At 64.2% G+C, this 55,741-nt stretch carries 54 protein-coding genes (1 of these 54 cut by a window edge); 26 read left to right on the forward strand and 28 right to left on the reverse strand.

What is annotated here, in order from left to right:
• Positions 1-130 precede the first annotated feature (130 nt).
• Positions 131-1,165 carry an LD-carboxypeptidase gene (locus RT460_RS02315; RefSeq protein ID WP_313316916.1) on the forward strand — a complete coding sequence of 345 codons (1,035 nt, stop codon included), beginning with the start codon at positions 131-133 and terminating at the stop codon, positions 1,163-1,165.
• Between the two features lie 45 nt (positions 1,166-1,210).
• On the opposite strand, the gene RT460_RS02320 is transcribed toward RT460_RS02315, so the two are convergent.
• Entirely contained in the window at positions 1,211-2,170 is a 960-nt protein-coding gene (locus tag RT460_RS02320; RefSeq protein WP_313316917.1) for a hypothetical protein, read from the reverse strand.
• A gap of 403 nt (positions 2,171-2,573) precedes the next feature.
• On the opposite strand from RT460_RS02320, the gene RT460_RS02325 reads away from it, so the two are divergent.
• The 3 genes from RT460_RS02325 to RT460_RS02335 all read left to right on the forward strand — a co-directional run bounded on the left by RT460_RS02325 (position 2,574) and on the right by RT460_RS02335 (position 5,502).
• Complete coding sequence (locus RT460_RS02325; RefSeq protein WP_313316918.1) at positions 2,574-3,533, forward strand: MBL fold metallo-hydrolase; 960 nt, start codon at positions 2,574-2,576, stop codon at positions 3,531-3,533.
• Positions 3,534-3,643: 110 nt separating this feature from the next.
• Complete coding sequence (locus RT460_RS02330; RefSeq protein WP_313316919.1) at positions 3,644-4,366, forward strand: cyclic nucleotide-binding domain-containing protein; 723 nt, start codon at positions 3,644-3,646, stop codon at positions 4,364-4,366.
• A 251-nt stretch (positions 4,367-4,617) separates the two neighbouring features.
• Positions 4,618-5,502, forward strand: a complete 885-nt coding sequence (locus RT460_RS02335; RefSeq protein WP_313316920.1) for an acyltransferase — start codon at positions 4,618-4,620, stop codon at positions 5,500-5,502.
• Positions 5,503-5,568: 66 nt separating this feature from the next.
• On the opposite strand, the gene RT460_RS02340 is transcribed toward RT460_RS02335, so the two are convergent.
• On the reverse strand, positions 5,569-5,940 hold the full coding sequence (locus RT460_RS02340) for a glycine zipper 2TM domain-containing protein (RefSeq protein WP_313316921.1): 372 nt from the start codon (positions 5,938-5,940) through the stop codon (positions 5,569-5,571).
• Between the two features lie 188 nt (positions 5,941-6,128).
• Here RT460_RS02340 and RT460_RS02345 point away from each other — a divergent pair, with 188 nt between their 5' ends.
• Together RT460_RS02345 and RT460_RS02350 are read left to right on the forward strand one after the other, a co-directional pair.
• Positions 6,129-7,052, forward strand: coding sequence for a M14 family metallocarboxypeptidase (locus RT460_RS02345; protein WP_313316923.1), 924 nt, complete (start codon positions 6,129-6,131; stop codon positions 7,050-7,052).
• A gap of 106 nt (positions 7,053-7,158) precedes the next feature.
• Complete coding sequence (locus tag RT460_RS02350) at positions 7,159-7,905, forward strand: transporter (protein ID WP_313316924.1); 747 nt, start codon at positions 7,159-7,161, stop codon at positions 7,903-7,905.
• Positions 7,906-7,916: 11 nt separating this feature from the next.
• Here RT460_RS02350 and RT460_RS02355 read toward each other — a convergent pair whose 3' ends face one another.
• A complete protein-coding gene (locus RT460_RS02355; RefSeq protein WP_313316926.1) occupies positions 7,917-9,056 on the reverse strand; it encodes a hypothetical protein in 1,140 nt (379 codons plus the stop codon).
• 107 nt (positions 9,057-9,163) lie between these two features.
• Positions 9,164-10,069, reverse strand: coding sequence for a LysR family transcriptional regulator ArgP (locus tag RT460_RS02360; RefSeq protein ID WP_313316927.1), 906 nt, complete (start codon positions 10,067-10,069; stop codon positions 9,164-9,166).
• A gap of 134 nt (positions 10,070-10,203) precedes the next feature.
• On the opposite strand from RT460_RS02360, the gene RT460_RS02365 reads away from it, so the two are divergent.
• Positions 10,204-10,839 carry a LysE family transporter gene (locus RT460_RS02365; RefSeq protein ID WP_313316928.1) on the forward strand — a complete coding sequence of 212 codons (636 nt, stop codon included), beginning with the start codon at positions 10,204-10,206 and terminating at the stop codon, positions 10,837-10,839.
• Positions 10,840-10,902: 63 nt separating this feature from the next.
• Here RT460_RS02365 and RT460_RS02370 read toward each other — a convergent pair whose 3' ends face one another.
• Both RT460_RS02370 and RT460_RS02375 read right to left on the reverse strand, forming a co-directional pair.
• Positions 10,903-13,635, reverse strand: coding sequence for an EAL domain-containing protein (locus tag RT460_RS02370; RefSeq protein ID WP_313316929.1), 2,733 nt, complete (start codon positions 13,633-13,635; stop codon positions 10,903-10,905).
• 224 nt (positions 13,636-13,859) lie between these two features.
• A complete protein-coding gene (locus RT460_RS02375) occupies positions 13,860-14,639 on the reverse strand; it encodes a PHB depolymerase family esterase (RefSeq protein ID WP_313317074.1) in 780 nt (259 codons plus the stop codon).
• A gap of 127 nt (positions 14,640-14,766) precedes the next feature.
• Between RT460_RS02375 and RT460_RS02380 the strand changes: the two genes are divergently transcribed.
• Positions 14,767-15,057, forward strand: coding sequence for a DUF5640 domain-containing protein (locus RT460_RS02380; protein WP_313316930.1), 291 nt, complete (start codon positions 14,767-14,769; stop codon positions 15,055-15,057).
• A gap of 85 nt (positions 15,058-15,142) precedes the next feature.
• Positions 15,143-16,216 (forward strand): HDOD domain-containing protein, encoded by a 1,074-nt coding sequence (locus RT460_RS02385; protein ID WP_313316931.1) that lies wholly within the window; start codon positions 15,143-15,145, stop codon positions 16,214-16,216.
• Between the two features lie 11 nt (positions 16,217-16,227).
• On the opposite strand, the gene RT460_RS02390 is transcribed toward RT460_RS02385, so the two are convergent.
• A complete protein-coding gene (locus RT460_RS02390; RefSeq protein ID WP_313316932.1) occupies positions 16,228-17,799 on the reverse strand; it encodes a phospholipase D family protein in 1,572 nt (523 codons plus the stop codon).
• Between the two features lie 121 nt (positions 17,800-17,920).
• On the opposite strand from RT460_RS02390, the gene sstT reads away from it, so the two are divergent.
• The 3 genes from sstT to RT460_RS02405 are packed head-to-tail and all read left to right on the forward strand — an operon-like array spanning position 17,921 to position 20,162.
• Positions 17,921-19,126 (forward strand): serine/threonine transporter SstT, encoded by a 1,206-nt coding sequence (gene sstT, locus RT460_RS02395; RefSeq protein ID WP_313316933.1) that lies wholly within the window; start codon positions 17,921-17,923, stop codon positions 19,124-19,126.
• A complete protein-coding gene (locus tag RT460_RS02400) occupies positions 19,126-19,854 on the forward strand; it encodes an AzlC family ABC transporter permease (protein ID WP_313316934.1) in 729 nt (242 codons plus the stop codon). Before sstT ends, RT460_RS02400 begins: the two co-directional genes overlap by 1 nt.
• Positions 19,851-20,162 carry an AzlD domain-containing protein gene (locus RT460_RS02405; RefSeq protein WP_313316935.1) on the forward strand — a complete coding sequence of 104 codons (312 nt, stop codon included), beginning with the start codon at positions 19,851-19,853 and terminating at the stop codon, positions 20,160-20,162. The genes RT460_RS02400 and RT460_RS02405 overlap by 4 nt, the downstream gene beginning before the upstream one ends.
• 115 nt (positions 20,163-20,277) lie before the next feature.
• Here RT460_RS02405 and RT460_RS02410 read toward each other — a convergent pair whose 3' ends face one another.
• Both RT460_RS02410 and RT460_RS02415 read right to left on the reverse strand, forming a co-directional pair.
• Positions 20,278-20,988, reverse strand: coding sequence for an rRNA pseudouridine synthase (locus RT460_RS02410; protein WP_313316936.1), 711 nt, complete (start codon positions 20,986-20,988; stop codon positions 20,278-20,280).
• A 66-nt stretch (positions 20,989-21,054) separates the two neighbouring features.
• A complete protein-coding gene (locus tag RT460_RS02415; protein ID WP_313316937.1) occupies positions 21,055-21,552 on the reverse strand; it encodes a YgjP-like metallopeptidase domain-containing protein in 498 nt (165 codons plus the stop codon).
• Between the two features lie 69 nt (positions 21,553-21,621).
• Between RT460_RS02415 and RT460_RS02420 the strand changes: the two genes are divergently transcribed.
• The 4 genes from RT460_RS02420 (at position 21,622) to RT460_RS02435 (ending at position 24,829) form a co-directional block, all read left to right on the forward strand.
• The gene (locus RT460_RS02420) at positions 21,622-22,176 is read left to right on the forward strand and encodes a DUF2058 domain-containing protein (protein ID WP_313316938.1); all 555 of its coding nucleotides are present in this window, start codon (positions 21,622-21,624) and stop codon (positions 22,174-22,176) included.
• A gap of 151 nt (positions 22,177-22,327) precedes the next feature.
• Positions 22,328-23,854, forward strand: coding sequence for a catalase (locus RT460_RS02425; RefSeq protein WP_313316939.1), 1,527 nt, complete (start codon positions 22,328-22,330; stop codon positions 23,852-23,854).
• A gap of 59 nt (positions 23,855-23,913) precedes the next feature.
• Positions 23,914-24,462, forward strand: coding sequence for an ankyrin repeat domain-containing protein (locus RT460_RS02430; RefSeq protein WP_313316940.1), 549 nt, complete (start codon positions 23,914-23,916; stop codon positions 24,460-24,462).
• A 103-nt stretch (positions 24,463-24,565) separates the two neighbouring features.
• On the forward strand, positions 24,566-24,829 hold the full coding sequence (locus RT460_RS02435; RefSeq protein WP_313316941.1) for a DksA/TraR family C4-type zinc finger protein: 264 nt from the start codon (positions 24,566-24,568) through the stop codon (positions 24,827-24,829).
• Between the two features lie 385 nt (positions 24,830-25,214).
• Here RT460_RS02435 and RT460_RS02440 read toward each other — a convergent pair whose 3' ends face one another.
• The 4 genes from RT460_RS02440 to RT460_RS02455 form a co-directional block, all read right to left on the reverse strand.
• Complete coding sequence (locus tag RT460_RS02440; RefSeq protein WP_313316942.1) at positions 25,215-25,733, reverse strand: GNAT family N-acetyltransferase; 519 nt, start codon at positions 25,731-25,733, stop codon at positions 25,215-25,217.
• A gap of 91 nt (positions 25,734-25,824) precedes the next feature.
• Positions 25,825-27,084, reverse strand: a complete 1,260-nt coding sequence (locus RT460_RS02445; RefSeq protein WP_313316943.1) for a sugar transporter — start codon at positions 27,082-27,084, stop codon at positions 25,825-25,827.
• Between the two features lie 661 nt (positions 27,085-27,745).
• Positions 27,746-28,327, reverse strand: coding sequence for a mechanosensitive ion channel family protein (locus RT460_RS02450; protein ID WP_313316945.1), 582 nt, complete (start codon positions 28,325-28,327; stop codon positions 27,746-27,748).
• A 19-nt stretch (positions 28,328-28,346) separates the two neighbouring features.
• Positions 28,347-29,513, reverse strand: a complete 1,167-nt coding sequence (locus tag RT460_RS02455) for an ectonucleotide pyrophosphatase/phosphodiesterase (protein ID WP_313316947.1) — start codon at positions 29,511-29,513, stop codon at positions 28,347-28,349.
• A gap of 236 nt (positions 29,514-29,749) precedes the next feature.
• On the opposite strand from RT460_RS02455, the gene RT460_RS02460 reads away from it, so the two are divergent.
• From RT460_RS02460 to RT460_RS02470, 3 genes are read left to right on the forward strand one after another with little or no spacing between them, the layout of a single operon-like run.
• Positions 29,750-30,325 (forward strand): sigma-70 family RNA polymerase sigma factor, encoded by a 576-nt coding sequence (locus RT460_RS02460; RefSeq protein WP_313317075.1) that lies wholly within the window; start codon positions 29,750-29,752, stop codon positions 30,323-30,325.
• Positions 30,322-30,873: a hypothetical protein gene (locus tag RT460_RS02465; protein WP_313316948.1), complete on the forward strand. Its 552-nt coding sequence runs from the start codon at positions 30,322-30,324 to the stop codon at positions 30,871-30,873. Before RT460_RS02460 ends, RT460_RS02465 begins: the two co-directional genes overlap by 4 nt.
• A gap of 11 nt (positions 30,874-30,884) precedes the next feature.
• A complete protein-coding gene (locus tag RT460_RS02470) occupies positions 30,885-31,775 on the forward strand; it encodes a DUF4097 family beta strand repeat-containing protein (protein ID WP_313316949.1) in 891 nt (296 codons plus the stop codon).
• A gap of 134 nt (positions 31,776-31,909) precedes the next feature.
• On the opposite strand, the gene RT460_RS02475 is transcribed toward RT460_RS02470, so the two are convergent.
• Both RT460_RS02475 and RT460_RS02480 read right to left on the reverse strand, forming a co-directional pair.
• The gene (locus tag RT460_RS02475) at positions 31,910-33,289 is read right to left on the reverse strand and encodes an Hsp70 family protein (protein ID WP_313316950.1); all 1,380 of its coding nucleotides are present in this window, start codon (positions 33,287-33,289) and stop codon (positions 31,910-31,912) included.
• A gap of 63 nt (positions 33,290-33,352) precedes the next feature.
• On the reverse strand, positions 33,353-34,315 hold the full coding sequence (locus tag RT460_RS02480) for a cation diffusion facilitator family transporter (RefSeq protein ID WP_313316952.1): 963 nt from the start codon (positions 34,313-34,315) through the stop codon (positions 33,353-33,355).
• A gap of 128 nt (positions 34,316-34,443) precedes the next feature.
• On the opposite strand from RT460_RS02480, the gene RT460_RS02485 reads away from it, so the two are divergent.
• Positions 34,444-34,776, forward strand: a complete 333-nt coding sequence (locus tag RT460_RS02485) for a zinc ribbon domain-containing protein YjdM (protein ID WP_313316953.1) — start codon at positions 34,444-34,446, stop codon at positions 34,774-34,776.
• A gap of 7 nt (positions 34,777-34,783) precedes the next feature.
• Here RT460_RS02485 and RT460_RS02490 read toward each other — a convergent pair whose 3' ends face one another.
• A complete protein-coding gene (locus RT460_RS02490) occupies positions 34,784-35,890 on the reverse strand; it encodes a tetratricopeptide repeat protein (protein WP_313316954.1) in 1,107 nt (368 codons plus the stop codon).
• Positions 35,891-36,166: 276 nt separating this feature from the next.
• Between RT460_RS02490 and thpR the strand changes: the two genes are divergently transcribed.
• The 5 genes from thpR to RT460_RS02515 all read left to right on the forward strand — a co-directional run bounded on the left by thpR (position 36,167) and on the right by RT460_RS02515 (position 38,729).
• The gene (thpR, locus tag RT460_RS02495; RefSeq protein ID WP_313316955.1) at positions 36,167-36,754 is read left to right on the forward strand and encodes an RNA 2',3'-cyclic phosphodiesterase; all 588 of its coding nucleotides are present in this window, start codon (positions 36,167-36,169) and stop codon (positions 36,752-36,754) included.
• A gap of 86 nt (positions 36,755-36,840) precedes the next feature.
• A complete protein-coding gene (locus RT460_RS02500) occupies positions 36,841-37,440 on the forward strand; it encodes a hypothetical protein (protein WP_313316956.1) in 600 nt (199 codons plus the stop codon).
• A 57-nt stretch (positions 37,441-37,497) separates the two neighbouring features.
• Entirely contained in the window at positions 37,498-37,689 is a 192-nt protein-coding gene (locus RT460_RS02505; protein WP_313316957.1) for an oxidoreductase-like domain-containing protein, read from the forward strand.
• Positions 37,690-37,766: 77 nt separating this feature from the next.
• Positions 37,767-38,342, forward strand: coding sequence for a DUF998 domain-containing protein (locus RT460_RS02510; RefSeq protein ID WP_313317076.1), 576 nt, complete (start codon positions 37,767-37,769; stop codon positions 38,340-38,342).
• A 39-nt stretch (positions 38,343-38,381) separates the two neighbouring features.
• Complete coding sequence (locus RT460_RS02515; protein WP_313316958.1) at positions 38,382-38,729, forward strand: RidA family protein; 348 nt, start codon at positions 38,382-38,384, stop codon at positions 38,727-38,729.
• A gap of 87 nt (positions 38,730-38,816) precedes the next feature.
• Here RT460_RS02515 and rnfB read toward each other — a convergent pair whose 3' ends face one another.
• The 10 genes from rnfB to RT460_RS02565 all read right to left on the reverse strand — a co-directional run bounded on the left by rnfB (position 38,817) and on the right by RT460_RS02565 (position 52,341).
• Positions 38,817-39,278, reverse strand: coding sequence for an Rnf electron transport complex subunit RnfB (gene rnfB, locus RT460_RS02520; protein WP_313316959.1), 462 nt, complete (start codon positions 39,276-39,278; stop codon positions 38,817-38,819).
• A 55-nt stretch (positions 39,279-39,333) separates the two neighbouring features.
• Positions 39,334-39,924: an HAD family hydrolase gene (locus tag RT460_RS02525; protein WP_313316960.1), complete on the reverse strand. Its 591-nt coding sequence runs from the start codon at positions 39,922-39,924 to the stop codon at positions 39,334-39,336.
• A 48-nt stretch (positions 39,925-39,972) separates the two neighbouring features.
• Positions 39,973-42,051: a methionine--tRNA ligase gene (metG, locus tag RT460_RS02530; RefSeq protein ID WP_313316961.1), complete on the reverse strand. Its 2,079-nt coding sequence runs from the start codon at positions 42,049-42,051 to the stop codon at positions 39,973-39,975.
• Positions 42,052-42,284: 233 nt separating this feature from the next.
• The gene (locus RT460_RS02535; RefSeq protein ID WP_313316962.1) at positions 42,285-42,731 is read right to left on the reverse strand and encodes a DUF2147 domain-containing protein; all 447 of its coding nucleotides are present in this window, start codon (positions 42,729-42,731) and stop codon (positions 42,285-42,287) included.
• A 492-nt stretch (positions 42,732-43,223) separates the two neighbouring features.
• A complete protein-coding gene (locus RT460_RS02540; RefSeq protein ID WP_313316963.1) occupies positions 43,224-46,802 on the reverse strand; it encodes a M1 family aminopeptidase in 3,579 nt (1,192 codons plus the stop codon).
• 11 nt (positions 46,803-46,813) lie between these two features.
• A complete protein-coding gene (locus RT460_RS02545) occupies positions 46,814-47,707 on the reverse strand; it encodes an ABC transporter ATP-binding protein (RefSeq protein WP_313316965.1) in 894 nt (297 codons plus the stop codon).
• A gap of 321 nt (positions 47,708-48,028) precedes the next feature.
• Positions 48,029-48,427, reverse strand: coding sequence for a VOC family protein (locus RT460_RS02550; RefSeq protein ID WP_313316966.1), 399 nt, complete (start codon positions 48,425-48,427; stop codon positions 48,029-48,031).
• Positions 48,424-49,494: a serine hydrolase domain-containing protein gene (locus RT460_RS02555; protein WP_313316967.1), complete on the reverse strand. Its 1,071-nt coding sequence runs from the start codon at positions 49,492-49,494 to the stop codon at positions 48,424-48,426. The genes RT460_RS02550 and RT460_RS02555 overlap by 4 nt, the downstream gene beginning before the upstream one ends.
• Positions 49,495-49,514: 20 nt before the next feature.
• Complete coding sequence (locus RT460_RS02560) at positions 49,515-51,425, reverse strand: DUF885 family protein (protein ID WP_313316968.1); 1,911 nt, start codon at positions 51,423-51,425, stop codon at positions 49,515-49,517.
• Positions 51,426-51,663: 238 nt separating this feature from the next.
• Positions 51,664-52,341 carry a DUF502 domain-containing protein gene (locus RT460_RS02565; RefSeq protein WP_313316969.1) on the reverse strand — a complete coding sequence of 226 codons (678 nt, stop codon included), beginning with the start codon at positions 52,339-52,341 and terminating at the stop codon, positions 51,664-51,666.
• A gap of 78 nt (positions 52,342-52,419) precedes the next feature.
• Here RT460_RS02565 and RT460_RS02570 point away from each other — a divergent pair, with 78 nt between their 5' ends.
• Positions 52,420-53,733 carry a hypothetical protein gene (locus RT460_RS02570; RefSeq protein WP_313316971.1) on the forward strand — a complete coding sequence of 438 codons (1,314 nt, stop codon included), beginning with the start codon at positions 52,420-52,422 and terminating at the stop codon, positions 53,731-53,733.
• A 24-nt stretch (positions 53,734-53,757) separates the two neighbouring features.
• Here the strand turns inward: RT460_RS02570 and RT460_RS02575 are convergent, their stop codons facing one another.
• Together RT460_RS02575 and RT460_RS02580 are read right to left on the reverse strand one after the other, a co-directional pair.
• On the reverse strand, positions 53,758-54,219 hold the full coding sequence (locus RT460_RS02575; RefSeq protein ID WP_313316973.1) for a DUF4442 domain-containing protein: 462 nt from the start codon (positions 54,217-54,219) through the stop codon (positions 53,758-53,760).
• 60 nt (positions 54,220-54,279) lie between these two features.
• A protein-coding gene (locus tag RT460_RS02580; RefSeq protein WP_313316974.1) for a CHASE2 domain-containing protein crosses the window boundary here: on the reverse strand, positions 54,280-55,741 show its 3' portion. 182 nt of this gene lie beyond the right edge of the window; the window shows 1,462 of its 1,644 coding nt (coding positions 183-1,644); the start codon falls outside the window, past its right edge — the gene reads right to left on this strand; the stop codon is at positions 54,280-54,282.

Consider the following 55,741-nt stretch of genomic DNA (forward strand, 5'->3'; position numbering starts at 1 on the left):
CAGCGCTTCACCTGTAGTGCCGAGCCATGCTCGGCAGAGGCGTTCCCGGTAAAGCCCCAGCCGAGCACGGCTCGGCGCTACCGTCGGCCGCTGTTACTCTTGGGCCAACATCCCGGCAACAGGCAACAACATGGATAGACGGCGTTTCATCGGTGGGGCTGCAGTGGCGGCTGCATTGCCTCTGATCGGCGTGCAGGGCGCGATCGCTGCCACCCACAAGCAACTGCTTGCTGCAGGGCTCAGCAAGGGCGATACGGTGGGGCTGGTGAGCCCCTCCTCGGCCAGCAGCGAGCGGCTCAGTCTGCAACTGGCGCAGGAGGCCATGGAGGCGCTTGGCTTCGTGGTCAAAACCGGTGCGCATTACGCTGCGCGTTATGGCCACCTGGCCGGCACCGATGCCGAACGTGCCGGTGACTTGAACGCCATGTTCGGCGACAAGCAGGTCAAGGCCATCATCTGTGTACGGGGTGGTTCCGGTGCGGCGCGGTTGTTGCCACTGCTCGATTACGATCGTATCCGCGCCAATCCCAAGGTCCTGCTGGGCTACTCGGATATTACCGCCCTGCATTGCGCCATCCAGGCCAAGACCGGGCTGGTTACCTTCCACGGCCAGATTGGCGCAGGCAGCTGGAATCGCTTCAACGTCGATCAGTTTGATCGGCTGTTCTTCAAGCGCGAGCTGATGCAGTACCAGAATCGCAGTGATCCCGATGGCGAACTGGTACCGCGCGAGAATCGCACGCTGACCCTGCGCGGCGGCAAGGCGCAGGGCGAATTGATGGGCGGCAATCTGACCGTGCTCACGGCGTTGGCGGGTTCGCCTTACCTGCCGGATTTCACCGGCAAGATCCTGTTCCTGGAAGATGTATCCGAGGCGCCTTACCGCATCGATCGCATGTTCAGCACCTTGAAGCTGATGGGCGCGCTGGACAAGATCGCCGGTTTCATCTTCGGCGAGTGCAGTGATTGCTTGCCGGGTGATGGCTACGGTTCATTGACCCTGGACCAGATATTCGACGACTACATCCTGCCGCTGAAGATCCCCGCCTACCGCGGTGCGATGATCGGCCATATCAAGGAGCAGTTCATCGTTCCGGTTGGCGGCATGGCAGAGATGGATGCCGATGCCGGTACCTTCCGCTTGCTGCAGCCTGTTCTGGGCTGAGGGACAAGGGACGTGGCGGCACGCCGTCACGTCTCCGGGGCAGGGCTATTCTTCCTCGTCGCCCGCTTCATCATCATCTGCGTCCGGTGCAAGCCACCAGGCGTGTCCATCCTCGCGCGGGGGCAGCGGGTGCTCGCCGGTTTCGATGCCCTCGACACGGCGTCCAGGCTGGCCTTCGGCCCAGTCCTTGAGCAGTTTCTCGACGGATAGCCGGCTCTGTGCGGCGATACCAAGGTTGCGCTCGGGCTGCCACTGGGTGTCGTCGTTGTCGGCGTGGCTATGCGGCGCGTTGTAGCTGCAGCGCAGGCAATAGTGGCGAATGCTGTGTGTCCAGTCCTCGGCGTAACCCAGCCCTGGCGTATTGATGCCCAGCAGTGCCGTCATATCGTCCTTGCTCTGCGCGTGCACGAACACGATGAAGGTCTGGAATTCCGAAGGCGCCAGCCGTTCCAGCTCATTGAATACATGCACGTCGCGCTCGCCGTCGAAACGCGTGCCTGTGGCCGCCCCATCGTGCAGCACGATGTCACCGAAACGATGGCCGCTTTCGGGTAACGGAACATTGAGGATACGCGCGCGTACCGGGTCGACACGGCGCACGAATACGGTTTCACCATTGCCCCAGGGGTTCAGCCGCACTACGGCGATGCCGAAGTTTGCCTCGATGGCACCCTCGCCAGCCGGCACCGCGATATCGCAGGCAGCCCACAATTCACGCACGGTGGTCCATTGCCCCAAGCCGGTGGCGGCGATCGCCGCATTCCAATGCTGGGCCTGGCTGAATGCTTCGGACAGTTCGATGGCCTGCAGGTTGTACTGCAATGATCGCGTCCAATCCATCTGGTACTTGGCGACCAGGCCGCCCATGTAGTGGTAGAACGGATTTTCCGGGTGATGCTGCAGCAGCAACTCGAAATCTTCACCTGCCTGGTTGAGCTTGCCGTCGTCAACAGCGGCATAGGCGCGGTTGTGGATGTGTTCCAGATCGGATGGGTCCGAGGTCATCGCAGGCGGGTTTGGTTTGGAAAGAAGGGGCGCATGATGACATGCGGCACAGGCATCGGCAGGTGATATGAGTTGGCTGCGACCTTGCTGCAGTCCTGTGCCGCGAGGACAGGACTGGGCATTGGCCAGGCTGCTTGGGCAGGTCCGGATGGTGATCAGCGGGTTTCGGCAGATCGCCAATGTTGGGTACGGTGGCGTTGGCGAATCCGCAGCTGTTTCTTGAGGCCTGCCCGGATCAGATGGATGCTTGATGCTGACAAGGCCGTGGTCGACGGCTTTACACGCCACTAACAAGCGCATGGTCAGCATCTGCACCTTGCCGTGGTGATCGCGCCTTGGGCATGTGGCTGCGGTATCTGTTCGAAACGATGTGTGCCTGATGCGGGCTAAACGGAGAATGATGATGGCCGGGAAGAAATGGATGATTGCCACTGCGGTTGGCGCGGTGGCGGTGATGGGGCTCTTGTCTGCCTGCGGGAAGCAGGAGCAGGGCCAGTCCGGTACTGCCACGGGGCCAGCTGCCGCGGTGACGCCGACGGCACCTGAAAGTGTCCAGCAACCCCTGCAGGTTCAGGTGTTCAATCCGGGTGCAAACGGCATCTTCGCGGTGTCCTCCGAGTTGCTGACCGGTGCTACCGAGGCGGTGCTGGTGGATGCGCAGTTCTCCACGGCAGATGCTGCGAAACTGGTCGATATGATCAAGGCGTCCGGCAAGAAGCTGACCACGATCTACATCAGTCACGGCGATCCGGATTTCTACTTCGGGCTTGAGACGCTGCACGCCGCCTTTCCCGATGCGCGGATAGTGGCGACACCGCAGACCATCGCCCATATCCAGGCCAGCAAGGACGACAAGCTGAAGGTATGGGGGCCGCAGCTCGGTGCCAACGCGCCCAGGCAAATAGTGGTGCCGTCGCCGCTGCAGGGTGACACACTGCAGCTGGAAGGGCAGGATCTGAAGGTCATTGGCCTGGCCGGTGCCAGCCCGGAGCGTAGCGCGCTGTGGGTGCCGTCGATCAAGACCGTGATGGGTGGGGTGCTGGTGGACGCGGGCTCGCACGTATTCATGGCCGATACGCAGACGCCACAGTCACACCGGGATTGGTTGACGGCCTTGCAGGCGATCAAGGACCTGGCGCCGACACGTGTTATCCCGGGTCATTACGCGGAGGGCGCGCCGCAGGATCTTGCTGCGGTCGACTTCACTGCAGACTACATCCGCGCCTTCGATGAGGAAGCGGCGAAGGCCAAGGATTCGGCGGCGCTGATTGCCGCGATGAAGCAGCGCTATCCGACACTGGAGGGCGAGTCCTCGCTGGAACTCAGCGCCAAGGTCGCCAAGGGCGAGATGGCCTGGAAGTAAGCGTGCTGCCCAAGCGCTGACCGCCGGCTGTTCAACCACGGCAACGGCGGCCAAGCCCCGCCGCGCACAGGATGATTGCGGGCGGCGAGGGCTTGTTTCATGCTCCGTGCATGGACCTCACCACGTTCTCGCAGTCGGCCCTGTCCACCTATGCGATGGTGGGCCATGCCAGTTACCTGCTGCTGATCCTGTCGATGTTGATGACACGGATGATGTGGCTGCGTGCATTGGCCGTCGCATCGGGCCTGCTCAGCATCACCTACTCGGTGATGATTTCCGACTACGTCAGCGCCACGTGGGAGGTGCTGTTCGTAGCGGTCAATGTGGGGCAGTTGTCCTTGCAGGCCTATCGCAACCGTAATACCCATTTTTCACCGGAAGAGCGTCGGTTCCGTGAGGCGGTGCTACCACTGGTGGAGCCAGCGCAGGCGCGCCGGGTGCTGGCCATCGGCCGATGGTGCGAGGCGGTGGCGGACGAGGTGTTGATCCCGCAGGGTGAGCAGGCCAGCCATATGCTGTTTATCGCCAGCGGTGAGGTGGCCGTCAGCGTGAACGGAAATGTGGTTGGGTGGTGCGGGCCTGGTGCCCTGTCCGCGGAGTTGAGCGTGTTGACCGACATGCCGGCCACCGCCGCCATTACCGCGGTCCAGCCCACTCGATATCTGGCGCTGGAGCGGCATGCGTTGCGCCGTCTTATGGCACGCGAGCCGGATATCGAGCACGCCATTGATCAGTGCTTCCGCAATGACATGCGGCTGAAGCTGAGCGCCGCCAACGAGGCATTGGCCGGGGCCGGCGTTCGTGTGGAAGTGGTACAGACCAGCGTGCGCTGATCGGCAGCGGCTATCGGCCGAAGCCACGGGGCGTGATTGCCGGGGGCGGTATTCGGGCCGGTGGGGTCGGCGGCGCGGATCAGAACAGAGGCGCCGGTACGGGCGGCCGTTTGATCAGGTAGCCGGCAGTTGTGACGTTGATGGGCTTTTGCGCGACGTTGCCGGTCTTTGCACGGTCAAGAACAGGCTAGGGCGGGCCGGTTTTGTTACCCTGTGCTTCTTTGGGTCCACGGGTCGCCCCCGGTATCGCCATGGTTTGGTTGCGTGTTGCTCCGATTCTGCTGTTGATTGCCATCAACACGCTGGCACATTGTCTGCCGCTGTTCGCGGTTGCCTTGTTCAAGGCGATCCTGCCCTTTGCCGCGGTGCGCCGCGCCTGCAATCCCTTGTTGACGGGGCTGGCCGAAAGCTGGATCGGCGTCAACAGCGCGATGATCGGCATGTTTACCTCCACCCGCTTCGATGTGACCGGGGTGAGCGACCTGGAGCGGGACGGCCACTATCTGGTCCTGGCCAACCACCAAAGCTGGGTGGACATCCTGGTGTTGCAGAAGGTTTTCAACCGTCGCATTCCGCTGCTGCGCTTCTTCCTGAAGCGTTCCCTGTTCTGGGTGCCGGTATTGGGCTTGGCGTGGTGGGCGCTGGATTTTCCCTTCATGGGGCGCTACACCCGCAAGCAGATTGCCAAGAACCCCGAGCTGGGGCGGCGCGATATGGAAGTGACGCGCAAGGCCTGCGAGAAATTTGCCAGCATTCCGGTGGCGGTGATGAACTTCGTCGAGGGCACGCGTTTCACCCGTGCCAAGCATGAAGGGCAATCCTCCCCGTTCAAGCACCTGCTCAAGCCCAAGTCCGGCGGCGTGGCCTTCGTGCTCGATGCCATGGGCAAGGGCCTGCATGCCTTGCTGGATGTGACCATCGTCTATCCCAAGGGCATTCCGTCGATGATGGACCTGATGGCCAACCGCTTGCCGGAAGTGAAAGTGCTGGTGCGCAAGCTGCCCATCCCCACTGAATTCATTGGCCGCAATTACCAGGAAGACCGCAACTTCCGCGCCCAGTTCCAGCAATGGATGAATGGCTTGTGGCTGCAGAAGGACGAGGACATCAGCCGGATGCTCGGGCAGCAGCGCTGAGTTGTCATCCGTATTGAAAACAAAGGCCCCGAAAGGGGCCTTTGTCGTCCAGGCAGAGAGGCGGGCTCAGCGGTAGACACGCTCGCAGTGCGTTTCAACCACGCGCTGACCATTACGTTCCTGGTTGCGCCCCTGGACGTTGCGGCCGACCAGTCCACCGGCGACTGCGCCGCCCGCCGTGGCCAGCTTGCGACCGTTGCCGCCACCAATCTGGTTGCCCAGCAAGCCGCCAATCACCGCACCGGTCGCCGTGCCTGCAATGCGGTTGTTGTCACGGGCATTGTTGGCAACTTCTTGCTTGTGGCAGACCACGCGGCTGCCATCGTTGAACCGGCGGCCTTCGTCATTCGGGCCATAGGTCTGTGCATGTGCGCCACTGGCGACGAGCAGGCCCAACGCGGTGACGCTGGAAGCAAGCAGGGGATGGAAAGTTCGCATGGGGGACTCCTTGCAGTGCCGGCGTGCTTTACGCCGTTGTTGGGAGTCCAGCCTGCGCGCGGCCATGCAAATCGGGGATGAAAGTGGCGATTCGGGAGTTGGCAAGTGTTCATGTGCTGCACACCCAGGCCGCAGCTGCGCCCAGGGTGTAGAGTGCCCGCCACTATTCACTCGCATGAGATCCGCGCATGAACGCTACGACCGCTTTCTACCCTGTAGGCACGCCTGGCCAACCGTGGGGAGCCGCCGAGCGGGCACAGTGGCTCGCACGCCAACGCGTCCAGCGCAGCTACCACGATGAGGTGGTGGTCAAGGTGGATACGCTGCGGGAGCGCTTTGATGTTTCCCAGTACGGTGAGCTGGACTATCCATCCGGTCGTTACCCGCTGTTCGCGGTGCGCAGCCGTCGCTGGGACGAGGCATTGCCGGTGATGTTGGTGACCGGCGGCGTGCACGGTTATGAAACAAGCGGCGTGCAGGGGGCACTGCAGTTCATTGATCAGCATGCGGCCGACTATGCCGGTCGCTGCAACCTGCTGGTGGCGCCCTGTGTCAGCCCTTGGGGTTATGAACGCGTGCAGCGCTGGAACGCGCAGGCATTGGACCCGAACCGCTCGTTCGTGCCAAACAGCCCGGCACAGGAGTCGGCAGCGTTGATGGCGCTGGTCGCCCCGTACAAGGGCCGGGTGCTGATGCATATCGACCTGCACGAGACCACCGATACCGACGAAAGCGAGTTCCGCCCGGCGTTGGCCGCGCGCGACGGCAAGCCCTTCGAGCCGGGGGAGATCCCGGACGGCTTCTATCTGGTGGATGACACCGAGAACCAGCAGCCGCAGTTCCAGCAGGCGGTCAACGCCGAGGTCGCCAAGGTGACCCATCTGGCGCCGGCCGATGCGCAGGGCCAGATCATCGGTTCGCCGGTGGTTGCCGAGGCGGTCATCGAGTACCCGCTGAAGGCGCTGGGCCTGTGCGCCAGCATCAGTGGGGCGCGCTATACAACCACCACCGAAGTCTATCCGGACAGTCCCAAGGCGACTCCGCAGCAGTGCAATGATGCGCAGGTTGCCGCGGTGCGGGGGGCGTTGGACTATGCCCTGACGCAGCACTGAGCTACGGCTTCTGCAATAGATGCAGTGCGCGCCCGGCAGTTGTGCGGGGCGCGTCACCCGATGCACTTTCACGCGGTGTCGGCGCGCGGCTGGTGAGCATGGCGGCATGAAAACGTCATTGGTTGTCCTGCTTGCGTGCCTTCCCGTCTTCGCTCATGCCGAAGATGCGCCGGAATACGACCGTCCCGGCATCGGCTTTTCCACCAGTACCGTGGGGCGGGGCGTTTTCGCCTGGGAGCAGGGCTTGCCCGATGGCAGCCAGGATCGCAGTGGCGGTGTCAGCACCCGGCAATGGACAGCCACGACGCTCCTGCGCTTGGGGCTGGGAGAGACCACGGAGGTGCAGCTTGGCGCCGATAGTTGGAGTCGGTTACGGATACGCGGCAACGGCGCAGGTGAGCGCGATGACGGTGGCGGCGATGGCAGCATCGCGCTGAAGTGGGCGCCGGTACTGGCCGATGACCGCATCTCCGTTGCTTTCAAAGTCGGTACGACGCTGCCATGGGGCAAATCACCGCTGGGCGACAACGGTCGCGATCATGACGTCGGCGTCAGCTGGGGCCTGGATCTGGGCGAAGAACGCGCCTTGGCGCTCTACGCCGACCGGCAATGGGGCGATAGCGGCACCGGCTGGTTGTTCTCCCCCAGCTTCAGTTTTCCGTTGGCCCAACAGGTGTCGGCCTACGTCGAGGGTGGTTACGGCACCGGCGCGCAGTACATGCGTGCGGCCGGTGCCGGTGTTACCTGGATGGCGACCCCGCGCCTGCAGCTTGATGCCTCGCTGTTGCGCGGACTGGATGCAGACACCACTGACTGGCAGGGCGGGATAGGGCTATCGTTGTACTTCGATTGAACTGCGCATCTTCAGCGATTTGTCGCCGGGCCGTACACGCCGCTGTAGCCTGACGCACAATTCGTGCTGCAGTCGCTGGTGAGCATGTTGCGCACGATCAAGCCAGCGTTGTTCTTGGAACGGAAGTGGCCTACGCCATTGCTGGTATCGCCGCCGCCGTAGTTGTAGGGGCTGCCATCGCTCCAGTCCCAATCGAAGCTATAGGCGCTGCTGCCTGCACCGACATCCACCTGGGCATAGACATTGGTGGCGCTGTTGAACAGTGCGCCGTCGGCACAGCCCGCGCTGTAGCTGGTGGTGAAGCAATGCACCTGGTCGCGCGAACCGGCGGTGATGGTGTAGAAGCGGATACCGCTGTAGCTGGCCGGAAACGTGCGCAGGCTGCCGCTGCCACTGCCGGTCCAGCGGTTGTAGCCGTAGTAGGTGATGCCGGTGCTGGGATAAAGGCCGAAGGTGTAATAGGTATACGGATAGACATAGGCCTCGGCATTGCAGGTCGGCGCCAACGCGGACTGGTAGCCGGTACTGCGGCAGGTCTGCAGCCCACGCAGGCCTCCGCCGATGTTGATGAAGCGGCGGATGCTGGCCTGGTTGCCGCTGTACTTGATCATTGCCAGGGCCATGGTGGAGCCCAGTGAGTGGGTCACGATGTCCACCTGGCTTTTGCCGGTGTAAGCCTTGACCTTGTCGATGAAGGTCTTGAGCACTTGGTAGGTAGCCGGCGAGTGGTAGTTGTACTGCGGCGCAGCGCGCTCACTGGCAGAGAGGTAGGTGATGCCGAACAGCTCGCAATCGTTGTAACCGGCGGTCTTGAGCTCGGCATACATCGATCGCGGCGGCGTGGTGTAACCGCTGACCGCACCGGCGGGCATGTCGAAGCTGATGGCGCTGTCGCCGTTGCCGGGGATGAACACCACCGGCGTCCTGGTGGCCGTGCAGCTGCCGCCACCAAAGCCACCCTGGCCAACGCCCGGGCTGAAGCCGCCCGCGTACTGGTTTGCGGTGCCGCTGCAGGTGTAGCCGTTGTTGCTGCCGCAGTCCAAGGCCTGGGCTTTGCCGGGCATCATCAACAGCATGGCGCTGGCCAGCGGTGCGGCCAGCGCGGCAAACAGCCACGAAGAAACAACAGGGACAGACCGAAGGATCGACATCTGGCGGCTCCTGGCAGGTTACGTTGGAATTGCACCAGCATCCGCCCGGGCCTGCGTGGCCGTCAGTGTCCTTTAGGGAAACTTGCACTGCAGCAAGCGCCGGCCGGCTAGCGGCGCTTGCGCACCAGTGAGGTTGATGCCTGCAGGATGGCGCGGGTCAACAATGCCATCGTCTTTACCTCGCCCTTCCAGTGCTGCCAGTACAAGGGCACGTCTTCCCACGCGCGCGCCTTGACGTAGACAAGTCGGCCGCTTTCCAGATGCCGCCGCACCAGCGGCAGCGGATTCATGGTCCATCCCAACCCGCCGAGGTTGGCATGGACAAAGGCGCGGGTGGAGGGGATCCACCAGGTGGGCGCGTTATGCGGCTGCTCGACGCCGGCCAAACGTCGCGCGTAGCGGGCCTGCATGTCGTCCTTGCGGTTGAACACCAGCACCGGTGCCTGCGCCAGTGCCTGGGCCGTAACGCCCTTGGCGAAATGGCGGGCATGGAACTCGGGGGTGCAGGTGGCGGCGTAGCGGATGCTGCCCAGTGCATGGATCTGGCAGCCCTGGACAGGCTCGGACAGGGTGGTTACTGCACCCAGCACCGCTCCTTGCCGCAGCAGGGCAACGGTATGGTCCTGGTCTTCGGTATGCAGGTCCAGGGTGGTGGAGGTGCTTTGCGAAAAGCGCTGCACGGCCTCGGGAAACCAGGTTTCCATGCTGTCGTGGTTGACCGCGACGGCGATGCTGGCGCGTGGCAGTTCGGCGTCGGAGATGCCGATGCGTTCGAAGGCATCGCGTTCCAGCAGGGCGGTCTGCTCGGCCAGCTGTACCAGCACTTGGCCCTCCGGGGTCGCCTCGGTGGGGATGGTGCGCTTGATCAACAGTTTGCCGACCCTGTCCTCCAGTGCCTTGATCCGCTGCGAGACCGCAGAGGAGGTGACGTTGAGGGAAAGCGCGGCGCGCTCGAAGCTGCCTTCGCGGATGACCGCGGCCAGGGCCCGCAGCTGGGCATGGTCGATGCGCATATTAAGTTCTACTAAAGATGGTTAACGAAGTTTAGCTCTACTTTTTGATGCTGCATTGCGACAATTGCCGCGTCCGGACGTACCGGTGGGTCCACCCGCTGCGTCCTCCCCCCAGGTAACAAGGTTTCTGCCCCATGTTTTCGCTTATTTCCGCCCAAGCTGCCGGCAGTGCCTGGCTCAGTGGTGCCGGCATCGGTATCGGTCTGTTCGCCATCGTCGGCGCGCAGAGTGCGTTCATCCTGCGCCAGGGCATCCTGCGCCAGCACGTGATCCCGATCATCGCCACCTGCTTTGCGATCGATGCCACCTTCATCCTTGCCAGTGTGACTGGCCTGCGTCGCCTGACTGACCAGCTGCCGTGGCTGACCACGGTGCTGCTGTGGGGTGGCGTGGCATTCCTGACCTGGTATGCGTTGCAGTCGGCGCGGCGTGCGGTTGCCGGTGGCGGTGGCATGAAGCTGGATGACAGCGGCACCCAGTCGTTGCGGGCAGCGCTGATGGCGGCGGCGGGCTTTTCGATCATCAATCCGCATTTCTGGCTGGACATGATGGTGATCGGCTCCATTGCCGACAATTTCGGTGACTCGCGCATGGCATTTGCGGCCGGCGTGGTCACTGCCAGTGGCGTTTGGCTGACGGTACAGGGCCTGGGTGCCCGCCTGTTGGCACCGTTGTTCACCAAGCCGTCCACCTGGCGGATCCTGGACGGCACCATCGCGGTGATCCTGAGCGTGCTGGCCTTGACCCTGGCGATCCGAGGGGTCAACTGAGCGACCCACGGACCAGGCCGGCGGTCGTGTCGCCGCCAGCCTCGTGCACCGTCCAAGCGGTGGCTACTTGCCCATGTTCCAGCGCGCCGGCCAGTCGTGCAGGAACGCCTCCACGCGTGACAAGGGCATGGGCCGGCCAAAGACATAGCCCTGACCTTCGGCGCAGTGTTCTTCCTTGAGCTGGGCCAGTTGCGCGTGGGTTTCGACACCTTCGATGGTGGCGGTGATGCCCAACTTGGCGCACAGGTGTGACACCGCACCAATGATCGCGCTGCCCTGGCTTTGTTCGCCCAGGTCGCGGATGAACGACTTGTCGATCTTGACCTTGTCGAACGGGAACGCACGCAGGTAGCCGAGCGAGGAGTAGCCGGTGCCGAAATCGTCCATCACGATCGAGACCCCGGCCATCTTCAGTCGCAGCAGGTGTGCCGAGGCGGCCTGGATGTTGGCGATCAGTGCGTTCTCGGTGATCTCCAGCTCCAGTCGCGACGGCGCCAGGCCGGCAGCGGCCAGGGCCTGCTCCACGGTCTGGGCCAGGTCCGGTTGGGCCAACTGCGAGACGGACAGATTGACTGCCACCTTCATGTCTTCGGACCAGCCCACCGCATCGCGGCTGGCCTGGCGCAACACCCAGTTGCCCAGCGGCACCATCAGCCCGATGTCCTCGGCCAGGGCCAGGAATTGGCTGGGGTCCAGCAGCCCGCGCTGTGGGTGGTTCCAGCGCAGCAAGGCTTCGAAGCCGGTGACGCGACGTTGCAGCAGATCCACCAGCGGTTGGTAGTGCAGCTCGAACTGCTGCTCCTGCAAGCCGGTACGCAGCTCCGTTTCCAGTTTGCGCCGGCGTTGCATGCGGGTGTCCATTTCGGTCTCGAAGAAGCGATAGCAGCCGCGGCCTTCCTCTTTCGCGCGGTACAGCGCCAGGTCCGCATTGCGCATCAATTTGTCCGCGGCATCGGCCTGGGCATCGATCAATACGATGCCGATGCTGGTACCGATGACCAGTTGGTGGCCATCCAGCTCGAAAGGTCGCCCCAGCACGTCCACCAGGCGCGTTGCCAGCGAAGAGGCGGCTTCCGGTGCACGCGCTTCCGGCGCCATCAGCACCGCGAACTCGTCGCCACCCAGGCGAGATACCACATCGTTCTCACGCACGCTGCCCAGTATCCGGTGCGCCACTTCCTGCAACAGACGGTCACCGATGGGATGGCCCAGCGTGTCGTTGACTTCCTTGAAACGGTCCAGGTCGAGCAGCAACAGGGCGCTGGCATGGCCCCGGTGGGCTGCGGCCAGTGCATGGCCCAGCTTGTCGAACAGCAGGCTGCGATTGGGCAGCGTGGTCAGCGGGTCGTGCTGGGCGAGATAGGTGATGTGTGCCTGTGCCTGCCGGCGCGCATCGACGTCCTCCAGCACGCCTGCCCAATGGCTGTTGTCCCTGCCTACCGGTGCCCCGCGGGCGCGCAACCAGCGCCACTTGCCGTACAGGTCCAACACCCTGAACTCCACATCCAAGGGCGCACCATGGGTGAAGCTCTGTTCAAGTGCGATCTCGATCTGCGGCAGGTCGTCTTCGCTGACCCGTCGCAACCAGCCCTTGCCCAAAGCGGCCTCGTCGGGTTGGCCGGTCAGCTCGCGCCAGCCGGTGGCCGAACGCACGGTGCCATTGCGGTCGGATTCCCAGAGCACCAGGGCGCCGGCCTCGGCCACGGCGCGATAGCGTTGTTCGCTGGTCTTCAGGCTGCGGGCCAGGTCGCGCGCCTCGTCCGCGCTTTTCTTGAGCGCGTTGACGGTGTCGTTGAGGCTGTCCTGCAGGCTGCGGACCTCGCGGATGGTGGATGCGGGCATTTCGGCCGAAGGGACGTCGTTGGCGACCACGCTGCGCCCGCGCTGGGCCAGGGCCCGGATCGGCAGCAGGATGCCGCGGGCGACCGCATTGGCGGAGAACAAGGCGATCACCGCGGCCAGCACGCCGCCAAGGATGATCCCCAGCAAAGGCCGTTGCCAACGCGCCTGGAAGCTCTGCTGCGGCTCCCCCACCACCAGCGCCCAGCCGGGCGCGGCCTGCAACAGGTTGAAGGCGAAGATGACCTTCTGCCCTTCCTTGGTGCTGGCATTGAACAGGCCCGAGCGTCCGCCTGCACGCTGTAGCGCGTCCCAATCCGGAACCGGCTTGCCGATGTAACGCTCCGGCGAGCGCGAGCGGGCAGCGATCACGCCGTTCCCGTCGACCACTGCCACCAACAGGCTCTGGTCGCTGCCGGAGCGCAGCACGGTATTGATCAGGCGATTGGAGGGTTGGACCATTGCCAGCACATGCGAGCGCCCATCGCTGTCCTGGAAGGGAAGGGCAATGGCGACTTCGGGAGTGGCGGTGTCAGCGCGCGAAAACAGGTTTGATACCTGTACCTTGCCGGTGCGACGTGCTTCCCGCAGCAGGGTCGGTGGCAATGCCAATGCCTGCGCGGAATCGTCGGCAATCAGGGTGATATCGGGGTTGTCGGCAACCCAGCGCTGCAGCTGCGGTGCCGATGCCTGCGCCTCCGGCGCCAGCACCGACAGCAGACGCAGCTGGTTGATGTTGTCTTCCACCCCCTGATCCACGCCGCGAGCGAGGGCGATGGCGGTTTCCTGCAGGCGTTGTTCGGAGTTCTGCCGGTAGTCGCGGGCGGCGGTCCAGACAGTGATCGCGCCGATGACCAGCAATGGCAGCAGGGCTGCAAGGATCAACAGGTGCAGACGGGAATGGAGGCTGCGTAGACGCTCGGTCTGTTGTGGAACTGGAGCTGCGCTGATCGACAAACCAAAAACCTCCGATGCCCTTGGACATGGCGCTTGGACATCGGCTGGCGCCATGGCGGTGGACCTACTGTGCCCACCACTATGAACGCTGTTATTGCACGAACTCAGGGCGGGTGGAAGACGCTGCTCAGGACTTACGGGCGTAAAAAAATGGAGAAATCCCAGCCACGTAATCGCAATTCTGTGATTGCGTGATTCAAGTCACGCAACCGCTGATGGCTGGGTCACGGTAGCCGTTGGGCGAACAACCACGTCCACATGGCCGGGTTGCGGTAGGTCGGGTCCCAGGCGTTGTGATTGGTGTCGGGGTATTCGGTGTAGCGGAAGCCTGCGCCCAGGCGCGTGCTGGCTGCGGCCAAGGCACGGTCGTCATGGGTGGGTACCAGGTCATCAAGGGCGCCGTGGAATATCCAGGTGGGAACATGGCGTAGCCGGATGACGGTAGCGGTGTAGGGGTCAGCGCTGCCGGCAACCTGGTCCACCAGCAGGCCTGCCCGCTCTTCGCGCGGCGCCAGCAGCGCGCCGCAGATCGGGACCAGGGCAGCAAACTGGTCGGGGCGGGTAAGCGCCAGCTCCCAGCTGCCATAACCGCCCATCGACAAGCCGGTCAGGTAGATGCGTTTCGGGTCGGCGTGAAATTCCTCGCGGGCACTGTCCAGTACCGCCAACGCCATGCGTGCGTTGCGACCGCGCCATTCTTCGTTCTCGGGCACCTGCGGAAATACCACCAGCGCCGGAAAGCTGTCCATGTTCTGTTTCAGCCATGGACCCACGCCAGCCTCGGTGGGCTTGATGCCGTCGTCACCGCGTTCGCCTGATCCATGCAGGAACAACACCAATGGCAGCGGCTGCGTCGCGCTGGCAGCTGGAATGAACACCTGGTACCGGTACGCATGCCCTTCAACGGTAATTTCGCGGGCGACGAAATGGCCGCCGCCGGAGGCCGGGGCAGCAAGGGCGGGGGTAGCTGGAGCGAAGATCAGCAATACGGCTGCAAGCAACATCGCACGACGCATGGGACAACTCCCGATGGGCAGGCTGCAAGCCTAACGCAGGTGATGGGGCCAGATCGTCCGGGTATGCCAGAATTGGGTGATCGGGCGGCCACGGTGGCAGCCTTGGGAGCCTGGCATGAAGAAGTGGTTGGTCCTTGTACTGGTGATGTTGCTGGCCGGCTGCAGCCAAGGGCTCAGCGGGACCTGGAGCGATGCCATGGGCATGGTCAGCTATACCTTCCAGCGCGATGGCAATGTCACCGTGGAGATGCTGGGCAAGGCCCAGCAGACGACCTATACGCGTGAAGAGGACAGCTTGAAGGTCAAGGTGCCCGGTACCCAGTCCGAAGCCGTCGAGTTCAAGGTCAATGCGGATGGCTCGCTGCAGGGGCCGATGGGCGTACGCCTGCAGAAACAGGAGAAGTGACCGCGCGCTGGCGCCGGCAGGGGCGCAGCACGGTTAAAGGTCTGCAGATGTCGGCCGTTATTTCTGGCAGTTTTTCGTAGATGGCGTGGCCGTGATCGGCATGGTGATCCTTTCCTCGTTGGTGGCGGGCCTGCTGGTTGGCGGGTGCGCCTGGCTGTGGCTGCGACGCTCGCCGCAACAGGTGGGCATGCACCCACGTGCGCGCATCCATCCTGCGGTCGTCCAGGAGACGGCAGCTGTCGAGGTGGAGGTGCCCGTCGCGGACATGCTGCAGCGGCGTTTTCTATTGCTTGCACTGGGTGTTGAATCACCGGCGGTGGATGGACTGCGGGTACAGCGTGCCGTGGTTGATGACGTGATTGCCGCACTGACGCGCGCTGACCTGTCTTCCCGGTACACCCCGCGCCGGCCCAACCTGTTGCCGCAGTTGATCCAGAGCGTCAACGACAGCACGGCATCTTCGCGCTCGATTGCCCGCATCATCGGCAGCGATGCGGTATTGGCAGCAACCTTGCTGCGTATCGCCAACAGCGCGCTGTACCGGCTGCAAGGCCAGGATGTGCAAAGCATCGAGCGGGCGGTGACGCTGATCGGCAACGACGGTATCCGCCAGATCATCTCCGCTGCGCTGGTGCAGCCGGTGATGGAGTCCAACAACGGGATGGATGCGCGTTTCTCGACGTTGTTGTGGGAGTACACCTTGCGCGTGTCCTTGGCCGCAGCTGACCATGCGCGCAGCATCGAGCGCGAAGATGGCTTTGCCGCACAGCTGGCGGGCTTGCTGCTGGGGTTGGGCGCTGCCTTGACCATGCAGGCCAGCGCCGACGTTCTGGCCCGGCCACCGCTGCGGGTGCGGGAGCCCGGCACCTTGCTGGAGCTGTTGGAGCGCTGTAGCGCACCGACTGCCGAGCGTATCGCCCTGCACTGGAAGCTCGCCCCGGCCATGGTGCAGGCGCTGCGCCAAGTGGGTGATGCGGCCCCCGCAGGCCTGGCGCGTTCGCTGCAGGTAGGGCAACTGGCCGCCAGTGCGGCGATGTTGCACGCTCAGGGGCAATTGCAGGAAGCCGAGGCCGTGGCTGCGCTGTCAGCGCAGCTGCCCGAGCATGTCGCTACCTGGTTGTGGAAGCGGGTGAGCCAGCACGATAGCGGGCGCGTTTGAAGGCTGCCGCGCTAGAGCTGTGATTCCAGCGGCAGCCAGCTGATCACGCGCGTGCCTGCACGTTGCAGGAAGCGTGTGTCAGGCTCGGTGCGCAGGCTGATCGGCGTTGGTCCGCTGCGGTCCAGCCAACGCAGTTCCCAGTCCTTGTTCAGATACACCCAGTAACTCAGCTCGGGGCCGGACAAGCGTAGGTACTCCTCGCGCAGGCGCTGCGCCAGCACCGCATCGTCAAATACCGCGCCCATCTCGGTGTTGAGGTAGGCCGAGCGTGGGTCGAGGTTGAACGAGCCGACGAATCCACGCTGGTCATCCACCACGAATGCCTTGGTATGAAGACTGGCGCCGCTGCTGCCAAAGGTTGAGGCCTTGCTGGCATGGCCATGCGAGCGCAGTTCATACAGCTGCACGCCGCCGGCCAGCAATGGCCGCCGGTAGTGCATGTAACCGCTATGCACTGCGGCCACGTCGTTGGCGGCCAGGGAATTGGTCACGATGCCGACCTGTACGCCGCTCTTTGCCTGCGCGATCAAGGCTTTGGTACCGGCCGCACCGGGCACGAAATAGGGCGAAATCAACAGCGAACGATGTTTCGCGCTGCCCAGTATCTGTGCCAGATGGCTGACCAGCCAGTCGCGGGTATCGCCACCGCTGGGTTTGCGCGGCGGGTCGGAGAGGATCTGCACCTTGTCGGTCCAGTGCAGGCTCAGCTGCTGGCTCAGGTAGGCATCGCTGAGCCTTGCGCGGACGCGTTGCAGATAGGGCACGGCTTCCTGCTTGCGGGCATCGCGCTCGGCCTGGCTGATGAAGTTGGCCAACTGCTGGTTGGTGCTGTAATGCAGGGCGGCGATGGGCACCACGGCGTCGCTGTTCCAGAAGCTGTCGAAGACCTTGCTGGCATCATTGGCGACAGGCCCGGCCAACAGCAGGTCGAGATCGCGGAAGTTCACGTCCGGACGCGCGTCGAAATACTCGGCGCCGATGTTGCGGCCACCAACAATGGCCACCCGGCCATCGGCGATCCACGCCTTGTTGTGCATGCGATGGTTGATGCTGAACGCGCGTTGCACCATCTCCACCAACCGCCACAGTCCGTCGCGGTTGCGGAACGGGTTGTACAGGCGGATCTCGATGTTGGGGTGGTTGTCCAGCGCCAGCATCTGTGGGTCCAGCCCGGCGGCATTCATGTCATCGAGCAGCAGGCGCACCCGTACACCGCGTTCGGCCGCCTCATGGACATCATGTGCCAGCAGATGCCCGAGCATGTCGTCGTGCCACATGTAGTACTGCAGGTCCAGGCTGCGCCCAGCCTGCTGGGTGATGATGGACCGCGCGGCGAAGGCATCCAGCCCGTCGGACAGGTAGACCGCACCGCTTTGCCCCGGGTGAGCGCTCAACAGTGGCGCCAACTGCCGGTCGATCAGGGTCTGGCCCGCCTGCACCGGCAATGCCTGCGAGGGTGTACCAACCGCCTTCGGGGTCAGGTGGTCCCCCAGCAGCAGGCCGCTGCCGATCAGCAGCACGACGGCAGCAAGCACATAGGCGAAAAAGCGGAGCAGCCTTCCGGGGCGATGCGGTTTATTCATGCGTGCATCCTAGCCGGGTTCCCTGTTTGGCTGCATTTTGTCCGGTTTCATGACCTTCCGGGGGTGCGGCTGGCGGCCCGCTTGGGCGAGAATCGGGGTTTGCGCTTGCCTGGGCCCTGCAATGACCGAAGCTTCCCCCTCTTTCCGCGCGCCGAGTCTGGTGGTGCAGATTGTCATCGGCCTGATCGCCGGCATCGTGCTGGCAATGCTGTGGCCAACCGGTGCCGCCGCCGTGGGCCTGTTGGGCACGGTGTTCATTTCTGCGTTGAAGGCCGTAGCGCCGGTGCTGGTACTGGTGCTGGTGATGGCATCCATTGCCAACCATCAGCATGGCCAGAAGACCCACATCCGCAAGATCCTGGCGTTGTACGTGATCGGCACGTTGGCTGCCGCCCTGGTCGGCGTCGGGGCCAGTTTCCTGTTTCCCAGCACGCTGACGCTGAAGGCGGCCGAAGGCACGATGAGCGCTCCGGGAGGTATCGGCGAGGTATTGAAGACCTTGCTGATGCAGATCGTCGACAACCCGGTGCATGCGCTGCTCAACGCGAACTACATCGGCCTGTTGGCCTGGGCGGTTGGTCTGGGCCTGGCCCTGCGTCATGCCAGCCAGGGCACGCGGACCGTGGTCAATGATCTGTCCAACGCCGTCACCTGGGTGGTGCGGCTGGTGATCAAGCTGGCACCGTTGGGCGTTTTCGGCATCGTGGCCTCGCTGCTGGCCGAATCCGGGCTGGGGGCATTGAAGGACTATCTGCATCTGCTGGCAGTGCTGGTGGGGGCGATGCTGTTCATGGCCTTTGTCGGTAACCCGCTGATCGTGGCCGTGGTCACCCGTCGCAACCCTTACCCGCTGGTGCTGCGCTGCCTGCGCGAGAGCGGCATCACCGCGTTCTTTACCCGTTCCTCGGCGGCCAACATCCCGGTCAACATGGAACTGTGCCGCAAGCTGGGGCTGCATGAAGAAACCTATTCGGTGGCCATCCCGTTGGGGGCGACCATCAACATGGCCGGTGCTGCGATCACCATTTCGGTGCTGAGCCTGGCGGCGGTGCATACGCTTGGATACCCGGTGGATCTGCCCACTGCGTTGCTGCTCAGTGTGGTTGCCGCGATTGGTGCCTGCGGCGCATCCGGGGTGCCCGGTGGTTCACTGATGCTGATTCCGCTGGCCTGCGGTCTGTTTGGTATTTCGAACGATATCGCCATGCAGGTGGTAGGCGTGGGCTTCATCGTTGGCGTGGTGCAGGATTCGGCCGAGACTGCGTTGAACTCGTCCACCGACGTGGTATTTGTCGCCGCCGCTGAGCAGGCGCGCGGGCGCGGTTGATGGGCAGGGCTGCACGCTTCACGCCAGCGGTACGCATCGGCGTCTCCATCGCGGTGGCAACGGGCCTGTACGGCATTTCTTTTGGTGCCTTGGCGGTGGCCTCGGGCTTCAGCGTGGCGCAGACGGTTGCGTTGAGCCTGTTGATGTTCACCGGCGGCTCGCAGTTCGCCTTCATCGGTGTGGTCGGTGCCGGCGGCGCGGGGGCGGCTGCATTTGGCGCCGCGACCTTGCTGGGTGTCCGCAATGCGGTGTACGGCGCGCAGATCAATCGCATGTTGCGCCCGCGTGGCTGGCTCAAGCCGGTGGCCGCACACGTGACCATCGACGAGTCGGCGGCGACGGCCGCCAGCCAGAGCGAGCCGCAGGAACAGCGCCGCGGCTTCTGGGTTGCAGGGCTGGGCGTCTACGTGTGTTGGAACCTGTTTACTCTGCTGGGCGCATTGCTGGGTGATGCGTTGGGCGATCCACGCCAGTGGGGCCTGGATGGCGCAGCGGTGGCGGCGTTCCTGGGCTTGTTGTGGCCGCGGCTGCGGTCGCGCGAGCCGGTCGCCATTGCGTTGGTCTGCGCCTTGGTGACGGTGCTGTCCTTGCCGTGGGTGCCGGCGGGTGTGCCTATCCTGCTGGCAGCTGCCGTGGCTGCGGTGTGGGGCTGGTACGGCAAGGGGCCTGCGGATGAAGGCCTGGAGCCGGATGTCGATCCCAACGCAAAATCGGAATCCATGCCATGACGCTATGGGTATGGATCGCATTGGCTTGCGTGGCAGCGTGGGCGCTCAAGTTCGCCGGCTATCTGGTGCCGGTGCGCTGGCTGGAGTCGCCGAGGATGAATCGTGTGGCTGGCTGCCTGACGATAGGCCTGCTGGCGTCATTGACCACCATGAATGCCGTTTCGGCCGGGCAGGGGCTGGCCTTCGACGCGCGCATGGCTGCCGTAATCGCAGCTGCCGTGGCGCTGATGCTGCGGCTGCCGTTTCTGGTCGTGGTGATCGTGGGGGCCGCAGCGGCGGCGTTGCTGCGGATGGCTGGAGCGGCGTAAGCCGTGGAACCCGTGATTCACGGGCAACGCATTGCGCGCCGTTCCGCGGTGTCGGTTGCGGCGGTCACCGACGTTGCTGCCAGCTTCGCCGCGCATGCCGCTCTTGCGATTTGAATCAGAACTTCTGATCGGTGGCCAGATAACGCCACTGGCCTTCAGGCATCTTGCTCAGGCCGACACGGCCGATGCGCAGGCGGCGGATCTGCTCCGCCTTCAGGCCAACCTGGCTGCACATGAAGCTTATTTGCCCCAGGCGCACATCCTTGATCGCGAAGCGCAAACGCTGCTCGCTCTGCCAGCTGATCTTGGCCTGCGGCAGGCCGCGGCCTTCATAGACCAGGCCGTGGGTGAGCTTGGGCATGGCCCACGGGCTGGGTTCGCCGCTGACTTCGACCACGAACTCCTGCTCCAGGCTGGAACCGGATTCGAGCAGGTGGCGGCGCACGCGCCAATCCTGGGTCAGTACCACCAGACCGCTGGCGGCATCGTCCAGCGGCATCAGATAGTCCAGGCGCTGGAAATGACGGCGCAGCGGGCGGATGCCGGAAGCGTCGTCGGCAAAACGGTTGTCGTCGCTCAGCAAGGCGACCAGTTGCTCGGCGCTGCAGCCGGCCGGCTTGTTGATCAAAAAGGTGGCCGCTTCGGCCGCTTCAGTGCTGCCCTCGGCGGCCAGGGTGATGATTTCCTCGGTCACCATCGTCTGCGGGGTTTCCACCACCACGCCATCGACGCTGATCCAGCCGCCTTCGATGTACTGCTGGGCCTGCGAGCGCGAGCACTGCAGCTGCGCGGCAACGCGCTTGTCGAGACGGATCGGGGTGGTCATGGCATCACAGGGTTCTACGAAGGCCGGGGAGTGTAGCGCCGTGGCGGGGCCGGGGCGATGGGCGACTCAGCCGGGTTCATGTTCCAAGGCGGTCAGGTACAGGCGCAGGTCGAACTCCAGCTGGTGGTAATCCGGCTCCATATGCAGGCACAACTGGTAGAAGGCCTTGTTGTGGTCAGCCTCCTTGATGTGCGCCAGCTCGTGCACCACGATCATCCGCAGGAACCCGGCCGGAGCCTCGCGGAACACGCTGGCGATGCGGATCTCGCGGCTGGCCTTGAGCTTGCCGCCATGGTTGCGGGAAATGGCGGTATGCGTGCCCAGCGCGTGCTTGACCACCTGCAGCTTGCCGTCATACAGCACCTTGCCCAACGGCAGCGACTGGCGCAGGTAGCGTTCCTTGAGGCCCTGCACGTAGTCGTAGAGCTGGCGGTCGTTGCGCACCGCGTGCGGCTCGGCATGGCGCTTGCGCACGGCTTCGCCCAGCTTGCCTGCGTCCAGCAGCTCGCGGGCGCGCTGTTGCAGGTGTTCGGGATAGCCATTCAGGTATTTCAGCGCAAGCATCGGGATTTGGGCAGGGCGGGGCAGACCGCTATCATGGCAGCCTCGGCAACAAAACCATGAACAACGACGATGGCAAAGGGTAATCCGCTGCAGGAACAGCTGCTCAAGGCTGGTCTGGTGAAGAAATCGCAGGTCTCGCAGGTGGCGCGTGAGCAGGTCAAGGCCCGTCATGGCAAAGGCCCGGCGACGGCGACCGACAGCCAGCGTGAGGCCGAGCGCGCCCGCGCCGAAAAGGCCGAGAAGGACCGCCAGCTGGCGGCCGAGCGCAATGCCCAGCGTCGTGCTGATGAACTGCGCGCGCAGGCCCGGCAGATCATCAGTGACCGCAAGCTGCCGCGCGCCGGCGAGCTGGAATACCGTTTCAACGATGGCACGCTGATCCGCACGATCCTGGTTACCGAGGCGCTGCGGACCCAACTGGCCAATGGCGCGCTGGTGATCGCGCGCGATGGCGACAGTTTTGCGCTGCTGCCGCGTGTGGCTGCGGAAAAGGTGCGTGAGCGTGATGCCAGCCTGATCGTGCTCGACCACGGCCAGAGTGCGGACACGCCAGTGTCCACCGGCAATGCCGAAGACGATGCCTACTACGCCCAGTTCCAGGTGCCTGACGACCTGATGTGGTGAGTTCGATGGCGGCAGCCGCATAGGCTGCCGCTATCAGCATAGGCGCGCCCGTCTATCCATTGGCAACGCCTATGCGTGAAATCCGAACAAACGATTTCACCGTTGCTGCTTCGATCGCGATGCTGGGGCCTCCCAATTGGAGAGACTCCGCATGACGCATCGCACCTTGTTTGTCGCGATCACCCTGGCTGCAAGCCTGCTCACCAGCACGGCCAGCGCCGGCAACCTGACCCGCGACAATGGCGCGTTGGTGGGCGATAACCAGAACTCGCAGACGGCCGGCGCCACTGGCCCCGTGCTGCTGCAGGACGTACACCTGATTCAAAAACTGCAGCGCTTCGACCGTGAGCGCATTCCCGAGCGCGTGGTGCACGCACGCGGCACGGGTGCCTATGGCGTGTTTACCGCCAGCGAAACCCTGAGCGACATCAGCCAGGCCGAGCTGTTCACGGCAGGCAAGCAGACCCCCGTGTTCGTGCGCTTCTCTTCGGTGGTGCACGGCAACCACAGCCCGGAAACCCTGCGCGACCCGCGCGGCTTCGCGATCAAATTCTATACCGAGCAGGGTAACTGGGACCTGGTGGGCAACAACTTCCCCACCTTCTTCATCCGCGATGCGATCAAGTTCCCCGACATGGTGCATGCGTTCAAGCCGGACCCGGACAAGAACTACGGTACCAACCGCACGCTGTTCGATTTCTTCCAGCATGTACCGGAAGCAACCCGCACCCTGACCCAGCTGTTCTCCAATGAAGGCACCCCGGCCAGCTACCGGCAGATGGATGGCTCTTCGGTGCATGCCTACAAGCTGGTCAATGCCGATGGCCAGTACCGCTATGTGAAGTTCAGCTGGAAGAGCCAGCAGGGCGTGCGCAACCACGACCCGAAGCAGACGCAGGCGATGCAGGGCCGGGACTTCAACCACATGTCGCGTGACCTGATCGAGGCGATCGACGCCGGCAATTTCCCGAAATGGGATTTGTATCTGCAGGTATTGGAGGCCGAGCAACTGACCAGGTTCGACTTCGACCCGCTCGATGCCACCAAGATCTGGCCCGAAGCGCTGGTGCCCTCGCGGCGGATCGGCAGCATGCAGTTGAACCGCAACCCGGCCAATATCTTCCAGGAAACCGAACAGGTAGCGATGGCCCCGGCCAACCTGATCCCCGGTATCGAAGCCAGCGAAGACCGCTTGCTGCAGGGGCGCTTGTTCTCCTATGCCGATACGCAGATGTACCGCTTGGGCGCCAACCACCAGCAGTTGCCGATCAACCGCAGCAAGGTAGAGGTCAACAACAACAACCAGAACGGCGCGATGAACATCGGTGCGCGCGTGGGCGAGGTCAATTACGAACCCAGCACGCTCAACCCACGCCCGCAGGCGGCTGCTGCGCGTTACAGCAACCTGCCGCTGGAAGGCATGACCCAGCAGCGCCGGATCGCGCGCGAGCAGAACTTCAAACAGGCCGGCGAGCTGTACCGCAGTTTCGACCGCAAGACCCAGCAGGACCTGGTTGAACAACTGGGTACCGCCCTGGGTGAAGCGGACCTTGCCGCACGGCAGACCATGCTGTCCTACTTCTACAAGGCAGACGCCAGTTACGGCGAAGCACTGACGCGGGTGGCCAAGGGTGACCTGGCGCAGGTACGCGCACTGGCCGACACGCTGGTCGACTGACCGTCACCTTGGATCTGCCGTGGGTGGCACCCGCCGCCCGCGTAAGGCAGGAGTTGATCATGAAAATTTTTCGTATTGCGGTGTTCGTGTTGCTGGGCGTCCTCAGCCTGCCAGGCATCGCCGCACCCCCCATTGCGCAGAGCGCCGCGCAGATGCGGCAACAACTGGATCGCTATCTGTTCGACGCCGCACGTGCTGGCGACGTGGAGATGCTGGCGACCTTCATCGACAGGGGCTACGACCTGGATCGCCAGGATGCCAAGGGCTATACCGCCTTGATCCTGGCCGCCTACCACGGCCACAAGCCGGCGGTGCGGCAACTGTTGGCTGCTGGTGCTGACCCCTGCCGGGAAGACAGCCGGGGCAACACGGCGCTGCTTGGCGCCATCTTCAAGGGTGAAGTCGGCATCGCCCGCCAGTTGATGGCGGCGCCCTGCACGGTGGAGCATCGCAATCATGCCGGCCAGACGCCGGCGATGTTTGCCGCCTTGTTCCAGCGTGCCGAGATACTCCAGGCCTTGCAGGCCCGCGGCGCAGACATGGCCGCCCGCGATGCTGCTGGTAACAGCGCGCAGGCCTTGGGGCGCGGGGAATTCGCGGGGCATTGATGCCCCGGGCCTGTTCAGCCAGCTGTACGTCCGGGTAGCCGGGGCTTGAATTGTGTCCACGCAGGCGGCAGCTTGGAGCTGTTGCGGTACTTGGAGACAGGACATGGCTACCGGTTGGGCGGGCGATACCGCCGTTCAGGATCAGATTGACGCCACCGTCGAGGACGCGATCAAGCGTGCGCGCAGTCGCATGCCCAGCGGCCCGGGGCTGGAGCACTGTGAAGAATGCGATGCCCCCATCCCGGAGGCACGGCGCAAGGCCGTGCCGGGCGTAAGGCTGTGCGTTGCCTGCCAGCAGGCGCAGGATGAGGAAGAGACGTTTGCCGGCTATAACCGGCGTGGCAGCAAGGACAGTCAGCTGCGATAGGGAAGGGGGCGGCGCGCTGTCTTCGCCTTCGTTTTTGCCTTTTCCCTGGCCTTGGCGTTTGCCTTTGCCCTGGCCTTTGTCTTTGCCTTGGCCTTTGCTTTGGCTTTGGCTTTTGCCTTTGCGGTCGCAGTTGCTACGGCTTCTGCTCTTGCTCGTCATCCTCGCGAAGGCGGGGATCGCTCTTTGCTTTGGCTTTGGCTTTCGTTGGGGAACAACGAAAGGGTCAGGAGCGCGCCAAAGTCAAAGCCAAGAGCCAACGGCAAGAGCGATCCCCGCCTTCGCGAGGATGACGGCAACATCAAAAGCCGAAAGCCGAAAGCCGAAAGCCGAAAGCCCAAACCCCAAACCCCAAACCCCAAACCCCAAACCCCAAACCCCAAACCCCTCAGCCCTTCCCACCCACCGTCAGCACATCGTTCAGATATTGCTTCTGCACCACCCGCTGCACCAGTCGCGGCCGCTCCATCAACACAAAGCGCACGCCCTTGACCGTCTGCGGCGCCGCCTTGCAGATGAAGCCAAACCGCTCGTACACCGGTACCGCAATCTCCGAGGAGTTGACCGTGTATTCGCGGCGGCCATGGATGCGCAGGGCGTGTTCCCACAACTGCCGTGCAATCCCACGGCGACGCGTGCCACGACTGACGAAAAGATGATGGATGTGGCTATCGTCGCGCATGGCGATCATGCCGGTCAGTGCGCCGGCCTCCTCAACCACGTAATGCGCGAATTCCTTGTCGGCCAAACGCTCGGCAAAGCTCGCCGGCGTCAACGATGCCAGGAACGCGTGTGCGCTGGCGCCGGTGTCGGCATCCAGCAGGTGCCGCGCCAACGGCGTTACCAATGCGCTCAACGCCGCGGCGTCCGCTGCGGTGGCGTTGCGCAGAATGCTGTCCTGATCCACGTGCTCCCCCTGTAACCCACCCCCACAATCAGGGGCGTGGGCCGAAGCATACCTGCAGGCGCCGCGTAGAAAACGTGTACGCGGCCGCAGGTCAATGCTTTTGGCCGCCCAACCGGAAGCTGCTGCCCCAGCGCAGCATGGCGTACAGGCACCACAGCCAGCCTGCGGCGGCGATCAGGCCGCCGACCAGGCCCATATGCTGCATGCCCAGCTGCAGGCTGACCTGGCTGCCGATCAGGGCGCCGGCGCCGATGCCAATGTTGAAGATGCCGGAGAACAAGGCCATTGCCACGTCGGTGGCGTCCGAGGCCAGGTTCAGGACCTTGGACTGCATCGACAACGCGAAGCTGATCATTGCCACGCCCCATACCGAGACCAGCACGTACAGCAGCCAGCTGCTGTGCAAGCCGGTACGCAACAGCAACAGGCTGGCAGCCAGCACGCCGATAGCGCTCAACAAGAAGCCACGCGGCCAGCGCAGGCCGTAGCGCGAGAACAGCACGCTGCCAATGAAACCCATCCCGCCGAACAGCAGCAGCACCAAGGTGGTCACATGCGCATCAAAGCCACCAATCTTCTGCACGAAAGGCTCGATATAGCTGTAACCGGTGAACTGCGCCGACACCACCACCATCACCAGCAGGTACAAGGCCATCAACGCCGGGCGCCGCAGCAGCACGGGAATGCTGCTGGCCGACCCGCTGTTCTGGCTGGGCAGGGCGGGTAGCAGGCGCGCCAGAACCAGCATCACCAGCAGGGCGACGCCGCCGATGGCCATGAAAGTGATGCGCCAGCCCAGCAGCTCGCCGACGATACGACCCAGCGGGATGCCCAGCACCATTGCCACCGAGGTACCGGTTGCCAACAGGCCCAAGGCCTGCGGCCGCTTGTCCTGCGGTGCCACGCGGACTGCCAGCGAGGCGGTGATCGACCAGAACACCGCATGGGCCAGGGCAATGCCGACCCGGCTGGCCATCAGCACCGGATAACTCCAGGCAATACCGGACAGCACGTGGCTGAGGATGAACAACGCGAACACCCCGAGTAGCAGCTTGCGGCGATCGAAATTGCGGGTCAGCAGCATGCACGGCAGCGAGGTCAGCGCCACCACCCAGGCGTAGATGGTCAGCATCAGGCCGACGTGCTCGATCGGCTTGCCGAAGCTGGCGCCGATGTCACTCAGCAGGCCGACGGGGACGAACTCGCTGGTATTGAATACGAATGCAGCCAGTGCCAACGCGATGACGCTGAGCCAACGCTGGCGGTCGCTGCGAGGATCCTGGACGACGGCAACGGCAAAAGCGTCGCCCGCCTGCGGGGCAGGGCATGAGGTATTGGAAGAGGCGGACATTGCGTGCGGGCTTGCGACCGGGCCGGTCGCTCAATGTTGGCGATTTTCGCATGGCGCGCGTGGACGCGAGCAGAACGCTGTGGATCGGGACGGGCTTGGCGCGGGTTTGTTCAGGTGGGTGATGGGGTGTGGCCTGGGTTTTGGCCAGATGGTGGAGCCTGTGTTTCTTTGCCTTTGCCTTTGCCTTTGCCTTTGCCTTTGCTTTGGCCTTGGTCCTTGTTCTTGTTTTTGTTTATGCCGTCATCCTCGCGTAGGCGGGGATCGCTCTGGCTTTGATTCTGCCGTTGCTCTTGGCTTGAACAAACCAGTAGACGGAACCAACGCCCACGGCAAAAGCGGCAAAGGCCAGAGCCGGAGCCAAAAGCCAAAGCCAAAGCCAAAGCCAAAGCCAAAGCGATCCCCGCCTACGCGAGGATGACGGCAAAAACTGGGTCAAAGGCTGAAGCAGCGGCCAAAGCGAGCAAAGGCCAAAGCGAGCAAAGGCCAAAGCAAGCAACGGCCCAAGCAAGCAACGGCGAAGACAAACAAAGGCCAGGACCAACGCCAACGCCAACGCCTTGAGTAAAATCCGCCGCCGCAACAGAAAGCACCAAAAGAAATCCCCGCTTTCGCGGGGGCGTCTGGTTGCAGCGAAGGCAGTTGTTTATCTGGTCAGGACAACTCAGCCGTCGCCCTGCAAGCTGGTGGCGGCCGCATCGCTACCGCGCCAGCGGCGCAGGCCGCGCTGGAAGAACAGGCTGTTGGGGATCTGCATCAATGTGCCGTCCACCGGTCCACCGACTTCATGCAGGGTGGTGTAGATGAGGTTGATATCAGTAACCACGCCCTTCAGCCCCGGCTTCTCGCCGTTCTCCAGCAGTTCGATCTGGTCCCCCAACCGGAACGGACGGGTAGTGAAGATCAGGAAGGTGCAGAAAATATTGGAAAGCACACTCCAGGCCGCGAAGAATGCCACCGCACCGACCGCTGCAAAGCCGGTGAACGCCGTCCACAGCACGCTGGCCTGCACGTCCAGTGCATGCAGGATGGCCACCAGTGCCACCGCGCCAATGATGAAATTGGACAGGCGCCGGATCGCCATCTCGATCTGCGCCGGCAGTGTGTAGTGCTTGCCCACGCGTGCCAGCAGGCGCCGCGTCAGCAGGCGCAGCAACCAGGCGACGGCCAGGATCAGCAGGATCTCCAGGCCGGTGTTGATGGGGTCAATCCATTGCTGCATCGAGGCGGGCAGGTAGTGCTTCATCAGGAGTCCTTGTACTGCGTCAGTGCTTCAGCGCTGCTTCGGTGTGGCGGGGATTGCCGTCATTGGTCGCAGGCTGGATATGCAGCAGGCGCGCCAGCAGCGGGTAGACGTCGACATTGTCGATGGGCGCGATGGTGACGCCCTGGGCAAAGGCAGGGCCGTAGCCGATGAAGGGCGAATACATGTCCCGCAAGCGATTGTCGTAGCCATGCTCGCCCAGCAGTTCGTGGCCCTTGCGCTTCTCGGCCTGTCGCGTGGTGACCTGCCAGCCCAGCTCGGCGGTGCAGATATAGGCGGGTACGCGGCGGTGATGGCCGTATTCGTAACGGGCGGCGATCTGTTCGCGGGTGATGCACCGGAAGTGCGGATAGCTGCCGGTCAACAGCTTGGTCACGGCCGCCTCGCCGCCGGGCAGGGCGTTGAACGAGGCGTAGGCGCCGGTCCAGCCGAAGTCGAGCTTGCTCACGTCGACGAAGTCATCCAGATAGATCTGTTTGTCGGGGCTGGTGGCGGTCATGCCATGGTCGGAGGTGACCACGATGTTGACCTTCTGCTGCAGGCCTTGGGTGCGTATGCCGGCCAGCAATTCGCCGATCGCGCTGTCCACCTCGCCCAGCGCGCTGTTCAACTGGTTCGAGTCGGGGCCATGACGGTGCCCCATCGTGTCAACCAGGTCGAAGTACAACGTGATGAAGTGTGGGCGCTGCGTTGCCGGCAGGGCTAGCCATTCCAGTACCTGCTGCACGCGCTGCTGCGACGTCACCTTGATGTCGAACGGGCGCCAGAACTCGGGACGGGCGCCGTGTACCGGTGCCTCCGAGCCGACCCAGAACATTGCCGCCGCGCGGCCGCCCTGTTCACGCACGCTGGTCCACAGGGGCTTGCCGTCATCCCACCAGCGTTCGTCGCCGACCGTGGCTGGGTCGAACATGCTGAAGCGCACGCCCGGAATCTCCGGGTCGGTCATGAAGTTGGCAATCACACCGTGGTGATCCGGGCGCAGGCCGGTGACCAGAGTGTAGTGGTTGGGGAAGGTGATCGAGGGATAGGACGGGCGCATGTACTGCGCGCGTGCTCCACCGGCCGCCATCGACGACAGGATCGGGGTCAGGCCCCGGTCCAGATAGTCGTTGCGGAAGCCGTCGATGGAAATCAGGATCACCGGTGCCTCCGCTTGCTGCGGCATGGGGGCCGCGACAGCAGGGGGGGCGGTGGGGGTGGGGGCACTGGCGCAACCGAGCAGGGCAAGGGCGGCGCAGATCAGCAGGGCGGGGGTTCGCAACATGGGGCAGCAACGATCAGGTGAGCACCGATTGTCGGCCAGCGCGGGGTTTGCTGCCAGTCGCACGGTGGCTGCGGGCCAGTTCGGCAAAGAATCGGCTTGGCTTTAAACCTTTTGCCTGCTCGACGCATCCAATGGATATGCTCGACACCACCATGCCCGCTGCCGCCTCTTCATCGCCCGCCGTGGACGACGCTGCGTTGGCCCGCGCCGCGGCCGCCGGCGACACCCATGCCTACGAACGCATCTACCGGCGTCATTCCCCCCGGCTGTATGCGCTGCTGTGGCGGTTGTGCGGTGGCAACGCGACGCGGGCAGAGGACGTGCTGCAGGAAACCTTCATCCAGGCCTGGCGCAAGCTGCCGCAGTTCCGTTTTGAGAGCGCGCTGGCGACCTGGCTGCACCGTCTTGCCGTGAATACCGCGCTGATGGAACTGCGCGCGACCACCTTCGAGTCGCTGGATATCGGAGAGACCGGGATGGAGGTGCTGGCTGGAATGGCGGATACCCCGCGTTGCCAGGCCACCGGCATGGACCTGGAGCGCGCGTTGTTGGCACTGCCGCCGCGTGCACGAGCGGTGCTGGTGCTGCACGACATCGAAGGCTGGAAACACCAGGAAATCGCCGTGGAACTGCAGATGGCAGTTGGCAGTTCCAAGGCACAGTTGCACCGCGCGCGGAGTTTGCTGCGCACGCGGTTGGGAGATACGCAATGAATGCGCACGAACACGATTACGACGATCCGCTGGCACAGCGCCTGCGGGGCCTGCCTGCTGAGCGGGTGCCGCCGGCTGCGGTCTGGCAGCGCGTTGCTGCGGCAATGGAGCAGGTGCCGCGCGCGCAACCGCCCGTAGCGGCGCCGAGGTCCTCTTCGCCCACCTCGGCCGGGCGCGCGCGGGGCGGGGTTTGGTTGCGCTATGCCGCTGCAGCGGTGGTGGTCGTGGCGGTACTGGCCAGTGCCGCCATGTGGTGGCAACCGCAACCGCCTGCGGCGCCGATGGCAATGCAGGAATCCGCCTTGCAGCGGCAGGCCAACACCATCACCTACCAGTACCGGCAGGCGATGGCGAGCATGCCGCATGACAGCGTACCGGTGGAACTGCAACCGGCACTGCGCGAACTGGATGAGAGCGCTGGCAGCATCCGCAGCGCCATCGCGCAGAGTCCAGATGCCACGTTTCTACTTGGACAGTTGCAGCGTACCTATGCGCTGCGGCTGGAACTCACCCGCAAGGGCGTCAACCCGACCGGAATTTCGACTTGAAGGAGCCCCTCATGAATGTTTCTTTGCAGCGTCTATTGGCAGCAGCCCTGTTGCTTGCGCCCCTGGCCAGCGCGTTCGCACAGACCGCCGTCAACCGCAGCCTGCCGCTCTCCAGTGGCGGCCGGGTGGAGCTGAGCAATGTTGCCGGTTCGGTCACCGTGCGTGGCTGGGACCGCAACGAGGTGCAGCTGACCGGCTCGCTGGGTGATGGCCAGCGCCTGGAAGTGGAAAGCAGTGCCAACCGGGTTGCACTGAAGGTTGTCTATCCGCACAACCGCACCAGCAATCGTGGTGCGGTGCTGGAACTGCGGGTGCCGCGCGCCGCGCAGTTGCAGGCCAGCACCGTCAGTGCGGCGGTGGACGTGGGCGAGGTCGATCTGCGTCGCCTGCAGGTCAACACCGTCAGCGGCAACCTCACTGCCAATGGGCGCGCCGGTGAGGCGGATTTGACCACGGTCAGCGGCCAGATCCGTTCGCAGCTGCGCACCTCACGGCTGGATACCACCACGGTCAGCGGCTCGATCAATGCAGCCGGTGGCAGCGGTGGCGAAGTGTCGGCCAATACCGTGTCCGGCGGCATCACCTTGGACCTGGCCAGCGTGCAACGGCTCAATGCCGAGTCGGTGTCCGGCAGCCTGGGTGTGCGTAGCGCAGGTCTGCAGCCCGGCGGCCGGGTCAACCTGGAGACGGTCAGTGGCTCGGTGTCGCTGAGCCTGCCGGCCAGTACCTCGGCGCAGCTGAAGGTGAGCAGCTTCAGCGGCAGCATCCGGTCTGATGTGGGGCAGGTGCAGACCCCGCGTTACGGACCGGGCAAGAATCTTGATGCTCGCATCGGTGGCGGCGATGGCGATATTTCGATCCAGTCCCATTCGGGCAGCGTGCGGGTGAGTCTGGACCGCTGATGCACCCGTTCCTCCCTTGCTGCAGGCAAGGAGAGGGCTGGGGAGGCGGGCTTCAAGCTCCCTCCCTTTGCCGAAGGCAAGGGGAGGGCTGGGGAGGGGTAGCTCTTCGCTTTTGAGCGCTGCAGCGTGGCCGCTTACGCCACTCCCACACCTGCGGTGTTTGCCGCAGCGGCCAGCGCAAGGCCCTGCACCACGCCGAACGAGGGGTCGCCGTGCACCAGCTTGGCATTCGGGAACGCTGCCGCTGCTGCCTGCTGGATGTAACCGGCACGTGACATGCCACCGGTCAGGAACACCGCGGCCGGATCGTGGCCGATATCAGCACGCACCTGCTGCAGCAAGGTTTCCAGCTCGGACAGATAGCCGCCGGCTGCTGCTGCCAGGTGCGGGGCATCGATGTCGACCGACAGGCCTGCTTCGATGAAGTCCAGCCCGCTGCGGTGGTTGGGTTGGCTGCTCAAGCCGATCTTGCACTGCTCCACCGCGCGGTACAGGCGCGCGGTGTTGCCGGTGTCCTGCAGTGCCTGCAGGCGCGGGCCGTAGGGCAGCTCCACCGCATCGTAGTTGTGCTGACGGAAATCGCGTTGGCGGGTCATGTCCTGCACCATCGCCGCTTCCACGTAGTGGTGGGCCGGCACGCGGGTGATGCCGCGGCCGAACAGTGGCATGTAGCCGGCCAGGCTCAAGGCCAGGTCGATGTCGGTACCGCCGCGTGCGATGCCCCAGGCGCGATGGATCTGTGGCGCATCACTGCCCCCCACGCTGGCGTGGGCGATGTCGGTGGTGCCGCCGCCTACGTCGACGATCACCGCCTCATGGCGCACGCTGCTGACGGCGTGGTAGTGCATTGCCGCCGCTGCGGGCTCTTCCAGGAAATCCACCTCATCAAAACCCGCTGCCATGGCTGCGCTGCGCAGGATGTCCAGCGCCTGGTCATTGCCGGCCGCGCCAATGGAGCTACGGAACTGCACTGGACGGCCCAGCAGCGCGCTGCGCACGTTGCGCTGCAGCTGGCGCGAGGCAGTCAGGCGGATATGTTCAAGAATGTGGGTGGCGATGCCGGTGATGGTCTGCTTGGCACGCGGGTGCAGGTTGTAGCCCAGCATCGACTTGGGGCTCTGCACCAGGTTGCCTTCGTTCTCTTCGAAGTAGGCCTCCAGCGCGTCGTCACCGTACACCGCGTTCTGCAGCAGCGTGGTGGAGCTGCGCGGCTCGCGGATGCGCTCTTCCATCCACTGGCGGCGCACCACGCGGATTGCATCGCTGCGCAGTTGCTCGTGGCTGCGGCTGTTGCCGGCGGCGCGTGCATCACGGCGGCCGGATTCGATCAGGTCATCGACCTGCTGCTCCAGCGCCGGGGTGAGCTCGAAATCATTGGGGTCACGCATCACCTCGGGGAAGTACACCGTGGTGCGGAACTGTTGTGCGTCACCAAAGCTCACCGGGACCACCTTGCCGTCGATATGGGCGGCGGCGGCCGAGTTGCTGGTGCCAAAGTCGATGCCGAGTTTCATGTTGCCTGCACGTCTTGCTGCTGAATCGGCCGCGCACTTTACTACGGTCGCGTGCGGCCGGCTTCACGCTTGGTCGGCTGGGGGGCGCTCCAGCGAGGCAAGGCGGGCCTGCCAGGCCTGTGGTGTCTGCGGTTTGACGAACAGCGCCACGATTTCCGGGTGGCGCTGGCGCGCCGCCTGCTCGATGCGGCTCACGCAGGCCTCGATCTGTGGCGTGGTGCAGTTGTCGTCGAAGGCGGCGCTCAGTGCTGCCAGCACCTGGTTGGGGCCCACCTGTACGGTCAGGATGCCGTTGGCGCTCTCAATGTCCGGGTCGCTCTGTGCCAGTTGCAGCAGTGCCTGGCCAAGTTCAGGGTGTGCCGGCTCGCCGATCAGCAGGCCCTTGGTTTCACGCGCCAGCAGGAATGCCGCCACCGCCAGCACCGCGGCAATGCCGATCGAGGCAATGCCATCCAGTTCGGGCATATCCAGCAACTGCGCGCCGGCAAGACCCGCCAGTGCGATCAGCAGGCCGAGCAGGGCCGCGCTGTCTTCCAGCAGTACGGTAAAGGTGCTGGGATCCTTGCTGCGGCGGAAAGCCTCGAAATAGCCGTAACGGCCCTTGCCGGCGCGGAACTCCCGCAGCGCCACCCACCAGGAGGTGCCTTCGAACACCAGCGATATCGCCAGCACGATATAGGCAATGGTGGGGTTGCCGGCAGGCTCGGGGTTGCGTAAATGCGAGATGCCTTCGTACAGGGACACCCCGGCGCCCATGGCGAACACCAGCACGGCGACGATGAAGCTCCAGAAGTACAGCTCGCGGCCGTGGCCCAGCGGGTGATTGCGGTCCGGCGGCTTGTTGGCGCGATTCAATCCATGCAACAGCAGCACTTCGTTGGTGGTGTCCACGAGGGAATGCACGCCCTCGCTGAGCATGGCCGAGCTGCCGGAAATGGCAGCGGCAATGAACTTGGCCACGGCGATGCCGAGATTGCCGGCCAAGGCAACGTAGATGACGAAACGCGAGCCACTGCTTTTTGCCACGACGCGATTCCGCTGACGCGGCGCTGGCCGCCGCGCCCGCACTTTCCCGCTGCGGACGTGGCGACGGTGTGAGCGGCCTTGGCTGAACGGCTACAATCGGCGGCCATTCTGTCGCCCGGGAGCCTCCCATGCCCATCACTTCCTGTCCGCAATGCTCGCTGGAGAACGTATATCCCGACGGTGCGCTGTGGATCTGCGCCGATTGCGGCCACGAATGGACCCCGGGCGAGTCAGCGGAGTCCAGCGTGGTGGTGCGCGACAGCAACGGCAACGTGCTGGTCGCCGGTGACACGGTGACGGTGATCAAGGACCTGAAGGTCAAGGGCTCTTCGATCCCGCTCAAGCAGGGTACGGTGATCCGCAACATCCGCCTGGTCGAGGACGATGCCGAACATATCGAAGGCAACTCCGAGAAGATCAAGGGCCTGGTGCTCAAGACCTGCTTCCTGCGCAAGGCCTGAGCCACGTTCAGCGCGCCGCGTGGCGCGCTTCCAGGCGGCGGATGCCGTCGAGTTTGCTCTGGTAGACAGTGCGCCAGCGTTCCGTACCGCCCAGGTCGCGCGCGCGCGCCATCTCGCGCTCCGCCAGGCGGTTGTTGCCGCTCAGGAAATAGACCCTGGCCAGCCCGAAATGGAACTGGTGGGCCCTGCCATACAGACGTACGGCATGCTGGTAGTAGTGGGTGGCCAGCGCATAGTTGCCTTGCTTTTCAGCCAGGGTGCCCTGCAGGAATTGATAGAACGGATCGCGCTGCTGACTGCGCTGCAGCCGCTGCTGCAATTGCGCGACCCGTGCACTGTCGCCCATCCGCTGGTACAGCTTGGTTGCGTTGTGCAGGGCAGGGGCGTGGTTGGCATTGATCGAAAGTGCGGTTTCCAGGTCCTTCGCTGCCGCGTCCAGGTCGTTGTTGCGTGATTCCAGCACGCCCAGGTTGCTCCATGCAGCGGCAAATCGGGGGTCCATCTGCAACGCGGCCTGCAGATAGGCGCGTGCGGCGGTGGTGTCGTGTTGGGCCAGTTGCTCGGCACCACGGTTGTTGTAGAAGTGGGCAAGGGCGCGCGCATCACTGATCGGCTGCGGACCCCGACGGTCGTAGAGCACGTTGCTGTCCAGGTCCAGGGTGGCCTGGCGCCCGTGCAGCCGCATCCCCACGTTGACGTGCCCGGCGTTGAAGATCAGGCCCTGGTCCTCGTACCAGGTCACCACTTGGCCGACCTCTTGCATACGCGCGTCCAGGCCTGCTTCGCGCGCCAGGGCGACAAACAGCAGGGTGAAGGAGAGGCAGTTGGCGCGTCGCTGCCGCCAGGTCTCGGCGACGGTCAGGGTGGCTTCCGTGTCGTATTCCAAGCCCAGGCCCGAGCTCTCTGGCCGGAACACCAGTTCCACCAGGCGCTGCAGCCGTTGCTCGGGGGAGTTGGTGGCATGTACGACCTTTTCCTGCAGCAGGGCGCGGGCGTCGGCGGGCAGCGCCATCACCTGGTCCGGCGTAGGGATATCCGCTGGTGGCGGGGACAGCGGCTGCGCGGCTGCGCCGGCGCTGATGGCAAGCAGGAGCAACGCATTCCAACCGATCATGGCGATCACCAGAAGGCAGTGGCAGCGGCCGCAGTGTATGCCTGTCCGTGTCGGTTGGGGGTGCAGGCTGCACAAATCCACAGAGGGTGTGGACCAGACCCGGACAAACATGTGGATAACCCATGGCAGCCCTTGGGGTGCGGGGCTTGCTGGCCGGTGGTCAAATTTTGGTCATGGGCGGACCCCGGGGGGTGGGGTCTGCTAGTATCCGCGGCCCCAGACAGTATTGGCCGACGCAACGGAGCGGGTACGGCGGCCAGCTTTCGATACCAGACCATGACGAAGTACCTTTCCTCCACCGAGGCCCAGATGTCACTGGGCCTGGGCAGTGACATTCCAACCGAGCGCCTGTTCTTTGCCGTGATGCCGGACCCGATGACGGCCGAGCGCGTGGCAGAACTGGCCGATGGTCTGCGCGAGGAACATGGCCTGGTCGGGCAGCCGTTGGCCCCGGAGCGCTTGCACGTGACCCTGCATCACCTGGGCGACTACGCAGGCCTCCCTCCCAGCCTGCTGCCCAAGGTGCGACAGGCCGCGGCGCGGGTGCGCATGCCCGAGTTCGAGGTCTGCTTCGACCAGGTGGGCAGCTTTGCCGGCGGCCGGCAGAACCCCTTCGTGCTGCGCAGCGAGTACGGCGCCGAACTGCTGAACGGGCTGCATGAAGAATTGGCCCGTTGCCTGCACGGCGTGGGCGGCAAGCTCGACCCGCGCTTCACCCCGCACATGACCCTGCTCTGGGACAAACGGCGGATGCCGATCCAGCCGGTACAGCCTTTCCGCTGGTTCGTGCGCGAGTTCGTGCTGGTGCGCAGTTTCCTGGGACAGGGCCGCTACCAGATCGAAGGGCGCTGGGATCTGGGTTGAGCGGGCCGCACCGGACCGGTCCGTTGAGAGACAGTGGGTATGGTCCGGCACACTTCCCGACCGTTGCTTCGTGCCAAGATGCCGCCATGAACGACTTGCTGCAGACCTTGCCGCCGCCGCTGTTGGCCGAGATCAGGACCGCCTACGCGCAACCGCCACGGGCGTACCACAACTACGGCCATGTGCAGGCCTTGCTGCAGCATTATCGCGATGTCGCCGCCGGTCCCGGCTGGCATCAGCCCTTGGAAGTGCTGCTTGCGGTGCTGTACCACGATGCGATCTACGAAGCTGGCCGTGCTGACAACGAGCAGCGCTCGGCAGAGCTTGCTGTTGCGGGGATCCAGCGTTGGTTGCCGGATGCGGCGGTGGATGTGGCGCAGGTGAAGGCGCTGATCGAGCTGACCGCGCGGCATGGCAGCTTGACGGCTGACGGATTGGACGCCGACACCGCCTTGTTCCTGGACAGCGACATGGCCATCCTGGGAGCACCGGATGCGGTGTTCGATGCCTATGACCGGGGCATCGCCGAGGAGTACCAGGGCAAGGTGCCGGGCTTCCTGTTCCGTATCAATCGCCGGCGCTTCCTGAAGAAGGTCCTGGCGCAGCCGCGGATTTTTTTCAGTGATTTCTTCCACGATCGCTACGATGCGCAGGCCCGCGCAAACCTGCGCCGCGTCAGCGGGTAGTGGCCCCGCTAGAATGGGCGCTGATTAGTTGCCGCCAGCGGCGTAGTCCTTGAAGCGATGAACGTTCCTGACACCATCGATAGCGATCCGCGCCCCCAGCCGCCCGAGGCACCCGGCCCCAATGAATGCTGTGGCAGTGGTTGTCCGCTGTGCGTGCTGGATCTTTACGCCGATGAATTGGCGTTGTACCGGCAGCGATTGGCGGATTGGAAAGCGCGCCATCCGGATGAAACGGACGCAGCCGTGTGAAACCGGTCGCCGCGCCCCCGACGACCCGCGTGTCCTGTGTACGCATCATCGCCGGCGGGGTGTTTCTGGTCTGCGTAATGTTCATCGCGCTGGTTGTCGCCTTGCAGTTCGCCAGGGCGGATCTTGATTGGACCCGTGCGACGCTGAGTCTTTACCTGCATGGACCCCATGGCCTGGCATTGCGCACCGCATACTGCGTGCTGGCTGCGGCCATCGCTGCGCTTGCATGGGCGGTATACGCGCAGACGCGTGTCGATGTGCGACGTGGTTTGCCCCCGGCACTGTTCTGCGCGGCAGCGTTGGGCTTGGCGACGGTTGCGATAGGCGATAGCTGGCTGCCGCGTTACCACCCCGTGCTGGCGCCGCTGGTACATGGGCTGGCCGCGCAGACGGCGTTCCTGTGCGTGAGCGTAGCCATGCTGCTGCAGGCCTGGTGTTTTGGCCGTGATCCGCGTTGGCGCGATAGCGCTCGCTGGGCATGGTGGTGGGCGTGGCTCACCTTCGCCGGCTTGTGGCTGCATGTGCTGTGGCGTGAAAGCCCACGTGGGCTCGGCCAGAAGGCGGTGATTGCTGCTGTAGTGGTGTGGCTGGCCGCGGTGGCGTGCATGTTGTGGCGCAATGTGGGCAAAGAAACGCCTGAAACCTCTGGTTGAGGTCACAATGGGGTACACCCATCACACAGGAGTACTTTCATGATCCAGCGCTTCGATACCGGCCCGCGCATGTCGGAAATGACCATCCACAACGGCGTGGCCTATCTGGCCGGCCAGGTACCGGAAGATACCAGCGCCGATATCGTTGGCCAGACCGAGCAGGTGCTGCAGGCCATCGACGATCTGCTGCGCCTGGCCCCGACCGACAAGAGCAAGATCCTGCGCGCGGAAATCTTCCTGGCCAACATCGCCGATTTTCCGGGCATGAACGAAGCCTGGGACAAGTGGGTGCCGCAGGGCGCAACGCCGTCGCGCGCCACCGTCGAGGCCAAGCTGGCCAACCCGGCGTGGAAGATCGAGATCGTGATCACCGCTGCGGTGCCCTGAGACGTCCAGCAGCGTAGGAGCCAGGAACGAGTAACGCAGTAAACGCTGGGGCATCGGCCCCCGTTTTCTCGTTTCCAGTTCCTGCTTCTAGGTTGGCAGCATCTCGATGCAATCCACCGGGCACGGTGGAATGCAGAGCTCGCAGCCGGTGCACAGGTCAGCCAGCACGGTGTGCATGTACTTCGCTCCGCCGACGATGGCGTCCACCGGGCAGGCCTGGATGCACTTGGTGCAGCCGATGCAGTCGGCTTCAATGATCAGCGCAACTTGCGCCGGTTTGTGCTCGCCGCGGCTGCGGTCGTAGGGCAGGGCGGGCACGCCGAGAATATGGGCAAGTGCACGCGCACCGGCGTCCCCGCCGGGCGGGCAGTGATCGATGCCCGCGCTGCCGGCCGCCATCGCCTCGGCATAGGGGCGGCAGCCGTCGTAGCCGCACTGCCCACACTGGGTTTGCGGCAGCACCCGGTCCAGGCGTTCGACCAGCGCAACTGTTCCTTCTCCCTGCGGGAGAAGGTGGCGCGCAGCGTCGGATGAGGGTTGGGTAATCATTTGAGAGTCCTGCCGTTTGCCCTCACCCCAACCCCTCTGCCGGAAGGAGAGAGGCTCAGGTCAGGCATTTGCCGCGATACCAGCGTTCGTGTGCCAGTGCCAGCATCGGCTTGTCTTCGCTGCTGTCGCCATAGGCGTGGATGCGAAGGAATGTGTTCAGGTCAAAATGCTTGCGGATCAAGGCCACCTTGCGGGGGCCGCAGTCGCCTTCGGCGTAGCGGCCGGTCAGGCGATTGTCCTGCACTTCAAGCCGGTTGCAGATCACCTGCAGGCCAAGCGTGTCGCACCATTGCTGCAGATACAGATCGATCGAGGCGGAAACCACCGCGACAGTATGGCCCTGCGCCTTGTGCCAGAGGATCTGCTCCAGCATCTCCGGGCGCACCATTTCAGGCAGGTGCTCACGCGCATAGTCACGCGCCATCTGGCTGATTTCACCGGCATGGCGGCCAGTGAATACCTGCGAGGTGACGCGCCGACGGATGCGTTCGGCCGAGATCAGCTTCAGCCGGTAGGCCAGCAACCACGGCCCCACCCGCCACCATGCCTGCGCGCGCTGCTCCGGTGTGGCCACGCGCCGCAGGAACCGGCTGTAAGTGTCACAGACGGTGATGGTGTGGTCGAAATCGAACAGCGCCAGCTGCATGGTCTGATCCGGTCGGGAAGGGCGCGCCAGGCTGGCGCGCCGCTGCCATCAACGTACCGGCATGCCCGGCTGTGCGCCGCTGTCGGCGTCCAGCAATGCCAGCGCGCCACCGTCGAAGCCGGCCGACAGGATCATGCCCTCGCTCAGGCCGAAGCGCATCTTGCGCGGGGCCAGGTTGGCGATGAATACCACGTTGCGGCCGACCAGCGTTTCCGGCTCGGCATAGCTGCCGCGAATGCCGGAGAAGATCTGCCGCTGGCCCAGGTCGCCGGCGTCCAGCAGGAAGCGCAGCAGCTTGTCCGAGCCTTCGACGAAGCCGCATTCCAGCACCTTGCCGATGCGCAGGTCGAGCTTGGCGAAATCATCGATGCCGATATAGGCGGAAGCTTCACCTTCGGCCTTGGCCTCGGCCTTCACTTCAACCTTTGCGGGCTTTTCAGCCTTGGCCGGCTTGGCGTCGGTGGCCGGCTGGGCGGAGAGGGTGTCCTTCGAGGCGTCGGTCATTGCGTCAATCATCTTCGGGTCGATACGGGTGAACAGCGCCACATAGGCGGCGATGGTGTGTGCGGTAAGCGGCTTGGTGATGTCGTCCCAGCCCTGCACCGGGGCATTGAGGAAGCCCTCAGCCTGCAGCGCGGTGGCCGGCAACACCGGCTTCAGTGCGGTGACCAGCACGCGGAACAGGTTCAGGCCTTGCGTGCAGACTGCCTGCAGTTCGGCGTCGGCGCCTTCCTGCTTGGCGATGACCCAGGGTTTGGTGTCGTCGATGTACTTGTTGGCTTCGTCGGCCAGCGCCATGGTCAGGCGGATGGCAGCGGCTGCATCGTTGCGCTCGTAGGCTTCGCGGATCGGTGCCAGTGCAGCGACAAAGCGCTCGTACTGGGCCGGGTCCGGCAGCTCGTCAGCCAGCTTGCCGTCGAAGCGCTTGGTGATGAAGCCGGCGCAGCGGCTGGCCAGGTTGACGAACTTGCCTACCAGGTCGGCATTCACGCGGGCGGTGAAGTCGCTCAGGTTGAGGTCGAGGTCATCGACGCCACCGGAAGACTTGGCGGCGAAGTAATAACGCAACGCTTCCGGTGCCAGGCCCGAATCCAGGTAGGTGCGGGCCATGATGAAGGTGCCGCGCGACTTGCTCATCTTGGCGCCGTCCACGGTCAGGTAGCCGTTGACGTGCAGTTTGGTCGGTGTGCGCAGGCCGCTGCCCTTCAGCACCGCCGGCCAGAACAGACCGTGGAAATTGACAATGTCCTTGCCGATGAAGTGGTGCAGCTCGGTGTTGCTGCCGGCGGCCAGCACGGCGTTGAAATCATCGCCGGTCTTGGCGCACAGGTTCTTGAAGCTGGACAGGTAGCCGATCGGCGCGTCCAGCCACACGTAGAAGTACTTGCCCGGCGCACCCGGGATTTCGAAACCGAAGTAGGGCGCATCACGCGAGATGTCCCACGCGCGCAGGCCGCCTTCGGCATCCAGCCATTCGGCCAGCTTGGCTTTCACACCGGGCAGGGCGACATCGCCGGCCAGCCACTCGCGCAGGAATTCCTGGAAGCGGCCGACTTCGAAGAAGTAGTGCTCCGAGTCACGCATTTCCGGGGTGGCCCCGGAGACCACCGAGTGCGGGTCGATCAGGTCGGTGGGGCCGTAGGTGGCGCCGCAGACCTCGCAGTTGTCGCCGTACTGATCGGGCGACTTGCACTTCGGGCAGGTGCCCTTGATGTAGCGGTCCGGCAGGAACATGCCCTTGGCCGGATCATAGAACTGCGCCACCGAGCGGCGGCTGATATGGCCAGCGGCATCAAGCTTGGCGTACAGCGCTTCGGTCAGCTCGCGGTTGCTTGCCGAGTTGGTCGAATCGTAGTGATCGAAATCCACGCCGAAGGCCGCGAAATCGCGCTCATGGCTGGCCTGGATGTTGGCGATGAAGGTTTCCGGGGTAACCCCGGCCTTCTCGGCGGCCAGCATGATCGGCGTGCCGTGGGTGTCGTCGGCGCAGACGTACCAGACCTTCTCGCCCATCATTCGCCGTGCGCGCACCCAGATGTCGGCTTGGATGTAGCCCACCAGGTGGCCAAGATGCAGCGGGCCGTTGGCGTAGGGCAGGGCGTTGGTGACTAGGGCGTTGCGGGTCATGGCCATCATTTGCAGCGGGGGAATGGCGGATTATCGCATGGCTGAAAAGCGACAGCCCCGGGGAGGCCGGGGCTGCTTGTTTCCTTCTCCCTGCGGGAGAAGGTGCCCCGTAGGGGCGGATGAGGGTGCGGGGCCAAGGCAGGCCATTGAACGGGTAGCGACTTCGTCGTCTTACCCTCACCCCAACCCCTCTCCCAGAGGGAGAGGGGCTTCAAGCAAAGGCTTCAAACGGCTTACTGGTCGCGCAGCCAGGTCTGGGTGCGGCAGATGAAGGCGATGCAGCCGGATACGTCCAGCTTGCGGCCGTTGTCGACCAGCTCGACCTTGGAGCTGTAGGTCTTGCCCTTGGCCGGGTCCAGGATGGTGCCGTTTGCCCATTCGTTGGTGCCGTCCGGGCGCAGGTTCCACAGGATGGTCATACCTTCGATCGGCTTGCCCTTGTTGGCGCCTTCACACTTGTTGCAGACCGGGTGCGGGCCCTGCTCGGATTGCAGTACCTGCAGCACCTTGCCGCTGAGGGTGCCGTTGGCGGCCTGGGTGATTTCCACGATGGACTTCACCCGGCCGGTCTCGTCGTCGATGGTGCGCCAGCGGCCGGCGGCACTGTCGCTGGCATTGGCGGAGAAGCCGGCGGCCAGCAGCGGCAGGGCCAGCAGCAGGGTCTTGAAAGTAGTACGCATGATTCCCCTCCCAGGGTGGGTTTGATCAGCCGCCGACGGCGCTGTTACGGGGCGAATGTAACCGCATTCGGTCCCGTACGGAATCCGCAGTGCAGCAGATTTGCAGCCGGGCATTCAGCCAGGTTCTGGCTGGGCCAAGTCGGTAGTCCGGGTGGGCACGGTGCATCCGGGACGACGGTGTAGTGCCGAGCCATGCTCGGCAGGGGGCTTTCCCGGTGATGCGCCAAAAGCTGCCCTCACCCCAACCCCTCTCCCGTGAACGGGAGAGGGGCCAAGAGCAAAAGCGGGTCTGTAGTGCCGAGCCATGCTCGGCAGGGGCTTTACCGGTAATACTCCAAAAGCTGCCCTCACCCCAACCCCCGCTCCGCGCCCCGGCCCTTGCGCCAGCGCAAGGTCGTTCGAGGAGCAGCGAACCATGGTTCGCAAGCTGCTCCTCTCACCCCGCAGGCGGGAGAGGGGCTTTGAGCAAAAGCGGGGCGCACACCGCGCCGCTTACTGCACGGTCACCCGCTTGCGGTTGTCCGCCGAGACCCGGTCGATCAGCTTGTTGTACGGGTCGAAACCGGCCTCGTCGGGCTTCTGGTCGACGGTGACGGTAATGCTGGGCGCAGCCGCGGTGATGTGGTGGCGCTGCAGGTACAGCACCTTCTCATCGCGCTCCTTGCCGGAAGCGCCCTTGGCGAACACGCCTACTTCGATCCAGTCATCCAGCGTGCCCTGCGTTTCCTTGCCAACGCCATCGGCATAGCGCTTGTCAGCATGCAATTGCAAGGTCACGTCATAGCGGCCATCGGCGCGCTTCTTGGCGTTGGCCTCGACCACGCGGTTGTCATAGAAGCTGATTTTCTCGAACAGGTCGGTGATCAATGCCTGCTGGTCGGGCTTGGCTTCGGCACGGATGAACTGCAGGAGCTCGGCAGAGGTCGTGTAGGGCGGTTGCTGGAACGCCTTGGCCTGGATGAAGCGGGACAGGGCACGGTTTAGGGCTTCCTCGCCCATTTCCTCGCGCAGGCGATAGAACACCACCGAGCCCTTGCGGTAATGGATGTATTGCTGGTTCTCCACCCGATACAGCGGCAGTTCCTCTACATCTTCGCCGCCGCGGCCCGACAGGTAGTTGTCCAGCTCGTCCTTCAGGAACTGGCGCATATGGCCGCGCCCATATTCCTTCTCCATCACCATCAGCGCCGAGTACTGCGACAGCGACTCGGACAGCACGGTCGCGCCCTGCACATTGGCGCCGATGACCTGGTGTGCCCACCATTGGTGCGCCACTTCGTGCGCGGTCACATAGAACACGTAGTCGACATCATCCTTGTCGCGCAGGTCGGCGATGAAGCCGATCGACTCCGAGTAAGGAATGGTGTTGGCAAAGCTCTGCGCGAACGATTGATAACCCGGGAACTCGATGATGCGTACCTGCTTGTGCTGATACGGGCTGAAGTTGGCTTCGTAATAGGCAAGGGACTTCTGTACGCCTTCAATCATCCGATCCACGTTGTAAGGATGCTTGGCGTCGTAATAGATCTCGATCGGGATGTCCTTGTACGCGGCCTTCTTCACCGTCCAGCGTGCCGACAGGTAGGCGTAGAAGTTCAGCATCGGCCGGTCCATGGCGTAGCTGAAGCAGCGGCGGCCGTCGCGTTCGAACTCCTTCTGCAGGTAGCCCGGGGCCAGTGCGATCTGGTCCGGCGCGGTGCAGATGGTGCTGCGGAAATCCAGCCAGTCGGCATCGTTGGAGATGTAGGTATTGGCACGCGCCGCCTCATCCTCCAGCTTGGGCATGCGCGTCGGCTCGCCCAGGTCACGCTTGCGGCGTTCGTTGCGGTCGCTTATCTCGGCACCGGTGTCGTAGCCGAAAGCCGGTAGCACGCGGCTGTTGAAGAAGCTGCCGTTGTCGACGATCTGGGTCTGTGCCTGGTCGGCGGTGATGCCGTTGGGATGGATGTCCACGGTGAAGCGGATATCACGTTCCTCGCCCGGCGCCATCGGCGTATCCAGATGATAGATGCGGTAGCCCAACTGCTCGTCGTGGGTGGTCAGCTTGGCGCCGCCCAGCTCGATGCTGGCCAAGGTCTTGTCGTCGCCCATCACGACATGGATGTCGGGGATGGCAGCCGAATGCGTATTGCGCACCCGGTAGACGCCATCGATGCGCACCGACTGGGTCTCCGGATGCAGGTCGACCCTGTTGTCGATGGCGACGATGCGCGGCTGCGGCAGATCCTTGTACTTGCGGTACTCGCGCTCGTAGCGGGCCTGGAGGTCCAGCATCTGGTCCGGCGAGATGAACTCGTTGCGGATATTGGTGCTCCAGTACAGCCAGCCGCCGCAGGCGATGAACGCCAGCGTGGCGGCGGCCAGCCCAGCACCCAATGGCCCGCGCAGGCGCTGTCTGGCCAGGCGCAGGCGCTGACGCCAGCCCGAATCCACACCGCGCACCCACAAGGCTGCACACAGCAACAACAAGGCCAACAGGAACAGCGCCCAGTAGCCCTGGAAGGCCAACTGCCCGCTCAGGAAATGGCCGTAGCCGTTCATGTCCGAATACGGCGCAATCGGCCAACTGCCGAAGTTGTACAGGTTCTGGGTGTAGTCCAGCATGCCCAGCACCGACTGCCCGATCAGCAACAGGATCAGCAGGGCATAGCCCATGAACTTGTTGTTGCTCAGCACCTGCAGCACCAGCGCCATGCCGCCCATCAGGATGTAGACCACCGAATCCAGTGCCAGCGTCTTGAAGTAGAGCAAGGGCTCGATCTGGGTATAACCCTTGCTCAGCTGGATGGCGATTGCGGTCAACCCACCCACGGCCTGGAAGGCGAATACGACCGCAACCAGGGTGAGGAACTTGCCCAGCAGCGGCACCCAGTTCGGCACCGGCATGGCATCGCTGATGCCGGCGATGCGCGCGCTGCGCTCACGCCAGACCAGTTCGCCGGCGTAGAACAAGACGATGATGATCAGCAGGAAGCTGAAACTGCCCTGCAGTGCTTCCAGCATCTGCGAGGTCACCGGCCAGCTGGGCGTGCCGTACATCGTGCGGCGGTGCAGGGCGCTGGGGATGAAGTTGGCCATGCCCAGCACCAGCAACACCAGGAACGGCGCACTGCGAAATACGCCGAGCGCGTCGAAACCCACCTGGCGCAGCAGCTGCCGCCAGCCGGTCGCGGCGGTGAAGTCCGGCGTGACCTTGGGGGCGACCACATTGCTGCGCTTGCCGTCGGTGGTGGCAACGCTGACGGCCTTCTTGCCGCGCTTGCGGCCGGTGCCGCTGCGTTCGGTGCGGAACAGGGCAAAGGTCGCCGTGAACAGCGCTGCGGTCACCGCCAGCCACAGCAGCCGGTTTTCCAGCAGATAGCCGGTGAAGGCGGGTAGGCCGGTGTTGCGTTCTTCGGCTGACCAGTAGCGCATGGCCTGGCCCATCGCACGCATGCCGAGCGGATCGAGCAGCGAGGAGATCCGCATATTGTCGATATCGGCCAGCAGGGCGCGGCTGACGCCGTACAGCACGAAGAACACGATGACGCCGATGTATACCCACAGGATGTTGCGGGTGGTCACCGCCAGCAGCGACAGCAAGGCGGTGGTGAACAGCACGTTCGGCACCACCATGAAGGCGAACGACCACAGGTAAGGTTTGAGCGATACCGGCCCGAGCCGAGCGGCATCGATCCATGGCATGAACTGGGCGATGAACAGCCCCACGGCGATGATGACGTACATCAGCAGGCTGGCCAGCAAGGCAGCGCCCAGCCGGCCCAGCAGGTAATCACGACGTTTGATCGGGCTGGAGAACACCAGCTCCGCGGTGCCGAGTTCAAAGTCACGCAGCAAGGCATTGCTGACGAACAGGGTGACCACCAGCAGACCGATCAGGGTGAAGGAGGTCATGAGGGTGGTGATTACCGACGGTGCATTGCGATGCACATTGCCGATGCCGCCACCGATCTGGATGGCGTCGCTGGCGCCGGCGCCGAACGCGATCAGCGCGAACAGTACGGCAAGCAGCCATAGCAAAGGAGAACGCAGCTGCTCACGCAGCTCGAAGCGCAGGAAGGCGAAGGTCATGGTCGTCTCCGTCAGGCGGCCTGCGCCTGCAGGCGCAGGCGCTGGAAGTAGACGTCCTCAAGACCGGGCGCCACCGGCTCAAAACCCGCTTCAGGGCAGCTGTCGGCAAACACATGGATCACCGGGTGACCGCCGACCAGACGCGTCGACAACACGGTGAAGCGGCTTTCGTAGTCCGGCAGCGCGGCCTTGGCCACCTGCTTGCGCCATACCTGCGCCTGCAGTGCGTTGATCGCCTCGGCTGGTCGTCCGGTCAGCAATACCTCGCCCTTGTTCATGATGGCCATGGTCGGGCACAGGTCGGTGACGTCCTCGACGATGTGGGTGGACAGGATCACCGCCACGTTCTCGCCGATCTCGGCCAGCAGGTTGAGAAAGCGATTGCGTTCTTCCGGATCCAGGCCGGCGGTGGGCTCATCGACGATCACCAATTGCGGGTTGCCGAGCAGCGCCTGGGCAATGCCGAAGCGCTGGCGCATGCCACCGGAATAGGTGCCGAGCTTGCGCTTGCGCGCGTCCCACAGGTTGACCTGTTGCAGCAGGCCCTCGACCACTTCCTTGCGCTGCTTGCGCGCGGTCAGGCCCTTGAGCACGGCGAAATGATCGAGCAGGTCCAGCGCGCTGACCTTGGGATAGACGCCGAAATCCTGCGGCAGGTAGCCGAGCTTGCGGCGCAGCGCGTCCTTGTCGCGCAGGATGTCGATGCTGGCGCCGTCGGCGGTAGTCAGCGTGGCGCTGCCTGCATCGGCTTCCTGCAGGGTGGCCAGGGTGCGCATCAGCGAGGACTTGCCGGCACCATTGGGACCAAGCAGGCCGAACATGCCGCGCGGAATGTCGAGATCGACGTTCTTCAGTGCATGTACGCCATTGGCGTAGGTTTTCGACAAACCACGGATCTGCAGCATGGGACCGGACCTCTCCTTGGATGATGACCGCAACAGTCGTTTACGGGCGGGCTTACGGCAATACGCCGGAAGTCATTAGGTCCAGGGACGGGGGTAGAGCCGGAATGTGACCTTCGCCCCCTCCTTTTGCGCAGCAAGGGGGGCGCTGGAGAGGGGGCCTTACGCTGTTGGCCGACAGGCTTCGCGGCTGACGCCGCTGCTACAAGCGGCGGAGAATGGCTTTTGCCCCCTCCCTTTTGCGCAGCAAAGGGGAGGGTTGGGGAGGGGTTGGCTTTGCCTTGCTGTTTAGCGGGTAACGCCTCTGCCGAGCATGGCTCAGCACTACGGTGCGGGCGTTTCGTACAGCTCCAGGGGCAGATCGTCGGGGTCGGCAAAGAAGGTGAAGCGGCGGCCGGTGAATTCGTCCACGCGGATCGGCTCGCAGGTCACGCCTTCGTGCTGCAGGTGGGCGACAACGTCGTCCAGCTGCGCAACCCGGAAGGCCAAATGGCGCAGGCCGCGGGCTTCTGGCCGACTGGGCCGGGGCGGCGGGTTGGGGAAGGAAAACAACTCCAGTTGGCTGCCATCGGCCAGGCGCAGATCCAGCTTCCAGGAGTCGCGCGCGCTGCGATGGTTTTCGGCAATGACTTCAAGTCCGAGTATGCGCACGTAGAAATCGCGCGAGCGCGCATAGTCCGATGCAATCACCGCCACATGATGGATGCCGCGCAGCAGGTTCATCGCGCGGCATCCAGCCAGCGGCGGGCAATATCGATGGCCAGCGCATAGGGTTCGGGCTCGTTGCGGTTGCTCAGCACGATGACCGTCAGTTTCTGCTTGGGGTAACGCACGATCACGTTGCGGAAGCCTATGCTCTCGCCGCTATGCCATAGGGCGTCGCCATTGATGCGCCAGCCAAAGCCATAGAACGGTACATCAGGCTCCTTGGTTGCGGTTGCCGGACTGAAGGCAAGCTGCAGCGAGCTGGTCTTCAACAGGCGCTGGTCATACAGCGCCGCATCCCACTTGGCCAGGTCATCAATCGACGAATAGATACCGCCATCGCCCAGCACTGCGCTGGTGGTGCTCTGGTCGGTACGCTGCCAGCGGCCGCCGACCTCGCTATAGCCATAGGCGCGATTGGGCACCTCATCCACGCCATCCTGGTGGGCGTAGGTATTGCGCATATCCAGCGGCAGGAAGATGCGCTGCCGCAGAAAGCTGGCAAAGTCGGTGCCCGAGGCTTTGCCAACGATCAGTGCGAGCAAGGCATAACCACCATTGCTGTAACGATAATCGCTGCCCGGTGCGAAATAGCTGCGGTCCTGCTTCTCCAGCAGGTGCAGCACGTCGATGTCATGCACCTGACGGCTGTCGGCCGGATCCATCAGGTCTTCGTAATCGATCAGGCCGCTGGTGTGGCTGAGCAGCTGGCGCAGGGTCATGGTGTCGGCGACGGCCGGCAGGCTGGGCAGCCACTTCTTCAACGGGTCGTCGATGCCCAGCTTGCCGTCCTCGGCCAGCAGCAGGATGGCGGCGGCGGTGAACTGCTTGCTGACCGAGGCCAGGCGGAAGTTGCTGGCCGGGGTGACCGGTGTGCCGTCTTCCAGCACTGCCAGCCCGTAGCTGCGGCGGAATGCGGGCTCGCCGTCCTTGAGCACCAGTACCGAGGCGCCGGGGACCTGGCCGTCATAGCGCTGCATCAGCGCATCCACGCCCGGGTCCGGGGGCGTCAGTGGCGCGGCGGCCGCCAGGCTGGAACACGCGAACAGGCACAGCAGGGCAAGTCGGGGTTTCCAGCGTCGCATGGCGGCTCCTTGGTGGCGGGTCAGGCTTTCTTGGCGGCGATCCAACGGTCGATCTTGGCTTCGAGAATGTCCAGCGGCATCGAGCCATCCTTGAGGATTTCGTGATGGAATTCGCGTGCATCAAAGCGGTCGCCGAGCTCGGCCTTGGCCTTGTCGCGCAGCAGGCGGATCTTGATTTCACCGACCCGGTAAGCCAGCGCCTGGCCGGGCAGGGCCATGAAGCGCTCCACTTCGGCAGCGGCGTCGCTGGCTGGAATGTCCGCGTTGCTGACCATGTAATCAATGGCTTGCTTGCGGGTCCAGCCGGCCGAATTCAGTCCGGTATCGGCTACCAGGCGTACGGTGCGCAGCAAGGTGGTCTGCAGGTAGCCCAACTGATCGTAAGGATCGTCGTACAGGCCGAGCTCCTGGCCCAGCGATTCGGCATACAGGCCCCAGCCCTCGACGAAGGCGACGTCGCCACCCAGGCGTCGGAAGCGCGGCAGCGCGGTCAGCTCCTGCTGTGCGCCCAATTGGTAGTGATGGCCGGGGATGGCCTCGTGCAGGTATTGCATCGTCACCGACCAACGCTTGCGCGATGGCAGGTCGCCGGTATTGACGTACAACACACCGGGTTGCTGGCCGTCGGCGCTGCCAGGCTGGTAACTGGCGGCACTGGTGGTGGCGGCGCGGTCCGGCTCCACCGCCTTGATCTCGAGCTTGGCCTTGGGTTGCTCATTGAACAAGGTGGGTACCACCGCATCCACGCGCCGGCCAACCTCGGCGTAGCGGGCAAGCAAGGCGCTGGGGTCGCGGTAGACGAACTGGCGATCATTGCGCATCGAGGTGAAGGCTTTCTGCATCGAACCACGGATCTTGGCGGCCTTCATCACCGCGGCAATGCGTGCCTGCAGATCCTTGACCTCCTGTTCGCCCAGCGCGTGGATTTCGGCGGGGGTGCGGCCTGGCGCGGTGCTGCTGACCACATTGTGCGTGTACCAGGCCTGGCCGTTGGGCAGCGCACTCATACCGTCGGTGGTGCGCGCGGCGGCCATGTATTCGGTAGCGATGAAACCGCGCAGCGAGCGATAGGCCGGAATGATCCGGTACTCGATCATGCGCTTGTACTCGGCGGTGAGCCGGGCTTTGTCCTCGGCGGAAAAATCAGCCGGCAGGGTGCGGATGGGGCCCCAGAACAAGGTCTCTTCGGCAGTGGGCTTGATCACCGCATCCAGCTGCGGCAGCACCTTTTCCATCAGCGAGCGCGGCTGCACAACCCCGGCGGCGATGCCCTCGCGCATGTTGGCGATGGCCTGGTCGAACAGGGCCGGTATGCCCAGTGAACGCTTGGACCAGTTTTCATAGTCCTTGACGGTGCGGAACGGCTGCGCACCCGCGCCTGAACCCAGCACGGCGATGATGCTGGACAGGTTGTAGTACTGGTTGATCGGCAGCAGCCAGGTCGGGTATTGCTCACCGGCCAGGGACACGCGCGCATCGCGCACGAAAATCTCGTAACTGAGCAGGTCCTGCCCCTGCAGGCCGGCCGGGCCCACGGCTTCAACCTTGCCCAGCCATTCGACCATGAAGTCGTGTGATTGCTGGCGAGAGGCCGCTGACAGGAAATTGGGCAGCTGATCGTTGTAACGGGCATCGCCCTGGAAGGTGGCCTGCAGCGGGTTTAGCCGCATCGAGGCATCCCAGTACTCGTCGTAGATGCGGTTGAGCTTGGCGGGATTGTCCTGCCGGATCGGCAGTGGCGCCGGTGTTGCTGCGGCGCGACGGGGCGCAGGGCCCGCCGCACTGCGGGCGCGGGCGCTGCTGCTGGCGCGACTTTGCGCGGATGCACCGCGCTGGCTCTTCTTCTTGGCGGCATCGGCCGGTGCCGCTGCAGACAGGGTCATGATCGAGGCAAGGGCCAGCGCCAACAGGCGCAACGAGCTGTAAGGCATCAGGTGTTCCGCAAATACATCAGCCGGGGAGCTTGCCCGATTACACGGTTTGCCGCTAGGCGCGGCGCTTGGTGAATACGCGGAAGGCCGGGCCCGGCCAAGGGGTGGTCAGCAGCGAGTTAGGCGATGGTGGCCCTGGGGCCGCTCCCGTTGGGTGCCAGCACACGAATCAAACGATCACCGGAAGGACACCGAAGCTCCAGCGGGGGTCTCCCCCCTGGAGCAGTGGTGGGCAAGCTCAGCGATCGCCCGCGCGGGTGAAAGGCACGGTATCCGGGGCGACGGCGCCGCCGGAGATGATGAAACTCATTGCCTGGTCCACGCTCCAATCGGTGGGGGTCAGCAGCTCCACCGGGACGATCTCCAGATAGCCCGAGGTCGGGTTCGGGGTAGTAGGCACGTAGACGGCGGCCAGCTCGCGGCCAGTGCCCTGTTCGCGGATCACCCGCGTCACCAGGCCGATGGACTTCATGTCCCGGTGCGGGAAGTCGATCAGTACCACGCGTTGGGTGCTGCCTGGCTTGGTCTGCAGGATGTCCAGCAGCTTCTTGGCGCTGTCGTAGATGATGCTGGCCAACGGGATGCGGCGGATCACCGCGCCGAACCAGCGCAGCAATTGCTGGCCGATCACCCGCCGGCTGAGGAAGCCGACCAGCACGATGACCAGCAAGGTGGCGAACAGGGCGATGATGTCCTGCATCCATTCGGCCTTGACCCATCCCAGGGAGTCGGGGAAGGACGCTGCAATGCGCTCGGACAGGGGCACCACCAGTGGGCTGCTGATGCCGGACAACAGCACGAATACGAACTTGACGACCACCCAGGTCAACCAGATCGGCAGCAGGGTCAGCAGGCCGGTGAGGAATAGACGTTGCAGGGAGGGGCGGGGGGCTGGGGCGACGGCTTCGGGCGACATGTGCTGATTGTAGCGGGATACGCGTGCCGGCTAAGCTGGATGCGTTCAGTGACGACGGATCGCCGAGGGAACGCTGTGTTGAATGGTTTGCAATGGATTGTGCGCGGTGCCCTGCTGCTGCTCGGTGCGGTGACATTGCTCTGGGCGGTGTCGCGGTGGATGCCGCTACCGGTGGCGCAGCAGCAAGCTTTGGCGTTGATGGACCAACCTGCGCACTTTGACGGTGACAACGCATTCGATGCGCTGTGGCTGTTGGATTTCGATGATGTCCCCGATGCTGCAAGAAGCGGGCTGATTGCCGAGGATGGCCGGCGCATCGCCGAGATTGCCAACACCCCCTTGGGCAGCGCGGAGGATGACTCCACGGTAATGGCCCCCGTTCTGCGCTCGGCACTGGGGCGCTACCCGCAAGTGGCTTCGATGGACGTGGTGTGCAATTGGAGCGAAGGCGATTGCCTGGAGAGGGTACGTCAGGCACCTGCAGCGCTGGAGACGGCTTTGCAGTCGCAACAGGCCTTGCTGGCACGCATTGCGGCGCTGTCCGCTTACGACCATTACCAGAGCCCATTCGTCGCCGATGGCCGGGCGCCGTTGCCGGCCTTGGGCCTATTGCAACGCTCGACGACGGCGCATGCGTTGGCTCACGTCCAAGGCAATAGCGCGTCTGCCCTGGCGGGTATATGCAACGACACCCGCACCGCCAGGATGCTGATGTCACGCAGCGATGCCCTGGTAACCACGGTGTTTGGCGCGGCAATGGTGCGCGGCAACGTGCTTTTGCTGGCGGAGATACTGGCTGAGTTGCCTGTTGACCAACCTTTGCCTACTGCCTGCGAGGGCGTGTTCACCACGCCTGCGCCGGAGCAGTTGAGCATGTGCACGGCGATGCGCGGTGAGTTCCGCATGGTCAGCAGGGCGGGACCGGATGCGGGGCAGCCGATGAGCTTCCTGCTCTGGGACGCGCACAAGACCAAGGCGTGGAGCGCACAACGCCTGCAAGGCGCCTGTTTGGCTGAATCCGAGCGCGCGCTGGCCAACGACCAGGCGCTGGCGTGGCAGGTATCGCCGCAGCCCTTGTTGCGGCTGGAATGCGTGGCCAATGCCATGGGCTGCGTGATCAGCGAGATCGCCGGCCCGTCCTATGTGGGCTATACGTGGCGGCTGCAGAACGCCGGTGCCAGTCTGCGCGTGGCCGAGGCCTTGCTGTGGCTGCGCGCGCATCCCCAGTCCAGCGCGGACGAGGGTCTGGCGGCAATGCCGCCAGCCCTGCGTGGCCAGGCGCGGCCGCTGCGGGTGGACGCGCAGGGGAGACAACTGCAGGTCGCGTTGTATGGCAAGCCAGGCACCGACGACTGGTTCAGCGTGCCACTGCCTGCAAGCCGGTTGCCTTGATTGCCTGCGCCTGCCAGGCGTAGCTCAGCCCGGATTGCGTGCGTCGGGTTTCAGTCGCACATACACCTGCTTGCGCACCCGTGCGACCACCTCGCCACTGCCATCGACCACGTCGTTCTGGAACCAATGCAGGTACTTGTCACCATTGGCGGTGGCTGCGCGGACCTCGGCCAGTGTGGCGTCGTCGAGCCTGAACTCGGTCGACACCACGCCGCGGCCCGGCTTGAGGAAATCGATGGTGCCGGCCTTGTCCCAGACGAAATAGCGGCTGCCCATGTTCTGCAACAGGCACAGCATCCAGAACGGATCGGTCATGGCAAACAGGCTGCCGCCGAAATGGGTGCGTACATAGTTGACGTTCCAGGGCCGCTGCCTCAACTCCACCCGCACATAACGGTAGTCGGCACTGATGTCGGTGACGTGGATACCGCTGAACAGGAACGGTGGCCACAGGTTGATGCCAAAGCGGAACAGGCTGGCTTTCATTGCGTTGACGGGCGTGTGGAGGAGGGCGCCGAGTCTAGCATTCGCATGCGTATGGAGGAGTCAGCGCGGCCAGGGTGGGGCAATGCGGTAGCCGTCGCGGCCGGCCTCCTTGGCTTGGTACAGGGCACCGTCGGCGGCTTCGAACAGGCGCGCGGCGCTGTCGTCGGCGCCTGGCAGGGCACTGCAAAGACCAATGGTGACACTGGTGCGGGTGTGCTGGCCTTTGCCTTTTCCGGTGGCAATGTGCAGCTGGCGCACGTGCCTGATCAGGGTTTCCGCCAACTGCTCGGCTCCCGCAGGCGGGGTGTCCGGGAGAATCAAGGCAAACTCATCGCCACCGAAGCGCGCTGCAAGGTCGCGCGGACGACGGGCAACGTCATCGATGGTGCGGCCAAGTTGCTGCAACAGGCGGTCGCCAACCTGGTGGCCAAAACTGTCGTTGCACTCCTTGAAGTGATCCACGTCGATCAGCATCAGGGTCAGCGGCTTGCCGCTGCGGCGCGCCGCATCGTTTTCGCGGCGCAGGGTTTCCTCAAAGCGCATGCGATTGGCCAGCCCGGTCAGCGTGTCGCGGTTGGCCTGTCCACGCCAGTAGCGCATCTGCCATAGCGTCCAGCCCAGCAGCATGACTGCGAAGCAGGCAATGGCCGCCACCGGTGCGAACCACAGGTGGGCACCGCGCAGCAAGGCATAGCTCAGCAGCACCGGAGTGGGGATCGCCAACGCGGCAAACAGCCAGCGCAAGCGGATGCTGGAAGATATGCCGAGCGCACCCAACACCACCAGCACCGCGCACAGCGTGGTCTGCAGCCAAGCAGGCAGGGGTACGACGGCGGCGTCGGCCAGCAGCATCGCGGCGACGTTGGCCTGGTATTCGCTGCCACTCATCCAGACGTCCTTGGACGTGGGTGTGAGTAGACGCGGGGCAAGCCCGCTGGCGGTCATCCCGACGATAAGCAGGCGTCCGTGCAATAGCTCGGCTGGGACGCGTCCTGCCAGCACGTCGATGTACGACATCTGCGGGAAAGTGCCGGGTGGGCCGGCGTAGCGCAGCCGCACGTAGTTGTCCCGATGCCATTGGTAGGGCGAGCGACTGCGCGTTGTCGGTGCCACCAGCCCGGGCAAAGGCTCGGCAACGCCTGACAACGCCGCACCCAAGGACAGCCAGTTCGGGTCGGCCAAACCTGCTTTCAGGTACTGGCCGCGGACCACACCGTCGGCATCCACCTCGATGTCGGTATGTGCAAGACCTGCGGCGACATCGGCGATGGCCGGGATCGGCAGCAGTTCCTCGGGCACGGATGCATCGCTCGCCGCTGCCGCAAGTACCGGCAGGATCACCCGGCCATTCTGTTGTACGGCCTCCGCCAGTGCCTGGTCCTGGCGGGCGTCCTTGCGATCGGCTTCGGTGAACATCAGGTCCAGTGCCACGCGTTCGACGCCTGCCTTGTGCAGTTCGTCGAGCAGGTGTGCATGGACGCTGCGGGGCCAGGGCCATTGGCCCAGTTGCTGCAGGCTGCGG

The sequence above is a fragment of the Stenotrophomonas sp. genome, from assembly GCF_032061965.1.
Classification (GTDB): domain Bacteria; phylum Pseudomonadota; class Gammaproteobacteria; order Xanthomonadales; family Xanthomonadaceae; genus Stenotrophomonas.

Excerpts from the sequence above, each read along its gene's own strand:
- RT460_RS02315 (WP_313316916.1), top strand. The coding sequence starts at position 131 with ATGGATAGACGGCGTTTCATCGGTGGGGCTGCAGTGGCGGCTGCATTG.
- RT460_RS02320 (WP_313316917.1), bottom strand. The coding sequence starts at position 2,170 with ATGACCTCGGACCCATCCGATCTGGAACACATCCACAACCGCGCCTAT.
- RT460_RS02325 (WP_313316918.1), top strand. The coding sequence starts at position 2,574 with ATGGCCGGGAAGAAATGGATGATTGCCACTGCGGTTGGCGCGGTGGCG.
- RT460_RS02330 (WP_313316919.1), top strand. The coding sequence starts at position 3,644 with ATGGACCTCACCACGTTCTCGCAGTCGGCCCTGTCCACCTATGCGATG.
- RT460_RS02335 (WP_313316920.1), top strand. The coding sequence starts at position 4,618 with ATGGTTTGGTTGCGTGTTGCTCCGATTCTGCTGTTGATTGCCATCAAC.
- RT460_RS02340 (WP_313316921.1), bottom strand. The coding sequence starts at position 5,940 with ATGCGAACTTTCCATCCCCTGCTTGCTTCCAGCGTCACCGCGTTGGGC.
- RT460_RS02345 (WP_313316923.1), top strand. The coding sequence starts at position 6,129 with ATGAACGCTACGACCGCTTTCTACCCTGTAGGCACGCCTGGCCAACCG.
- RT460_RS02350 (WP_313316924.1), top strand. The coding sequence starts at position 7,159 with ATGAAAACGTCATTGGTTGTCCTGCTTGCGTGCCTTCCCGTCTTCGCT.
- RT460_RS02355 (WP_313316926.1), bottom strand. The coding sequence starts at position 9,056 with ATGTCGATCCTTCGGTCTGTCCCTGTTGTTTCTTCGTGGCTGTTTGCC.
- RT460_RS02360 (WP_313316927.1), bottom strand. The coding sequence starts at position 10,069 with ATGCGCATCGACCATGCCCAGCTGCGGGCCCTGGCCGCGGTCATCCGC.
- RT460_RS02365 (WP_313316928.1), top strand. The coding sequence starts at position 10,204 with ATGTTTTCGCTTATTTCCGCCCAAGCTGCCGGCAGTGCCTGGCTCAGT.
- RT460_RS02375 (WP_313317074.1), bottom strand. The coding sequence starts at position 14,639 with ATGTTGCTTGCAGCCGTATTGCTGATCTTCGCTCCAGCTACCCCCGCC.
- RT460_RS02380 (WP_313316930.1), top strand. The coding sequence starts at position 14,767 with ATGAAGAAGTGGTTGGTCCTTGTACTGGTGATGTTGCTGGCCGGCTGC.
- RT460_RS02390 (WP_313316932.1), bottom strand. The coding sequence starts at position 17,799 with ATGAATAAACCGCATCGCCCCGGAAGGCTGCTCCGCTTTTTCGCCTAT.
- sstT (WP_313316933.1), top strand. The coding sequence starts at position 17,921 with ATGACCGAAGCTTCCCCCTCTTTCCGCGCGCCGAGTCTGGTGGTGCAG.
- RT460_RS02400 (WP_313316934.1), top strand. The coding sequence starts at position 19,126 with ATGGGCAGGGCTGCACGCTTCACGCCAGCGGTACGCATCGGCGTCTCC.
- RT460_RS02405 (WP_313316935.1), top strand. The coding sequence starts at position 19,851 with ATGACGCTATGGGTATGGATCGCATTGGCTTGCGTGGCAGCGTGGGCG.
- RT460_RS02410 (WP_313316936.1), bottom strand. The coding sequence starts at position 20,988 with ATGACCACCCCGATCCGTCTCGACAAGCGCGTTGCCGCGCAGCTGCAG.
- RT460_RS02415 (WP_313316937.1), bottom strand. The coding sequence starts at position 21,552 with ATGCTTGCGCTGAAATACCTGAATGGCTATCCCGAACACCTGCAACAG.
- RT460_RS02420 (WP_313316938.1), top strand. The coding sequence starts at position 21,622 with ATGGCAAAGGGTAATCCGCTGCAGGAACAGCTGCTCAAGGCTGGTCTG.
- RT460_RS02425 (WP_313316939.1), top strand. The coding sequence starts at position 22,328 with ATGACGCATCGCACCTTGTTTGTCGCGATCACCCTGGCTGCAAGCCTG.
- RT460_RS02430 (WP_313316940.1), top strand. The coding sequence starts at position 23,914 with ATGAAAATTTTTCGTATTGCGGTGTTCGTGTTGCTGGGCGTCCTCAGC.
- RT460_RS02435 (WP_313316941.1), top strand. The coding sequence starts at position 24,566 with ATGGCTACCGGTTGGGCGGGCGATACCGCCGTTCAGGATCAGATTGAC.
- RT460_RS02445 (WP_313316943.1), bottom strand. The coding sequence starts at position 27,084 with ATGTCCGCCTCTTCCAATACCTCATGCCCTGCCCCGCAGGCGGGCGAC.
- RT460_RS02450 (WP_313316945.1), bottom strand. The coding sequence starts at position 28,327 with ATGAAGCACTACCTGCCCGCCTCGATGCAGCAATGGATTGACCCCATC.
- RT460_RS02455 (WP_313316947.1), bottom strand. The coding sequence starts at position 29,513 with ATGCCGCAGCAAGCGGAGGCACCGGTGATCCTGATTTCCATCGACGGC.
- RT460_RS02460 (WP_313317075.1), top strand. The coding sequence starts at position 29,750 with ATGCTCGACACCACCATGCCCGCTGCCGCCTCTTCATCGCCCGCCGTG.
- RT460_RS02465 (WP_313316948.1), top strand. The coding sequence starts at position 30,322 with ATGAATGCGCACGAACACGATTACGACGATCCGCTGGCACAGCGCCTG.
- RT460_RS02470 (WP_313316949.1), top strand. The coding sequence starts at position 30,885 with ATGAATGTTTCTTTGCAGCGTCTATTGGCAGCAGCCCTGTTGCTTGCG.
- RT460_RS02475 (WP_313316950.1), bottom strand. The coding sequence starts at position 33,289 with ATGAAACTCGGCATCGACTTTGGCACCAGCAACTCGGCCGCCGCCGCC.
- RT460_RS02485 (WP_313316953.1), top strand. The coding sequence starts at position 34,444 with ATGCCCATCACTTCCTGTCCGCAATGCTCGCTGGAGAACGTATATCCC.
- RT460_RS02490 (WP_313316954.1), bottom strand. The coding sequence starts at position 35,890 with ATGATCGGTTGGAATGCGTTGCTCCTGCTTGCCATCAGCGCCGGCGCA.
- thpR (WP_313316955.1), top strand. The coding sequence starts at position 36,167 with ATGACGAAGTACCTTTCCTCCACCGAGGCCCAGATGTCACTGGGCCTG.
- RT460_RS02500 (WP_313316956.1), top strand. The coding sequence starts at position 36,841 with ATGAACGACTTGCTGCAGACCTTGCCGCCGCCGCTGTTGGCCGAGATC.
- RT460_RS02505 (WP_313316957.1), top strand. The coding sequence starts at position 37,498 with ATGAACGTTCCTGACACCATCGATAGCGATCCGCGCCCCCAGCCGCCC.
- RT460_RS02510 (WP_313317076.1), top strand. The coding sequence starts at position 37,767 with ATGTTCATCGCGCTGGTTGTCGCCTTGCAGTTCGCCAGGGCGGATCTT.
- RT460_RS02515 (WP_313316958.1), top strand. The coding sequence starts at position 38,382 with ATGATCCAGCGCTTCGATACCGGCCCGCGCATGTCGGAAATGACCATC.
- rnfB (WP_313316959.1), bottom strand. The coding sequence starts at position 39,278 with ATGATTACCCAACCCTCATCCGACGCTGCGCGCCACCTTCTCCCGCAG.
- RT460_RS02525 (WP_313316960.1), bottom strand. The coding sequence starts at position 39,924 with ATGCAGCTGGCGCTGTTCGATTTCGACCACACCATCACCGTCTGTGAC.
- metG (WP_313316961.1), bottom strand. The coding sequence starts at position 42,051 with ATGACCCGCAACGCCCTAGTCACCAACGCCCTGCCCTACGCCAACGGC.
- RT460_RS02535 (WP_313316962.1), bottom strand. The coding sequence starts at position 42,731 with ATGCGTACTACTTTCAAGACCCTGCTGCTGGCCCTGCCGCTGCTGGCC.
- RT460_RS02540 (WP_313316963.1), bottom strand. The coding sequence starts at position 46,802 with ATGACCTTCGCCTTCCTGCGCTTCGAGCTGCGTGAGCAGCTGCGTTCT.
- RT460_RS02545 (WP_313316965.1), bottom strand. The coding sequence starts at position 47,707 with ATGCTGCAGATCCGTGGTTTGTCGAAAACCTACGCCAATGGCGTACAT.
- RT460_RS02550 (WP_313316966.1), bottom strand. The coding sequence starts at position 48,427 with ATGAACCTGCTGCGCGGCATCCATCATGTGGCGGTGATTGCATCGGAC.
- RT460_RS02555 (WP_313316967.1), bottom strand. The coding sequence starts at position 49,494 with ATGCGACGCTGGAAACCCCGACTTGCCCTGCTGTGCCTGTTCGCGTGT.
- RT460_RS02560 (WP_313316968.1), bottom strand. The coding sequence starts at position 51,425 with ATGCCTTACAGCTCGTTGCGCCTGTTGGCGCTGGCCCTTGCCTCGATC.
- RT460_RS02565 (WP_313316969.1), bottom strand. The coding sequence starts at position 52,341 with ATGTCGCCCGAAGCCGTCGCCCCAGCCCCCCGCCCCTCCCTGCAACGT.
- RT460_RS02575 (WP_313316973.1), bottom strand. The coding sequence starts at position 54,219 with ATGAAAGCCAGCCTGTTCCGCTTTGGCATCAACCTGTGGCCACCGTTC.